General features: G+C 40.5%; 50 protein-coding genes and 1 pseudogene. 26 read left to right on the forward strand and 25 right to left on the reverse strand.

All coding sequences use genetic code 11. From position 1 onward, the window contains the following. Window positions 1–220 precede the first annotated feature (220 nt). Entirely contained in the window at window positions 221–895 is a 675-nt protein-coding gene (locus GJS40_RS02910; protein WP_270896017.1) for a futalosine hydrolase, read from the forward strand. Beyond that, a complete protein-coding gene (locus GJS40_RS02915) occupies window positions 892–1,722 on the forward strand; it encodes a 1,4-dihydroxy-6-naphthoate synthase (protein ID WP_270896019.1) in 831 nt (276 codons plus the stop codon). Before GJS40_RS02910 ends, GJS40_RS02915 begins: the two co-directional genes overlap by 4 nt. Before the next feature lie 113 nt (window positions 1,723–1,835). Here GJS40_RS02915 and GJS40_RS02920 read toward each other — a convergent pair whose 3' ends face one another. The 6 genes from GJS40_RS02920 to GJS40_RS02945 form a co-directional block, all read right to left on the reverse strand. Next, complete coding sequence (locus GJS40_RS02920; RefSeq protein WP_270896021.1) at window positions 1,836–2,111, reverse strand: hypothetical protein; 276 nt, start codon at window positions 2,109–2,111, stop codon at window positions 1,836–1,838. A gap of 405 nt (window positions 2,112–2,516) precedes the next feature. Next, entirely contained in the window at window positions 2,517–3,575 is a 1,059-nt protein-coding gene (locus tag GJS40_RS02925; RefSeq protein WP_270896022.1) for an acyl-CoA dehydrogenase family protein, read from the reverse strand. Window positions 3,576–3,604: 29 nt separating this feature from the next. Then, window positions 3,605–4,126 carry a DUF4242 domain-containing protein gene (locus GJS40_RS02930; protein WP_270896023.1) on the reverse strand — a complete coding sequence of 174 codons (522 nt, stop codon included), beginning with the start codon at window positions 4,124–4,126 and terminating at the stop codon, window positions 3,605–3,607. 88 nt (window positions 4,127–4,214) lie between these two features. Then, window positions 4,215–4,985, reverse strand: a complete 771-nt coding sequence (locus GJS40_RS02935) for an ABC transporter permease (protein WP_270896025.1) — start codon at window positions 4,983–4,985, stop codon at window positions 4,215–4,217. Continuing rightward, on the reverse strand, window positions 4,982–5,941 hold the full coding sequence (locus tag GJS40_RS02940; RefSeq protein WP_270896026.1) for an ABC transporter substrate-binding protein: 960 nt from the start codon (window positions 5,939–5,941) through the stop codon (window positions 4,982–4,984). Before GJS40_RS02940 ends, GJS40_RS02935 begins: the two co-directional genes overlap by 4 nt. A 29-nt stretch (window positions 5,942–5,970) precedes the next feature. Then, window positions 5,971–6,738 carry an ABC transporter ATP-binding protein gene (locus tag GJS40_RS02945; protein ID WP_270896028.1) on the reverse strand — a complete coding sequence of 256 codons (768 nt, stop codon included), beginning with the start codon at window positions 6,736–6,738 and terminating at the stop codon, window positions 5,971–5,973. A gap of 322 nt (window positions 6,739–7,060) precedes the next feature. Here GJS40_RS02945 and GJS40_RS02950 point away from each other — a divergent pair, with 322 nt between their 5' ends. The 8 genes from GJS40_RS02950 (at window position 7,061) to GJS40_RS02985 (ending at window position 13,076) form a co-directional block, all read left to right on the forward strand. Next, entirely contained in the window at window positions 7,061–7,993 is a 933-nt protein-coding gene (locus GJS40_RS02950; protein ID WP_270896029.1) for a Phenylacetic acid catabolic protein, read from the forward strand. A gap of 46 nt (window positions 7,994–8,039) precedes the next feature. Then, a complete protein-coding gene (locus tag GJS40_RS02955) occupies window positions 8,040–8,279 on the forward strand; it encodes a hypothetical protein (RefSeq protein WP_270896030.1) in 240 nt (79 codons plus the stop codon). Then, window positions 8,279–8,902, forward strand: coding sequence for a Phenylacetic acid catabolic protein (locus GJS40_RS02960; RefSeq protein ID WP_270896032.1), 624 nt, complete (start codon window positions 8,279–8,281; stop codon window positions 8,900–8,902). Before GJS40_RS02955 ends, GJS40_RS02960 begins: the two co-directional genes overlap by 1 nt. Further along, window positions 8,895–9,089: a PaaD-like zinc ribbon domain-containing protein gene (locus GJS40_RS02965; protein WP_270896034.1), complete on the forward strand. Its 195-nt coding sequence runs from the start codon at window positions 8,895–8,897 to the stop codon at window positions 9,087–9,089. The genes GJS40_RS02960 and GJS40_RS02965 overlap by 8 nt, the downstream gene beginning before the upstream one ends. Window positions 9,090–9,316: 227 nt before the next feature. Then, a complete protein-coding gene (gene mqnE, locus GJS40_RS02970) occupies window positions 9,317–10,390 on the forward strand; it encodes an aminofutalosine synthase MqnE (protein ID WP_270896092.1) in 1,074 nt (357 codons plus the stop codon). Between the two features lie 96 nt (window positions 10,391–10,486). Next, window positions 10,487–12,055 carry an FAD-dependent oxidoreductase gene (locus tag GJS40_RS02975; protein ID WP_377902063.1) on the forward strand — a complete coding sequence of 523 codons (1,569 nt, stop codon included), beginning with the start codon at window positions 10,487–10,489 and terminating at the stop codon, window positions 12,053–12,055. Window positions 12,056–12,182: 127 nt separating this feature from the next. Then, a complete protein-coding gene (locus GJS40_RS02980) occupies window positions 12,183–12,875 on the forward strand; it encodes an aspartate/glutamate racemase family protein (RefSeq protein ID WP_270896037.1) in 693 nt (230 codons plus the stop codon). Window positions 12,876–12,917: 42 nt separating this feature from the next. Beyond that, a complete protein-coding gene (locus GJS40_RS02985) occupies window positions 12,918–13,076 on the forward strand; it encodes a hypothetical protein (RefSeq protein ID WP_270896039.1) in 159 nt (52 codons plus the stop codon). Between the two features lie 71 nt (window positions 13,077–13,147). On the opposite strand, the gene GJS40_RS02990 is transcribed toward GJS40_RS02985, so the two are convergent. Further along, window positions 13,148–13,252 (reverse strand): YjcZ family sporulation protein, encoded by a 105-nt coding sequence (locus GJS40_RS02990; RefSeq protein WP_270896041.1) that lies wholly within the window; start codon window positions 13,250–13,252, stop codon window positions 13,148–13,150. 371 nt (window positions 13,253–13,623) lie between these two features. Here GJS40_RS02990 and GJS40_RS02995 point away from each other — a divergent pair, with 371 nt between their 5' ends. After that, entirely contained in the window at window positions 13,624–15,075 is a 1,452-nt protein-coding gene (locus GJS40_RS02995) for a catalase (RefSeq protein WP_270896042.1), read from the forward strand. Between the two features lie 733 nt (window positions 15,076–15,808). Here the strand turns inward: GJS40_RS02995 and GJS40_RS03000 are convergent. Then, window positions 15,809–16,771: a cation diffusion facilitator family transporter gene (locus tag GJS40_RS03000; protein ID WP_270896044.1), complete on the reverse strand. Its 963-nt coding sequence runs from the start codon at window positions 16,769–16,771 to the stop codon at window positions 15,809–15,811. A 76-nt stretch (window positions 16,772–16,847) separates the two neighbouring features. Further along, on the reverse strand, window positions 16,848–17,747 hold the full coding sequence (locus GJS40_RS03005; RefSeq protein ID WP_270896045.1) for a LysR family transcriptional regulator: 900 nt from the start codon (window positions 17,745–17,747) through the stop codon (window positions 16,848–16,850). A 116-nt stretch (window positions 17,748–17,863) separates the two neighbouring features. Here GJS40_RS03005 and GJS40_RS03010 point away from each other — a divergent pair, with 116 nt between their 5' ends. From GJS40_RS03010 to GJS40_RS03020, 3 genes are all read left to right on the forward strand, one after another. Further along, window positions 17,864–18,436, forward strand: coding sequence for a chromate transporter (locus GJS40_RS03010; protein WP_270896047.1), 573 nt, complete (start codon window positions 17,864–17,866; stop codon window positions 18,434–18,436). Between the two features lie 15 nt (window positions 18,437–18,451). Then, the gene (locus tag GJS40_RS03015) at window positions 18,452–18,988 is read left to right on the forward strand and encodes a chromate transporter (RefSeq protein ID WP_270896048.1); all 537 of its coding nucleotides are present in this window, start codon (window positions 18,452–18,454) and stop codon (window positions 18,986–18,988) included. A gap of 89 nt (window positions 18,989–19,077) precedes the next feature. Further along, entirely contained in the window at window positions 19,078–19,824 is a 747-nt protein-coding gene (locus tag GJS40_RS03020) for an SIMPL domain-containing protein (RefSeq protein WP_270896050.1), read from the forward strand. Window positions 19,825–19,875: 51 nt separating this feature from the next. On the opposite strand, the gene GJS40_RS03025 is transcribed toward GJS40_RS03020, so the two are convergent. The 6 genes from GJS40_RS03025 to GJS40_RS03050 all read right to left on the reverse strand — a co-directional run bounded on the left by GJS40_RS03025 (window position 19,876) and on the right by GJS40_RS03050 (window position 26,927). Next, window positions 19,876–20,496 (reverse strand): LysE family translocator, encoded by a 621-nt coding sequence (locus tag GJS40_RS03025; protein WP_270896052.1) that lies wholly within the window; start codon window positions 20,494–20,496, stop codon window positions 19,876–19,878. Window positions 20,497–20,615: 119 nt separating this feature from the next. After that, entirely contained in the window at window positions 20,616–21,035 is a 420-nt protein-coding gene (locus tag GJS40_RS03030) for a PaaI family thioesterase (protein WP_270896054.1), read from the reverse strand. Between the two features lie 826 nt (window positions 21,036–21,861). Continuing rightward, complete coding sequence (locus GJS40_RS03035) at window positions 21,862–24,441, reverse strand: ABC transporter permease (protein ID WP_270896056.1); 2,580 nt, start codon at window positions 24,439–24,441, stop codon at window positions 21,862–21,864. Then, complete coding sequence (locus tag GJS40_RS03040) at window positions 24,438–25,121, reverse strand: ABC transporter ATP-binding protein (protein ID WP_270896058.1); 684 nt, start codon at window positions 25,119–25,121, stop codon at window positions 24,438–24,440. Before GJS40_RS03040 ends, GJS40_RS03035 begins: the two co-directional genes overlap by 4 nt. A gap of 119 nt (window positions 25,122–25,240) precedes the next feature. Beyond that, a complete protein-coding gene (locus GJS40_RS03045; protein ID WP_270896060.1) occupies window positions 25,241–26,245 on the reverse strand; it encodes a sensor histidine kinase in 1,005 nt (334 codons plus the stop codon). A gap of 1 nt (window position 26,246) precedes the next feature. Next, complete coding sequence (locus GJS40_RS03050) at window positions 26,247–26,927, reverse strand: response regulator transcription factor (RefSeq protein WP_270896062.1); 681 nt, start codon at window positions 26,925–26,927, stop codon at window positions 26,247–26,249. A 245-nt stretch (window positions 26,928–27,172) separates the two neighbouring features. Here GJS40_RS03050 and GJS40_RS03055 point away from each other — a divergent pair, with 245 nt between their 5' ends. The 8 genes from GJS40_RS03055 to GJS40_RS03090 all read left to right on the forward strand — a co-directional run bounded on the left by GJS40_RS03055 (window position 27,173) and on the right by GJS40_RS03090 (window position 37,161). Then, complete coding sequence (locus tag GJS40_RS03055; protein ID WP_270896064.1) at window positions 27,173–27,619, forward strand: Lrp/AsnC family transcriptional regulator; 447 nt, start codon at window positions 27,173–27,175, stop codon at window positions 27,617–27,619. Window positions 27,620–28,765: 1,146 nt separating this feature from the next. Beyond that, complete coding sequence (pdhA, locus tag GJS40_RS03060) at window positions 28,766–29,866, forward strand: pyruvate dehydrogenase (acetyl-transferring) E1 component subunit alpha (protein WP_270896066.1); 1,101 nt, start codon at window positions 28,766–28,768, stop codon at window positions 29,864–29,866. Next, window positions 29,863–30,849 (forward strand): alpha-ketoacid dehydrogenase subunit beta, encoded by a 987-nt coding sequence (locus GJS40_RS03065; protein WP_270896068.1) that lies wholly within the window; start codon window positions 29,863–29,865, stop codon window positions 30,847–30,849. Before pdhA ends, GJS40_RS03065 begins: the two co-directional genes overlap by 4 nt. Before the next feature lie 21 nt (window positions 30,850–30,870). Beyond that, a complete protein-coding gene (locus GJS40_RS03070) occupies window positions 30,871–32,130 on the forward strand; it encodes a dihydrolipoamide acetyltransferase family protein (RefSeq protein ID WP_270896070.1) in 1,260 nt (419 codons plus the stop codon). Further along, a complete protein-coding gene (gene lpdA / locus GJS40_RS03075) occupies window positions 32,131–33,546 on the forward strand; it encodes a dihydrolipoyl dehydrogenase (RefSeq protein ID WP_270896071.1) in 1,416 nt (471 codons plus the stop codon). It begins immediately after the preceding gene. A gap of 19 nt (window positions 33,547–33,565) precedes the next feature. Further along, window positions 33,566–34,912 carry a sodium-dependent transporter gene (locus GJS40_RS03080; protein WP_270896073.1) on the forward strand — a complete coding sequence of 449 codons (1,347 nt, stop codon included), beginning with the start codon at window positions 33,566–33,568 and terminating at the stop codon, window positions 34,910–34,912. Window positions 34,913–34,932: 20 nt separating this feature from the next. Further along, window positions 34,933–36,078, forward strand: coding sequence for a Glu/Leu/Phe/Val dehydrogenase dimerization domain-containing protein (locus GJS40_RS03085; protein ID WP_270896074.1), 1,146 nt, complete (start codon window positions 34,933–34,935; stop codon window positions 36,076–36,078). Between the two features lie 168 nt (window positions 36,079–36,246). Further along, window positions 36,247–37,161, forward strand: a complete 915-nt coding sequence (locus tag GJS40_RS03090) for a DUF6612 family protein (RefSeq protein WP_270896076.1) — start codon at window positions 36,247–36,249, stop codon at window positions 37,159–37,161. A 644-nt stretch (window positions 37,162–37,805) separates the two neighbouring features. Here GJS40_RS03090 and GJS40_RS03095 read toward each other — a convergent pair. Together GJS40_RS03095 and trhO are read right to left on the reverse strand one after the other, a co-directional pair. Beyond that, window positions 37,806–38,279, reverse strand: a complete 474-nt coding sequence (locus GJS40_RS03095) for a PaaI family thioesterase (protein ID WP_270896078.1) — start codon at window positions 38,277–38,279, stop codon at window positions 37,806–37,808. Between the two features lie 216 nt (window positions 38,280–38,495). Beyond that, window positions 38,496–39,485: an oxygen-dependent tRNA uridine(34) hydroxylase TrhO gene (trhO, locus tag GJS40_RS03100; protein ID WP_270896080.1), complete on the reverse strand. Its 990-nt coding sequence runs from the start codon at window positions 39,483–39,485 to the stop codon at window positions 38,496–38,498. 328 nt (window positions 39,486–39,813) lie between these two features. On the opposite strand from trhO, the gene GJS40_RS03105 reads away from it, so the two are divergent. Further along, window positions 39,814–40,593: an IclR family transcriptional regulator gene (locus tag GJS40_RS03105; protein WP_270896081.1), complete on the forward strand. Its 780-nt coding sequence runs from the start codon at window positions 39,814–39,816 to the stop codon at window positions 40,591–40,593. Window positions 40,594–40,681: 88 nt separating this feature from the next. Here GJS40_RS03105 and GJS40_RS14510 read toward each other — a convergent pair. The 4 genes and pseudogenes from GJS40_RS14510 to GJS40_RS03120 all read right to left on the reverse strand — a co-directional run. Continuing rightward, window positions 40,682–40,933, reverse strand: a pseudogene (locus GJS40_RS14510) (UTRA domain-containing protein); the annotation flags it as partial. Window positions 40,934–41,024: 91 nt separating this feature from the next. Further along, window positions 41,025–41,957: a ketopantoate reductase family protein gene (locus GJS40_RS03110; protein ID WP_270896082.1), complete on the reverse strand. Its 933-nt coding sequence runs from the start codon at window positions 41,955–41,957 to the stop codon at window positions 41,025–41,027. A gap of 190 nt (window positions 41,958–42,147) precedes the next feature. Beyond that, the gene (locus GJS40_RS03115) at window positions 42,148–43,359 is read right to left on the reverse strand and encodes an FAD-dependent monooxygenase (protein ID WP_270896083.1); all 1,212 of its coding nucleotides are present in this window, start codon (window positions 43,357–43,359) and stop codon (window positions 42,148–42,150) included. A gap of 35 nt (window positions 43,360–43,394) precedes the next feature. Beyond that, window positions 43,395–44,507, reverse strand: a complete 1,113-nt coding sequence (locus GJS40_RS03120) for a cupin domain-containing protein (protein WP_270896084.1) — start codon at window positions 44,505–44,507, stop codon at window positions 43,395–43,397. Between the two features lie 227 nt (window positions 44,508–44,734). Between GJS40_RS03120 and GJS40_RS03125 the strand changes: the two genes are divergently transcribed. The 3 genes from GJS40_RS03125 (at window position 44,735) to GJS40_RS03135 (ending at window position 47,320) form a co-directional block, all read left to right on the forward strand. Further along, entirely contained in the window at window positions 44,735–45,508 is a 774-nt protein-coding gene (locus tag GJS40_RS03125; RefSeq protein WP_270896085.1) for an IclR family transcriptional regulator, read from the forward strand. Window positions 45,509–45,825: 317 nt separating this feature from the next. Beyond that, entirely contained in the window at window positions 45,826–46,767 is a 942-nt protein-coding gene (locus GJS40_RS03130) for a fumarylacetoacetate hydrolase family protein (RefSeq protein WP_270896086.1), read from the forward strand. Between the two features lie 55 nt (window positions 46,768–46,822). After that, entirely contained in the window at window positions 46,823–47,320 is a 498-nt protein-coding gene (locus tag GJS40_RS03135; RefSeq protein WP_270896087.1) for a DinB family protein, read from the forward strand. A 720-nt stretch (window positions 47,321–48,040) separates the two neighbouring features. Here the strand turns inward: GJS40_RS03135 and GJS40_RS03140 are convergent. From GJS40_RS03140 to GJS40_RS03155, 4 genes are all read right to left on the reverse strand, one after another. Next, window positions 48,041–49,279 (reverse strand): CynX/NimT family MFS transporter, encoded by a 1,239-nt coding sequence (locus tag GJS40_RS03140; RefSeq protein ID WP_377902052.1) that lies wholly within the window; start codon window positions 49,277–49,279, stop codon window positions 48,041–48,043. 74 nt (window positions 49,280–49,353) lie between these two features. Further along, entirely contained in the window at window positions 49,354–50,631 is a 1,278-nt protein-coding gene (locus GJS40_RS03145; RefSeq protein WP_270896089.1) for a TRAP transporter large permease, read from the reverse strand. Window positions 50,632–50,633: 2 nt separating this feature from the next. Continuing rightward, on the reverse strand, window positions 50,634–51,128 hold the full coding sequence (locus GJS40_RS03150) for a TRAP transporter small permease (protein WP_270896090.1): 495 nt from the start codon (window positions 51,126–51,128) through the stop codon (window positions 50,634–50,636). Window positions 51,129–51,138: 10 nt separating this feature from the next. After that, window positions 51,139–52,179 carry a TRAP transporter substrate-binding protein gene (locus GJS40_RS03155; protein ID WP_270896091.1) on the reverse strand — a complete coding sequence of 347 codons (1,041 nt, stop codon included), beginning with the start codon at window positions 52,177–52,179 and terminating at the stop codon, window positions 51,139–51,141. Window positions 52,180–52,474: the final 295 nt, after the last annotated feature.

Consider the following 52,474-nt stretch of genomic DNA (forward strand, 5'->3'; position numbering starts at 1 on the left):
GTGGATTGTATATATGCAAAGACTGTCATGCTACCCTCAATGCCGATGTTAACGGTGCAATGAACATCGGCAAAAAGTATCTGAAAGAGATAGACTCCCTATCTCAATCAGTAGTGGTGTTGGACACACCGACAGTGTATACGTTTAACGGACAACAGTTCGTGGCGTAGAACTGGAAGCTCGTCATTTCAATGACGAGTAGTTCACAGAGGGACATGGTATGATAAAAGGAAAGGTGGTGGAAATCACTTCAATGGCTACACTGGTGGTAACAGCGGTAGAGGCGGAAAAAGAGGCAGTGGTGCGCGGGTTGCCAAAAAATAGTGCGATAGAAGTCATCGTTGGTGGAGTAGGTATTGCGCAAATGGCAGCAAATACCGCGGTGGCACTCTCCCAACATACATATCAAGCGGTTGTAAACGTCGGTATCGCCGGGGGTTTTGTAGAAGAAGCTCCGGTTGGATCGTTTGTCGTTGCCAATGAGATCATTGCAGCGGACCTCGGAGCGGAATCGGAAAAAGGTTTTCTTTCATTAGAAGAACTTGATTTAGGAGTATCTCGTTTAGCTTGTGATCAAACAGTAGTGGAAAGATCGGTCCGCTCATTGGAAAAATTAAGACTAGACGTCACGGAAGGTGCCATTTTAACAACGACCACAGTGACTGGAACAGCATCTCGCGCGAAGCTTCTCAAAGTAAGGTTTCCTACGGCGAAGGCAGAAGCAATGGAAGGGTACGGCGTGCTTGCTGCCGCCCGTCTTTACAATGTACCGGCTTTTGAATGGCGTAGCATTTCGAATGTCGTCGGACCGAGAGATAGAGAAAAATGGAAAATAAAAGAAGCGCTCGCACTGTTAGAACAAGCGGCGCCAGCTCTTGTGGAGGTTTTTTCATGAATATTGCTTATTCCCCTTGTCCAAATGATACTTTTGTTTTTCATGCGTTAGTACATGGATTGATTCCGAATACACCAAAGTTTCATGTCACCTATGCGGATATTGATCAAACGAACTATTGGGCGGCAAACCGAGAAGGACCGGAAATAATGAAAGTGTCTTATGCGGCACTACCTTGGGTGTTAGATGATTACCGCTTACTTCCATGTGGCGGTGCGCTCGGTCGCGGGTGTGGTCCTCTCGTGTTACAAAAAGAAAAGGAAGGACGCCCAGAAGATGTAACGGGGAAAGTCGTGGCAGTTCCAAGTGATCGCTCGACTGCGTATTTGTTGTTTCGGCTCTGGGTTGCAAAACATGTCCCGGACGGAGTAGGAGAAATTCGCATCATGCCTTTCCACGAAATTATGCCAGCGGTAGAAAAAGGAGAGGTGGATGCCGGACTCGTCATACATGAAGCTCGTTTTACTTATCCAGAGTACGGACTTCATTTAATTGAAGACTTGGGAGAATGGTGGGAAAAAGATACAGGGCATCCGATTCCCCTAGGTGCGATCATTGCACGTAGAGATCTTCATCATGAGGAAATCGCAAAGTGGATTCGGGCTTCGGTAGAGTATGCGTGGAAGCATCCTGAAGCTTCCCGTGATTATGTGATGGAGCACGCGCAAGAAATGTCTCCGAATGTTGCCCAGTCTCACATTGAATTGTACGTCAATGAATATACCGCCAATTTAGGAGAAGAAGGATATAAAGCCATCGAAGTGCTCCTTGGACGAGCGAAAGACGAAGGAATCGTACCACACTTTGATTTGGAAAAATTACGATAAAAGGTGGAGACGAATTTTTCCATAAGGGAAAGGAATAAGAGGCTGTCTAATAAGTCCTGAAAAATAAATCGAGATTTCCTTTCAACAATCATTTAGCGCTGAAACGGTGCCATTCATCGTACATGGATTGCTTTCACAATGGTGTTTGGATTGAAACGGTGCCATGATCCATTCATAGCTTGTTTCCACAAACTATTTTTGAATGAAACGGTGGCATGAGCGATCCATGACTTGCTTCCATTCGCTATTTTTATATGAAACGATGGCATGACTATCCATGACTTACTTCCATCAACAATTTGGTGTTGGAAACATGCCATGATTCGGCCAAGAGGCGTTTCCAGAAGCAATTTTTGGTGAAGCGTAACAAAAAATGTCCAAAAAGTCACCAGTCATGCTTTTTGGACAGCTCCTTTTTAGCGCGAGTTTCTCTTGTAGAAGTCTTATAAGATCTAAAATTGGAAGTAATTATGATTTTTGAAGCATTTTCAATGGTAATGAGACCAATTTCGGTGTAATAAAGAGAAAAAGCGTTCCATGAACGGTTTATACGACACTTTTAAAAAAATAGGTGTGAAAGGGTCATATGAGTGCTAGAAAAGGAAAATATTAGGAAAAATCTAGCGCAAAAATGGTTTCATGCGACTTGTTTTACAATGAGAAAGAACTTTTGTGGTCGTATAAAAAGGTTGATGGGACGTATTTTTTCATGAAAGCTATCCTGAATGGTCTCATGGCATAAAAGAAAAAGGGCTATTCCTTCAGTCATTTCACTGATGGGATAGCCCAAAGATTTAATGCGTTATTTTTTCTAAATGTTTAATTGTTGGAGTTAAATTTGCGTAAAAGTAAGCTTCGCGTAACCGTCTCGATGGGTCACTTTTCATTAAATAGGCGGCTCCTCCGTTATGGAGCATCTCTGTTTGTGTCCCTTGTAACGTTAAATATGCCGTTTCAAGTTTCGTTTTAGCAATTCCTTTCCAGTCTAATTCAGATGACTGAAGGAACGTTTGGAAAGAAGCTTTTGTCTTATTATATTGTTGTTCAATATCTTCTGCTTGTACTGGTAAGTATGCATTGACTCCAGTTTGTTTCTTTTTTGCCCGGTGAATAGATTCAATCGTTGCTCGGACGACGCCAAGTCCAATCGGAATTTGATAGAGAAGGAAGAAAGGACGGATTCGTGACACGAATGCATCCGCATCTTCGCTAATGACATATTGATCGGGAATAAAAACCGCTTCAAACTGACAAACGAACGTCGCGCTTCCGTTTAACCCGAGGTAATCCCTCTTTTCTTTCATCGTTAATCCTGTCGAGTTGCACGGAGCAAAGGCCATGATGCGGTTGCCGGTGTCAGTGTGGGCGACGAAGCCGAAGTAATGCTCACCGTTTTTTTGTACATTCGACACGGCCGGTAAACAACCAGACACGACGTATCCTTCCGCTACTCGTTCCGCATGTAAATGAAGCTTCTCTAACTTTCCGTAAAATTTCATTGGATTGGATAGGCCGGTGGCACCAAGAATTTCTCCACTTTCTAACCTCGGTAATAATTCCTTCCGGATATGCTCATTTGTTGTATGTCGTGCGTAAGTAAGTGCAGCTAAATGGCACCAAACTAAAAACCCTGTCGTCATACATACTCTAGAGACGTCTTCCACAAGTTGACTTTCACGGAGAAAAACGTCCTCGTAAGAAAGATCTCCGGACGAGAAAAAACCCCTTTCTCCTAATCCTTTCAGAAATGACGCTGGATAGTAATGTTTCATATCAATGGAGCGAACGAGTGGTTTTAACTCTTTTTGAATATAAGAAACGGCACGATGTTTGGGAGAAATTTCTTTTAACATAGGACGTTTCTCTCCTTTCTTTTCATATTTTACTTGGAAGAAATTTCTGTAATCGAATCAATTGGTGTTTTCACAGCTTCGCGTGCTCTTTTTACTGCATCTTCATCCGGCGCGTCATAGAAACAGAGACATTTAGACATATCTTCACAGACGTACGTCCGCTCAAAAGATACTTCTGGAACTTCCGCATAATGGACAGAATTTTTCTTTTTCCGCTCTAAATATTGTTCCATTGTTAAATCTTCCGGTAAATTCCACTCCACTAAGTAGTTCGCGTTTTGCGCTTTCTTTTTCGCTTCTTCAAGATCTTGCCCAACAATTCGCACTGGTTTTACAAGGTCCACTTCAAATTGTTGCTCTTTCAATAAATTTGATACTTTTTCTTCGTTGTCGGTTTCAAAAATGAAGAAAGTACGGGAAAAATCTTTTGCCACTTGTACTTCAATCAAATTTGCTTCTTCTAATGATTGCTCTAGCTTTTCTACCTTTGTTTGAACATCCGTTTTCTCCAATTTCTCAGTTAACTTTGTTTCTATTAAAAATAATCCCACCGATAATTCCTCCTTAATTCATATAAAAATAGAATGAAATTAAATTCTTATCAATATACTATGATATTGGGAGTAAAAAATCAACCATCTATTTTGATTCAATGCCCCATTGTTTTTCTACCCATCGTTCAAATAAGCGAATTCCTCGGTCAAGGAGAAGTCCCGTTAGTCCGATTACTAAAATACCTGCAAGTACGTGGTCTAAATCTAATGCGTTTCGCGAATCAATAATAAAGTATCCAAGTCCAGATTGTGCGCCAACCATTTCTCCTGCTACGAGGAAAATCCAAGCGGTACCAAGGGCCATATGAAGGCCGTTCGCAATAGATGGGAAGGCGGCTGGAAAAATAATTTTAAACAAAAGAGACGAACCTTTTACTTCTAAGTTTTCAGCAACTTTTAAATAAATCGGGTCCACTTTTCTCACGGCAGACACCGTTGATAACAACACCGGAAAGAAAGCGGCAATAAAGATAATGATCATTGCAGGGATACTACCAATGCCAAACCAGAGAACGATAAATGGCGTCCAAGCAATCGGTGCCACTGGTCGAATCACTTGCACAATCGGGTCAAGAATCGCCCATACAAGTGGCGAGCGACCGAGAAAAAGACCGAGGGTGACCGCAAGCAAAACCGCTACCAAATAACCGGCAAGGAAACGAAAAAAGCTTACTTGTAAATGGGTGAGCAATTCTCCTGTGATGAGTAGTTCCCATAAACTATTTGCTACTGTGAAAGGAGATGGAAGGAGTGCTTCTTCGTAACCACCCACCCATATCATCAGTTGCCAAACCGTAATAAATAATAAGGCGGAAATGATTACTTGGACGGTTTTGTTCGTTTTGATGATTGTCATTGTGCTAATGCCTCCTCCAAAAACGTTAAATCGACGAAATCTTCGTAAAGAGGGGGTTCATCCATAAGCTCCATTTCAAGTAAAGAATCAACTAATACATCATAATCTTTTTCTTCAATGCGAAAATCTTCATAAGAAATCCACTCAAGCGAAAGAGCGAGGGCTTCCTCTTCCACATTTAAATATTCATGGTGGATGGAATGGACGTGCTCTTCTTCTTCCGCAAGCTCTCCCGCTTTCACATATCCGTTGATGAATGATTGCACCAGCTCAGGATGCGCTTCGATGACATCATTGCGCAAAACGAGAGCGCAGCATAAAGAATGAGGCCAAATTTCTTCCGACTGATAAAGGACTTTCCCTTGATCAAGGGTCACGCCAATGGCGCCAAACGGTTCTGCTACAATGTAACTCGCGATGGTACCTGCTGCTAAAGAAGACGGCATTTCCGGAGGTGGCATTTCAACAATATTGACGTCCTGATAGCTGAGGCCATCTTTTTTTAACATGTCATACAACAAAATGTTGTGGGATGAGAGCGTATGTGGGATTGCCACCGTTTGTCCTTGCAAGTCTTCTGTTTCATGGACATCGTGGGAGACAACGATAGCATTTCCGTCTTTATGACCGAGCGCGACTGCTTTTAAGTCGATGCCTTTTTCCCGAGATTTCATCGCCAGTTCAATTAAAACCGAAGCCCCGTCAATACGACCGGCTTGGAGCGCATCCATGAGATCAATCCACGTACCGAAACGAATGAGTTCAACTTCCACGCCGTGAAGTAATTCTTCTTCTAGTTCTTTTGCGATATATAACGGGGCAGCATGGGTGATTGGTAAATAACCAATTTTTAACGTTTCTTTTTCCTCCGCTGCGGTTCCAAAACTACATGCAGGAGTAAGCAGAAGACATGGAATGAGCAAGTAAAGAAACACTTTTTTGCGAAGGGAAGACATGATGGTACTCCTTTCTATAACGGATGAAGCTAAATATTGTATTCAATCGGTTGTTCAGGGTGGTCAAAGTGAAAGTGTTCAAAAATCGTTTTACGAAAATACTGAAAATCACTACTACTTCGATCTCTCGGTTTTGCGAGAGTGATATCTAGCTCCCTTTGCAAATGACCGGGGCCCGAGTTCATAATGAAAATCCGATCTGATAAATAAATTGCTTCATCAATATCATGGGTGACAAGCACGATTGTTGTTTTTTCCCTCTCTTGGATACGCAGCAATTCATCTTGAAGATAGTAGCGATTAAACGTATCAAGCGCGGCAAAAGGTTCATCCATTAACAATATTTCCGGTTGCATTACGAGAGCGCGAGCAATGGCTACCCGTTGCTTCATTCCGCCCGACAATTGGTGAGGGAATTGATATTTATTTTCTTCTAATCCGACGAGTTGGACGTAAAAATTGGACCGTTCTCTTTTCTCTTCCTGTGAAAGTTGTAACGATTCTAAACCGAGCTCTACATTTTTTATTACCGATCTCCACGGAAGCAGTCCGTATTCTTGAAAGAGCATGATGCAATTTCTTCCTGTGCGGATCGGTTGATTGTGAAGCAGAGCTTTTCCTGAAGACGGCTCTTCAAAGCCGCCAATCAGATTAAGGAGGGTACTTTTTCCGCAACCGCTTTTCCCTAAGATAGAAATAAACTCTCCCTCTTCAATCGTAAAAGTGATATCGTTTAATACTAATTTATCTTGGAATTTTTTTGACACGTGTTGGAAAGAGACGATAGGTGTAGTCATCGTCGAAACCTCTCTTTCATGATAGATAAAATAAAACATATAAGAATAGTATGAAATAACTTTTTAAATAGTGTATTACATGAGAAAGAAAAAAGCAAGAGGGATGATATTAGCTTTTATATTTAACGAAAGACAAAAAAACATAACAAAACAATGATTTTACACATAAATGATCAAAATATTGAAGTGATGTATTTACTATGTTTATAGTAAAATGTCTGAATTTTAACAAAAACCATTGACATTCATCCTGAGGGATATTATATTACGTTATATAAGCGAAGGTTTAAAAAACACAATGATTAGAAAGGATGTATTTTTTATGGACAGAGAAGAATTGTTGAAGAAAATTGAAAAAGGTTTCATTGTCGAAAAGAAGGAAGATATGAATGATGAATATTTTGAAGCGTTAAAACAAACATTGACGATTGTGGCGGATACTGAATTGTTAAGTGTACCACCGCTACTAACGGTTTATGATCAAGCACCAAGCTTGAACTTAAAAATTACCGCGCTTGCTGTGATGCAAGATGAAATTGGGCATGCCCACATTGCGTGGCGTTTGTTAAAAGATTTAGGAGAAGACATTGAATCGTTGATGTTTAAAAGAGAACCCCATCAATGGAAAAACCCGTATGCTTTTGATTTTAAATTGGATAACTGGATTGAGTTAGGAGTATTTAATGCCTTTTTTGATCGCGCTGGTTACACGTTATTGGGAGATGCTTTTCAACATACAACATATGGACCTTGGAAAAGAGCATTAGTGAAAGTAGACAAGGAAGAATTGTTCCATTTGCGTAACGGGGAAGTCATCATGAGAAATGCAATGAAAAATCCGGAAACAGCGAAACAAGTCCAAGAAGCAGTGGACTGGATGTTTTTAATGGCATTAGAATTCTTCGGAGTGGCTGATAATCTCAAAAGTCGCTCAGCACAGCTTGAATATAGCTTGAAAGGGAAAACGAATGACGAGCTAAGACAAGTATGGTTATCTACCGCAGTTCCGTTTTGTGAAAAAATCGGCGTAAAAGTTCCAGCGCACTATGATGAGGAACAAGAAAAGTATGTGTTAGACGTTCCTTTCCCTTGTGAGTTTGACGTAGAAAATAAAAAGTGGCACTTTGACAAGCCGGATACGTGGGAAAATGTGATTAAACGCTTTAAGAAGAGAGGACCACAAAACGAGGAATTTGTGAATAGATTAACAAAAGGTTATGAAGAGTTAGAGGCGCTTCGAAATAAAGTTAGTTAATAGACGAAACAATGGATTTCAATGAAGAAATGGAGGATGAGAAAGGATGCATAAAGAAGAAAAAGAATATTATGTTTTCACAAGAGCGAAGCGTGGAGACGATTTGATGTTCATCGGATCTGTCGATGCGGACTCAGACAATTTGGCAAAAGTGTATGCAAATTATACGTATGACGAAGAAGATTGGTACGAGATGTTTGTTGTCAATAAGGAAGATTTTCTAAGAGTTGCGCTCTCAGAGAGTGTCATGAACTACGAAACTCGTGTAAAAGGAGCGAAAGTGTAATGAGTAAAGATCAGTTTATCAATATTGTGGAAACGATTGCTGATAATAAGTATGTGTTAGGGGACAGATTAGTAGAAGTCGGTTTTAGCGGAGCGGATGTGGAATCGATTTTATCTGCCGTTGCGATGGCACAAGGAGAGTTAGGTCACGCGAGACTGTTATATCACTGGGTGTTTGATTTAGAAGGAAAGGAAGGAAGAAAGCCAGACATTAAAGAGGAGACGGGAAAGTCTTTTCGAGAAGTAAGAGAAATTAATAGCTTGGTCAAATTAATCGCGGGATTTTTCACAACGAACGTCGCCATTGACATTTTGTTTGACGCGATGATGAAAAGCGGTCATTCGGACATTCAATCCCGTCTGAATAAATTATATCTCGAGCATAAAGAACATTGCTTGTTCTCCGAAAGCTGGGCGATGAAATTATTGAATGATGAAGGTCATGTTCCGAAGAAATTTTCGCAAGATTTAAATGATTGCGTGAGTGAAGTGGAACAATGGTTTCAAGAAGTGCAACAATCTGCAAGTGAGCTGAAAGAATATTTAGGAAATGAAAACTTGTTAGAACGGTTCCAAAGCAGAGTACAACGCTTGAAACAAAAAGGTGTTGTTGCCAGTGGATGACAAAGATAAAATCATTTGTTCCTTTTGTGACTCTGACCATGTGAGCTTGTATTCTCCGTACGGGACAGCCCAACTTGTTCGCCAGTTTTACTGTCATGACTGTAAAAGTGTATTTGAATTTATTCGTTGGCGGAATACGAATCAAGACAACCATATAGAACATTCCATGCGGTTTATTCAACATTAATAAGCATACGTTCGCAGAAAAAAGAGAGTGTAGCAGCTCTCTTTTTTCGTTTTTACCCAAATACATACTTTCATGTGGAAAAAGCTAAGGTTGAAAAATTTAAAGCGAACTGTCTTCATAACCATTTATTCTATAAATATGTTATTCTTAATGAAGTAGAATGTTAGTTTCCTTAGTTGAAAAAGGGAGGGTTTTTTTTGTTAATCCAAAACAGTGCTACCGCACGCATGAATGAAATTAAAGAAAAAGTAGCGCATGGGGAACGGTTGTCGATAGATGATGGTTTGTTTTTATATGAGTCTGATGATTTGCTTACGATTGGTCAATTGGCAAATGAAGTGAATTTAAAAAAGAATGGAAGAAACGTTTATTTTATTGAAAATATGAGTTTATACTTTACAAATGTTTGTGAAGCTACCTGTGCTTTTTGTCATTTCAAAAGAAAACCGGGGGAAGAAGGGGCGTATACATATTCCCCTTTAGAAATGGTGGAACAAGTGAAAGAAAGAATCACACCGGGAGTGCGGGAATTTCATATTACTGGGGGACACAACCCGGAAGTGCCATTTGACTATTTTGTAGAATCGATTCGCACATTGAAAGAACATTTTCCCGATGTGACGATTAAAGCATACACCGGTGCGGAGATTGAATTTTTCTCAAGAATTAGCGGACTCAGTTATGAAGAAGTGTTAAAAGAGCTTCGAGACGCAGGTCTTTCTTCTTTAACTGGCGGTGGAGCGGAAATTTTATCAGAACGTTATCGGAAGAAAATGAGTGTGAATAAAGCGACGACGGATCAATGGTTAGAAGTGCACCGTACCGCTCATTCCCTTGGGATTAAAACCCACGCAACGATGTTGTATGGATCGATTGAAACATTGGAAGAGCGCCTGCAACATATGGTCTACCTCCGTGAATTACAAGACGAGACAAACGGGTACTTAGTATTTATCCCTCTTGCAGTACAACCGAAGAAAGCAAAAGCCAAAGTATATCAACGCACAACAGCCGTGGAAGACTTAAAAACGATTGCGATCAGCCGTCTCATGCTTGATAACTTCCCGCACATTAAAGCATACTTCATTACATTAGGAACACAGCTGACGCAAATGGCGTTACACTTCGGAGCGTCTGACGTACACGGAACGATTTTAGAAGAGCGAATCAGTCACTCAGCGGGAGCACTATCACCAAAAGGAATGACGCGCAAAGAATTAATCCATTTAATTCAAAACGCGAACCGTATTCCAGTAGAGCGAGATACTTTTTACAATCATATAAAAGTGTATGAAGAATAGAAAGTCAGCATTTGCTGGCTTTTTCTTTTTGAAAAGGTATAGATTCGTGTAGACGCGGTTATGTTAAGCGTACAGTTGGAATCGTAGAGAAGGAAGGTGGACAATGTGAGCGAATCTTTACCGGAATCATCACAGTCTTTTTGGAGGGAAGATATTGATCTTTCGTCCTTTTCTTCGTTACAGGAAGATATGGAAGTAGATGTTGTGATTGTCGGAGGAGGAATCACCGGAATTACTGCAGCGTATTTACTTACAAAAGATGGCGTAAAAGTTGCTTTGTTAGAAGCAAGTCGCCTGTTAAATGGAACGACAGGGCACACTACCGCAAAAATCACCGCGCAACATGGGTTGATTTACGATGAGTACATCCAATATTTCGGTCAGACGAATGCTCGCCTATACTATGAAGCAGTGACAGAAGCAGGGAATTTTATAAAGAAGACGATTGATTCGTTAGGGATTTCTTGTGATTACCAAGTTGAAGATGCTTATTTATATGCAACAACGGACGAATACGCGCGTAAACTTCAGAAAGAGTATGAAGCGTATCAAAAATTAAACATTCCAGGGGAATTAGTGGATGATATTCCCTTTTCGATTCCCGTCACAAAAGCGCTCGTCATGAGACAAGAAGCGCAATTTCATCCGCTAAAATATTTACGAGTATTAGTCGAAGAAACGAAAAACAACGGCGGACTTATATATGAAGAGACAGTGGCAGTGAATATAGAAAAAGAAGATCGAATGATTGTTCATACCCGGGATGGATACCGAGTAAAAGGAAAACAGGTGCTGATCTGTTCTCATTTTCCTTTTTATGAAGGGATGGGGCTGTATTCTGCTCGTATGTATGCCGATCGCTCATATGCATTGGTGGCGGAAACAAAAGAAACATATCCTGGTGGGATGTATTTAAGCGCTGATCAACCGAATCGTTCCCTCCGTTCTATCATCGTTGATGGAAAAGAAATGGTACTTGTCGGAGGAGAAAGTCACAAAACAGGACAAGGAACCGATGTGATGAATCATTACCGCGCGATTGAAAAATTTGCGCACGACTTATTTACGGTAGAAAACATCCCGTATCGTTGGTCAGCTCAAGATTTAACGACTTTGGATAAACTTCCTTATATTGGACCGATTACAGAAAACAATCCGAACATTTTGGTTGCGACAGGTTTTCGCAAATGGGGAATGACCAATGGAACGGCCGCTGCCCAATTGATGAGTCGTATTGTTCTTGGCGCAAGTTCTCCCTATGAATCACTGTACCAACCGTCTCGTTTTTATGCTGATCCTAGCTTAAAAAATTTCTTACGGGAAAATATTGATTTCATGAAACATTTCATGAAAGGAAAATTACAATTTCCAAAAACGAAAGTGAAAGATATTCAACCTGGAGAAGGAGCAATTATTACGGTTGATGGACAGAGAAAAGGTGCATATCGAGATGAAACGGGAGAATTATTTGTAGTAGATACGACCTGTACCCATGTCGGTTGTGAAGTAGAGTGGAACAGTGGAGATCGGACGTGGGATTGTCCATGTCATGGTTCACGTTTTACTTATAAAGGGGAAGTAGTGGAAGGGCCAGCTGAAAAACCGTTACAACAACACCATTTTCAGATGCTTGATAATTATACATCGGAAGAATCCGGGTATTGACAGTTGGAGATGTTCTCACATTTGGGAGCATCTCTTTTTTGCATAACAGACCTTTCAAAGAGATTAATGTTATGAGATAATATGTATATAAAATACATTTTAAAATCTTGGAGAGGAGAGGCAATTGATGAAACGAGTCGGTATTATCGGCGGACTAGGACCGGAATCAACCGTTGAGTATTATCAAACGTTTATTAAAAAATTTCAAAACAAAATGAACAGCAATAAAGTACTCCCTGAACTATTTATTAACAGCATTAATATGTACAATATTTTTCGCTTTATCGACGAAAACAAAATGACTGATTTAATTGATTATGTAGGACAGGCGGCACAGAAGTTGGAGGAAATTGGTGCAGACGTTGTTGTCATTTCCGCGAACACCCCTCATATTGTCTTTGCTGACGTCCAAAATAAAGTAAATGTTCCGATGATTAGCATCGTGGAAGCAACTTATGAAAAGGCCGTAGAACAAGGGATGAAAAAAGTCGGGCTTCTCGGTACGAAATTCACGATGGAGCACGATTTTTTTAAAAAGCCTTTTTTAGCGAACGAGAAAGAAGTGATCGTTCCAAACGAGCAAGACCAAATGTTCATCCATGAAAAAATAGTCGAAGAGTTAGAAAATGGTATCGTGAAACAAGAAACAAAAGAAGCGTTTCTTCGTGTTATTAATACAATGATGGAAGAAGAAAATATTGATGGATTGATATTAGGATGTACAGAGCTTCCGATGATTTTAAACGATCAAGATGTCACTCTCCCGCTTTTAAATACAACGGAAATTCATATCGATACAATGATAGAACATGTTTTTTAGTCATGGCTTTTTTCTACAATACGAACAAGGAGGAAATAAATGATGGAGTACAAAGATAATGAAAAGTCACTACGTTTGCAACGGTTACTTGGAGAAGCATTAACACCGATCAGAGAAAAATTGGAGACATTAGAACAAGAAATGGCTTCGATCCGCAAAGCACAAGAGGAACTGAATAAAAAATTAGATAATAATAAATAAAAAGAAAGACTGCGATGAAAAAACTCCCAAAGGATAAACCTTTGGGAGTTTTTTAGTGGGAGTTTGTTGTTTTAGTAATAACCAAATCCACCCCAAGAGGCGCCAACAATAATTAGTAAAATAAACAATACGACGATTAACGCAAATCCACCGCCGTATCCGTATCCTTTGCTCATTCGTAACAACGCTCCTTTTTTTCATTTGTTCAATGGCCATTGACAGTATATCTATATGAAAAGATAAATGATGTGGGAAAGGCGAACGCCTGCATTCATTAAAATAGCGCTTAGATATAAAAATTATCAATTATTATGAAAATTTCTCATTTACAAATCTTTGAGCAATCCGTTATTTAGATTTGGATGGAACAGTAAATGTTCCGGTTATACATTGTCATAAAACGTAAAATAAGGGCTTTCATGAGAGGTGTGTCTTTGTCTCAGTTCACTTATGCTAATATTTAATATTAAAAATTATTATAAATAAGTATTGATTTTAATTTAAAATATGTTATTATTTAATCATACTTATTATTAGAGGTGATGACATGGGTGATAATAAACGATTAACAACAAGTACAGGTATGCCGGTTGGAGATAACCAACATGCTATTACTGCCGGTCAAAGAGGACCGACGTTGATTCAAGACGTTCATTTGTTAGAGAAGCTCGCCCACTTTAATCGTGAACGGATTCCTGAACGAGTCGTTCATGCGAAAGGTGCAGGAGCACATGGTTATTTTGAAGTAACAAATGATGTTTCTAAATATACAAAAGCTGATTTTTTAAGCGAAGTAGGAAAAAGAACTCCGGTTTTTCTTCGCTTTTCAACAGTTGCTGGGGAATTAGGTTCTGCCGATACTGTTCGCGACCCACGTGGTTTTGCAGTGAAGTTTTACACCGATGAAGGAAACTACGATTTAGTAGGAAATAATACACCAATCTTTTTTGTGCGCGATGCGATCAAGTTTCCAGACTTTATTCATTCTCAAAAAAGACATCCAAAAACCCACTTAAAAGATCCAAATATGGTATGGGATTTCTTCTCACTGTCTCCTGAATCGTTACACCAAGTTACTTATTTATATGGCGATCGTGGGATTCCGGCTACTTTTCGACATATGAACGGGTATGGGAGCAATACATTTAAATGGGTAAATGAAGAAGGAGAAGCACATTGGGTGAAATATCACTTTATTAGTGATCAAGGAGTGAAAGGGTTAGATGAAGCTCTGGCAGTAAAACTTGCTGGAGAAAATCCGGATTACCATACAGAAGATTTGTTTCATGCGATAGAAAATGGAGACTATCCTTCTTGGACGCTGTACGTACAAATCATGCCAATAGAAGATGCGAAGACGTACAAATGGGATCCATTTGATGTGACAAAAGTGTTGTCACAAAAAGATTACCCACGGATTGAAGTAGGAAAATTAGTCCTGAACCGCAATCCAGAAAACTATTTTGCAGAAGTAGAACAAGCAACATTTTCACCGGGTAACTTTGTGCCGGGGATTGAAGCGTCACCGGATAGAATGTTGCAAGGTCGCCTGTTTGCTTATGCGGATGCTCATCGATATCGCGTTGGGGCAAACCACAATCTCATTCCGATTAATCAACCAAAAGTGCCTGTCCATCATTACCAACGAGACGGATGGATGCGGACAGATAGTAACGGTGGCGGTGCGATGAACTATGAACCAAATAGTTACGGAGGACCGGTTGAATCAGCAGAAAGTAAAATAAGTCCATTTGAAGTGAGTGGAGAAGCAGATAGTATCCGTTATCCTGATGATGATCATTTCACGCAAGCAGGAGATTTATATCGTCTAATGACAGATGAGGAAAAAGACCGACTCATTCAAGCGATAGTCCATCACATGAAAGACGTTGAAAAAGAAGAAATTAAACGTCGTCAAATTGAGCATTTTTATAAAGCAGACGAAGAGTACGGCAGTCGAGTAGCAGAAGGACTAGGGATAGACATAGCCGTTAAATAAACTACAAGTGGCTGGGACAAAACTTCAGTCATCGCCCAAAAACTTGGTGAGTCTCTCTTTTTTGTGTACAAAGAACATTTAAAAATGAAAATGATGAAAAAAGTGTCGTATGAACTGGTGATGCGACACTTTTTTCGTACAATCCGAACAGGAGTGGTTGTAAGAGGGGTGAAATCGGAAATATTTAGGTGATTCGGAGCGTTTTTATGTTTCATGCGACGAATGACGCGTTAAAAAAGAAGATGAATCGTCCCATAAACGTTTCATACGACGCTTCATTTTGTCAAACACCGATCAAATGGTCATATGAAAGTTAAAATTGGAAGAAATTAGGATAAAAATAGGTCGCACATGTTTCATACGACCTTTTATTACGAAATCGATGCAATGAAGTGTCGTATAAAAGATCCATGCGACGAAATATCGCATAAAATTCCTACCAAATGGTCTCATGACGTGTTAGTTCCAGGGAAGCTTCGATTGGGTGCTTGCGGTGCATTCGGCCGTCCTGCTTACTATCCGCGTACATCACCTGGTGAAATAGACATAGAATCAGCGTTCGGGTGATTGGAGGCTCATTTATACTTCTTGTGTATGCGCTTCTGGTGGGAAACTGATAGAAATAGTAACCCAACCATTAGAAAAAAGGAAAAAACCTTACAAAAATGGTTCCAAACAAATGTTAGTGCTTGGAACCATTCTTTTTTGGCTAGTTATGTCTCAGCTTCTTTTTTCATTTTTCTTCTAAACGCCAATCTTGTTCATCGTCCGTTTCATAAAGACCGATGGTGGCATCCCCAACGTCTTTATCTTCCAAAATGTACGCTTGCAATTCATCTTTAATATCATCTGCTTCGTCAAGCGTTAATCCTTTTCTTAATTCGATATAACTTTCTACGTGATATAGTCTTCCTTCCTGAATGATACGCATCTTTTTAATATCAACTACATCGGGGTGGTTTAATATATGTTTGGCAATGCGATTTTCCACTTGCTTTGGAGCAGCGACTCCAATGAGTCCCATCGTATTTTCATATCCGATTTTCAATGCGATGATAAGAAGGAGAATACCGATAAAAAGAGAGCCTAATCCATCTAAAAAATATAGTCCCGTAAAATGGGCTAATATGACGAAAAGGAGGGCAAGCATCGTGCCAAATGTCGCAATATTATCTTCATAAAAGACGAGGCGTGTGGGAGGAGCGGCGTATTTCACGTTACGGTAAGCATCCCAAGCCACTTGTAATCCAGTTGCGTCAGAATCCGTTTCTCGTTTAATCTCTTTCATTGCTTTGATTAAAACAAATCCATCCACACAGATGGCAACAAAAAGAATCAATACATTCAGCCAAAAATTCGAAGATGGCTCCGGATTGCGGATAAGATCCCAACCGGATATAATGGACTCGTACGCCATCACGGATATAATCATGACAGCAACGAGGACAAACAAGTTGACAACTCGTCCGAATCCAGCAGGAAATCGTTTTGTTGGTTCTTTTTCTGCAAGGGCGCTCCCGAAGAAAACAAACCCTTGATTTGTCGCGTCGGCAAGGGAATGAAGGGTCGTTGCAAACATCGTTCCGCTCCCGCTAAGAAAAGCAGCGATTCCCTTTACGATTGCGAGTATCGTGTTCCCGATTGCCGCTGCAGCAGATGACTTATTTCCTTTTTTGAGAAGACTGATGACTTCCATTTCCTCACCTTTTCTCCATCATTAAGAAAGGATTGTTGTTTTTATTGTCTCCAGTCCTTTTTACCTTATGCGATCATTATGTATCCTGATTTTCTGTATATTTCTCATGAATTAGCGTGACAAATTGTTGTAAGGCTTCTTTTTGAAACCGTTGATTTTTTCGCACCATCCATAAACTTCTCGTTAAATGCACTCCTTTCATGTCCACTTTTTTTATTAACCCGAGTTCTAATTCTCTTTTTACTACTAATTTCGGCATGATACTAATGCCCAGTCCTGCTTCCACTGCACTTTTTATTGCTTGCATACTTCCAAGAACCATGTAACTTTCGATTTCGTGTAAAATGCCATTTTCTTTAAGAAAGTTTTCGACAATATGACGGGTTCCTGAATGCGGTTCTCTCCAGATCATTCTTTCTGTTTTTAGCGCTTCGACGGGAATTTCTCCGTCCCACGGGTGATTTGGTGGACATACTAATATTAAGTAATCGTCGGAAAATTTCTCGACGGAAAATTCACCATCTTCTACATGTCCTTCGACTAACGCAATATCGATCACATCTTCGGATAAATCTTCTAAAATGCCGGGAGTATTTTTTATCGTGAGCGTCACATTTGTTTCCGGATACAAATTTTTAAAATCTCCTAACATTTTCGGTAGTAAAAATTCGCCAATCGTAAAAGAAGCCCCGACATTTAACACTTGATTGTAGCTGTTTTTTGCTTGTTGAATGATTTCTTTTGAGAGTTGGAAATCTTTCACAATTGATTTGGCAATTGGATATAACATTTCTCCGGTTTTTGTAATTTTTAGCTTTCCTTTTGCCCGTTCAAACAAGAGCGTGCCATAATAACTTTCTAATTGATGCAGTTGTCTCGTGACCGCTGGTTGGGAGAGAAAACTTAACTTCGCCGCGGCGGTAATGCTTCCTTCTTCAACGATGAGACAAAATGTTTTTAAATGATCGATATTCATGAACAACCTCCTATATAACGTTATGTTATATCATATCAGCTTTTTGCAATATACGAAGGAAGATTTGCTTGTTAACATATAAGTAGGGTTTCGTTGATGAAGGAGGAAAAGTGATAGTGAAAAGCTGGAAGCTGCTTCTTCAAATTTTTATTACCTTTTTTAAAATTGGACCGGTAACCTTTGGCGGAGGATACGCCATGATTCCGCTCATTGAAAGAGAAGCGGTGGAGAAACGAAAATGGATGAAAAAGGAAGAAATTGTCGATGTATTTGCTGTCGTTGAATCTGTGCCGGGAGCGATTGCGATTAATTCCGCAACTTTTATTGGTTATCGCATCGCCGGTATCAAAGGAGCCGTTGCAGCAATGATCGGAATGATGACACCTACTTTTTTCATCATTATTATATTGAGTGTAACGTATCAGTTTTTTAAAGATTATCCGATTGTGGACGCAGCATTTCAAGGAATACGGGCTGCGATTGTCGCTTTAATTATTTATGCAGGGATAAAGATTGGAAAAACAGCGCTGATAGACAAAACAACCATTGTCATTATGGGGATGACTGTATTTCTATTGCTGTTTGTATCTCTTCATCCGGTGTTCATTATTCTCTCCGGGATTGTCGCCGGCATACTGATCGTCCGTGTGAAAGAGAAGATTGCTGTGCTTAAAACAGAAGAGAAATAAAAGGAGAGACCATCCGTGCTAATTCAATTGTTTCTTACTTTTTTCATGATCGGCTTTATCTCTTTTGGGGGAGGATATGCGATCATACCTGTCATAGAAATGGAAGTAACTAAAAATGGCTGGATGACGACCCAACAGTTTACAGATGTCATTGCTATTGCCGGTATGTCTCCGGGTCCCATAGCAACAAATAGTGCCATTTTTGTCGGCTATGAGCTTGCCGGATTTCCGGGAGCGATCGTTTCAGCCCTTGGTATGGTGCTCCCTTCTTTAATCATTATTTTAGCGATCTCCAGTTTTTTTTATAAAATTAATGAACATGAACTAACAAAATCAGCTTTTTACGGTCTTCGTCCCATCATTACTGGATTAATTGCATATGCAGCTATTAACTTTGCAATTTCCAATCATATTGTTACTTCTTTATCCTTTCATTCTCTTAGTTTAATTGGGATTCTTTTCATATCCCTCGTTTTTTTAATCCGTTTCAAATTACATCCTTTGTTTGTCATTATGTTATCAGGAGTAGCCGGTGCGATTCTCTATTCATGAGAGAGAACGCACTTTTTTTACGTTATTCGAAACATTATGAACGCCTTCACGTCATAGTAAGTAAGCAGGAGAACGAAAGGGGTAAAAGGATGAACAAGAAAAAAATTTCATTTCTCATCGGGGGAGCAGTTGGCGTGTTGTTTGTTGGGTTCCTCCTTTTTGCCGTGCAAGACTGGACAGGAACATCTTCATCTGTTGTTGCTCAACCATCAAGCACAGGAAACACGATAACCGTACAAGGTGAGGGAAGTGTCAATGTAGAACCTGATATTGTGTATATTCAATTAGGCGTGGAAAAAACAAATTCCTCTGCTCAAAAGGCGCAACAACAAGTAAATGCGACGATGAACAAAGTTCGTGAAGCGCTCGCATCTTTTGATATTGAGGAAGAAAACATTCAAACGAAAAGCCTTGGCGTCCATCCGGAATATCGTCACGGAGAAGACGGAGAGCAGCAACAATTGTACCGCGCTCGCCATATCGTAGAGATAAAATACGATGAAATGGAGAAAGTAGGAGAAGTGATTGATCAAGCAGTAAACGCCGGTGCGAATCGCATGGAACACACGCGGTTTGCCTTACAAGATCCAACCGAAAGTGAACAAAAAGCACTCCAACAAGCCATCGCAAGCACGGAAGAAAAAGCAAACGCAATGGCTGAAAGTGCAGGGAAAAAGAAAGGCGACGTCTTACACATTAAAGAACACGGTACCCAAGTCGACTTCCCGGTACGTCACTTTAGTCAAGAAGAAATGGCAGATAGCGCAAACACCACTGTTGAAGCTGGAGAAATTGAAGTCGTCCAACAGGTGAGTGTTGTGTATCAGTTGCAATAAATGATTGAAATAGGAGCAGTGTGAACAAGTGGCTGCTCCTACTCGATTTCATTAATCACTGGTTAAAATATGTAGCCCAATAAATGTAAAAATGGTTCCTTGTGCGATATTCATACGTTTAGAGAACTTCGGACTTCTTCTCAATAGTTCCGTTGCTTTAAACGCTAACAAGCTTACTACGGAAAAAATAATAAGTGCTTGCACGAGAAAAATGAACCCTAATAATGTCATTTGTAACGGAATAGCACCGGCCTCCACGTTTGTAAATTGCGGGAGGAGAGCGAGAAAAAAGAGAGAAACTTTTGGATTTAAAAGATTCATAATAATTCCTTTTTTGTACAAGCTTTTGTACGGGTACATTTCTTGATTTGTCGTGAAAGACACGTCATCTTTTGCTCGAAATGCTTGCCATGCTAAATATAATAGATATAACGCTCCCGCATATTTTACAATGGTAAAAGCGACGCTAGATTGGTAGATTAACGCAGATATCCCGATGGCGGCGGCAGATATGTGTACAAGGAGTCCTGTACAAAGACCAAGCGCGGTCGCAATGCCAGCTTTATAGCTTTGCGCCATGCTTTGGGCAATGACAAATAAAATATCAGGGCCAGGAGCAAGCGTCATTACAACCGCAGTTCCTAAAAAGGCAATAAGTGTCATCCACTCCATACGTATCATTCCTTATGTTCATATATATAAAATCTAGTGTACAAAAATTTTCCTCATCGCGCTAGTTTTTTGCCACAGGGAAGAAAACGCTTTCTACATAGGAAATAAAAAATGTAAGTTTACAATGGCCGAATGCTAACAGAAGAAGTTGCAGTGGCAACAAGTTTTTCATTTTGAAATAATTCTGCTTCGACGTAGGAGACGGAACGCCCTTGTTTTTTCACTGTCGCATGGACGATGACTTCTCCAGGAAAAACAGCGCGATGAAATGTTGTATTCAAATTGATGGAACCGAAAGTTTGGTTCTCTTCTAAAATCGATGAAATTGCGTAGGCCATCGTAATATCAGCCGCCGAAGAAACGTATCCTCCCATGACAACCCCGACACCATTCACAAATGATTCGTCCGGCTTCCAAATCGTTGTTGCCCGTCCGTCTTGTGCATCCTCTACCTCAATCTTTAAAGTAATATCGCAAGCAGGAGGTGCTGCTTGATGATTCACGACATCTTTTAAATCAATGAGTTTACGGTCTTGCATGAAGATTCCTCCTTCGTTCATTGTTGTTATGACAAAAATAAGTAAAGCGTGAAATAAATGAGATATTTTAATCATATTAAATAGTACGAAAACAATGGGACACTGTCAATAACAGAATGGTAACTTCGTTTTACAGAAGATTCAAAGATATCGAGTAGGAGGAGGCGATGAACCTCCGTCCTCTCACACCACCGTACGTACGGTTCGCGTATACGGCGGTTCAATTAAGATGGGTAACGCAAGACTTCCTTCCGTGAATAACTTATCTTCTTATGCCAGTAGTCACTCCATCCTCCAAGAGGTCTTCCACGGAATTCACCGTTTCCTTCCTCAAGTGAGGTACTACGTTTTCTGTGTTCATCATGACTGACTGAATAGAAAGGGCTATTCTCTCTTCATTGTTCAGTCCTTCCAAACCGTTCTAGACCGATTTGTACTATGACCTCTGCTGACTTCTGATGGTTCAGCTACTCCTCATGAAGTAGGTTATGAAGGGTACTTCACGTATCTATCAGACCTCCCTGGATAAGGATGTCATCTTTCCTTCCATCTATCCGCTTCATTTACTCTGTATCACCTTTGGCAGAAAGGACTTTGTTTTGTCTTGCAAACTCATCCAATGATACCTAGCCTTGTATGAAGTTCGTGTTCCTCGGACCGGAAGTTTGCCGCCCGCTTCCTTCAGATTCCGCGTCGCCACGGACACCCTTGCGTTAAGCTAACCACTACTTCTGCCTTCGTGGCTCGGGACTCTCACCCTATAGATTACACCCATGCCAGGCGCACGAGAAAGGCGATCACGGTAAAATGTGATCGCATTTTACTATTAAATATTTTCTTGTTTCAAGCTCTCAATAATATTTTCTTTTTTCATTTTCGAAATCGAATAGAGCATCGCAGACCCTACGATGACAAAGATCATGATGACAACAAATAAGATGGCGCGCCATGGAAGTTGAAAGCCATAGTCGAACGTATAGCCAACTGAGAGGTGGATAGTAAGCATGGTAAGTATACTTAATGGCAGGCCGTAACCGAGAGCTTTCAATCCGTAAAAGAGACTTTCATAACGAATCATTTTATTAAATCCTTTCGGTGTCATGCCAACAGATCGTAACATGGCAAATTCGCGTTTTCGCAAGCCGATGCTTGTCGAGATCGTATTGAAAATATTGGCGATCAAAATGAAAGAAATGAGCGTAATAAAACCATAGATGAAAATAGACATGATCATAATCATCTGTTCTTCTTGTTGTCGTCTTTGATAAACGTTATAGATGTAAACGTTCATGTCATTTAACGATTCAATCGCTGCTTGTGTTGCCAATGGATCTGAACTATTTAAATAGACAAAAGGTTTCCCGTCTAGTTCTAATTTGTCCATTGTCGATTGGGGAACGATGATGTGGATACCGCCTAGTAAGGCAGCTTGTGTGCCGAGTGGAGTTTTGTCCGTAAGAGCACCTACTTCAACAGTAGTAATGAATTCTCGATCTATTTGCTCGTGTCCTCCATTGTCTTCAGGTATCATATATAAATCTAACGTATCCCCGACTTTTGTTTCTATTGCTTTCGTTTGCACGATCTTTCCGGATGCTTCATCCTCGTACGAAATTTGATCAACGACGATTGCAAGAGGGGATTTCTGCACCATATACTCTTCAGGATTTACGCCAATCTCTTTAGCATAGGCATGGAAACTTTCTTCGTCCAAACTTTGAAGAACGACATAATAAGGAAAGACGCCATTCTCCAAAGCGAAGTCATTTTCTTCAATTTGCTTTTTCAATGGAGGTGCGACATTCTTTATGCTAACAAGCGTCTCTAATCGGATCTCCTCGATAACGGTTGACGATGTAACGTAGTCTAATTTCGTATAGGCGTTAAGCTCCTCTTGCGCTAGTTGATTGCTTGAAATTTGAATATCAAATTGAAAATCATCTTTGGTCAGTTCAAGCGATTTTTTAAGACTATCGGTAAAATAAGAGACCGATAAAAATAAGACGATACTTACAATTAATGAAAGCAATGTGGCTACATATCGTTTTTTATTTCTTTTCATATTTTTTAAACCAATTTCCGCTTCAATACCAAAAAGTTTCCGTATGAGTTTGGACGTTTTTACTGCTTTTTTTGTCAATTTGATGTCATCCGTTTGGCGGATCGCATCAATCGCAGAAACTTTTGAAGCTCGTTGTGCTGGAACGTACGTTGAAATAAATATCGTTGCAATTGAAATGAGACAAGCCGTGATGATAGAAGAAGGGGTAACAACTACTTCAAGCGCTTCCGTCGTATGAAGTGCCTCTTGTAAAAACGTATTAATATAAGCAAACGTCGTACCAATTCCTGCAAAACCAGCGACAATTCCAACCGGTATACTAATGGAAGCAATGACTGCTCCTTCAAAAAAGACAGAGTTTCGCTTTTGCTTTTTCGTTGCCCCAACACTTGACAACATTCCTAAATGTCGTGCTCGTTCCGAAACGCTAATGGCAAACGCATTATAAATGAGGGCGACAGAGCCAATGATAATAATCGCCATAATAATACTAACTAATGAAAACATCGTCATTCGTAAGTTATCATTTTTAGTTACTCCATAGAAGCGGAGCAACTCATTATTAAAATTCACTTTTTCTATTCCATACGTTTGTGCGAACGCTTCTGCTCGCTCGAAAAGAGAGCCTTTTATATCAGACAATACAACAAAGGCATCTACCGAACGGTTTTCACTTAATGCGCTTTCGTCCACATATCCAATCACCGTATATCCAGGGGCCCAAGCCGGCTCCCATGAAGGCCGTTCAATCGTCCCGACGACCGTTAACGTTTTCTTTTCATTAATGCGTAGTTCTTCCATAATTGTCTCGTCTTCTCGTAGTAAAGAATTATTTTGTACAAGAGTCGTTCCATCCATTTTGCTAACACGCTTGCCAATCTGAACAGTAAGTTGATCTCCGATTTGATAATTGACGTTCGCATTGTTTTCAATTGTTTCTGAAATTGCAATTTCATTTTCGTTTTGAGGAAGTCTTCCTTCAACTACATCGATTGGAAATTGCTCCATCCCAGCTTCATTATAGTTTTGAAAATAGAGATATGGTTTAAATTCATTAACTGATTGTTCCAAGGCTGCATAGCCATCGCTCGCAAGAACGATTGATTCTGGTGTCAACTCTCGTTCTAACGCCTCAATTTGTTCTGACGTGACGTTTTTATATTGAATGTGCCATTCGCCGTTTGTTGCGATATGTTCCCGGGCCAATAAGTCTAAAAAAGATACACCGAGTGTCGAGACGGCGGTAATCATTGCGACGGAAATGATGACGCCAATCATCGTCACCAGCGTTCTTCGTTTATTTTCTTTTAAATTTCTTAATGTCACTTGGTTTATTATGTTCACGGGCGAATCACCTCATCTTTGGCAATCTTACCGTCTTCAATCGAGATGATTCGATCAGCTTGCAGGGCGATGCGCTCATCGTGCGTGATGACAATTAGTGTTTGATTGTACGTTTTGTTAAACATTTTTAGTAGTTCCATAATTTCAGCACTATTTTTACTATCAAGGTTTCCCGTTGGTTCATCGGCAAGCATAATCGCCGGATTGCTGATTAATGCTCTTCCGATTGAGACGCGTTGCTGCTGTCCACCTGAAAGTTGGTTTGGCAAATGATCGAGTCGTTCATTCAAACCTAAAATGTGAACGACCTTGTTAAAGTGATCTTGGTCTACTTTTTGCCCATCTAAAAGCATTGGTAACGTCATATTTTCTGCGACGGTTAAAATCGGGATAAGGTTGTAAAACTGGTAAATGAGTCCAATTTGTCTCCGCCTAAAAATCGCCAGCTGTGTTTCATTTAAGTTATAAATATCCGTTTGATCGATGAGGACCTTTCCGCTTGTTGGTCGATCGACGCCACCGAGTAAATGCAGGAGCGTCGATTTTCCTGAGCCTGATGGCCCGATAATACAAACAAAATCCCCTTTATTTACTGAAAAGGAAACGTCATGAAGGGCTTTAACTGCTGTATCTCCTTTACCATAAATTTTAGATAAATCTTTTACCTCTAATATCGACATATGAAAACCTCCATCATTCTTTGTTTGAGGTTCAGTATAAAGCGTGAGTATGACTTTAAAGTGACTGCAAAGTGACAATTTTTTCATTTAGAGAAAATAAAAAAGCAGGTGACGTGTATTCAAATCACCCGCTTGTAAAATTTAATCTGAAATGTCGTCCCAACATTTGGTTCACTCTTTACTTCGATGTCGCCTTGTTGACCTGTAATAATGCTATGTGCCATCGCAAGACCGATTCCGACGGTGTCGTCACTCGCATTTCTCCCTTTGTAAAACCGTTTAAAAATGTAGGGGAGCTCTTCTTTTGGAATTCCTTTACCGTTATCGGAAATGGTTATTTCCGTGTAAAGAGCATTTTCGGAAAAGGAAATGGTAATTTTACCTTCTTCCTCCGTGTGCTCGACGCAGTTCTTTATAATGTTGATGAGAGCTTCGACGGTCCAATTGAAATCCCCGGTAAATGTAGCCTGTTCTTCACCTGCAATGGACAGTTGTTGCATTTTAATATCGATTGGAACGAGAAGTGGTTCAACAGCTCGCTCAATGAGAGCATGAACTGGGATTTTTTCTTTCTTAAAGAAAATCGTTCCTGCATCTATTTTGGAAAGTTTTAATAGGGAAGAAACGAGCCACTCCATTCGTTCTAGCTGGAGTTGAATATTACGGGTAAACTCACCTCGCTTTTTGTCATCGAGGTGTTCATCTCGTAACAAATCCGCCATAACCATCATCGAAGTGAGCGGTGTTTTCAATTGATGCGAAATATCGGAAATGGCGTTTGTTAGTTTTTCTTTATCTTCTTGTAAGACTGACCCTTGTTCTGAAAGCATTTTTGTTACTTTGTAAATATTGCTTTTTAATAGACTCAATTCACCTTCATAGTTATCGCGAACGTCGAGATGAAAGTCACCGTTTGCAATTCGTTGCAAGTAACCGGAAAGCTTTTCAAGTTCCCGATAACGCCATTTCGTAAAAAGTAGCATACATATAATAAGTAAGAGGGATACTCCGAGTACCAAGCTTGCAGCTACGATGGAAACGAAAATAGTGGCCAACGTACATCCGATCCCGCTAATGAACAAGAGGAAGAGCAGGAAGATTTGAAATTCCCGATTACGAAGCAATTCATTCACCGACCTTATAACCGACGCCTCGAACTGTTTTTATTAACGTTGGTTGTTGCGGATCGTCTTCTAGCTTTTCTCGCAATCTTTTCACGTAAACGGTTAACGTATTGTCATTCACAAAATCACCACCAACATCCCAAATACGGTCGAGCAATTGTGCTCTAGTGAGAACTTGTCCAATGTGGTTGGCAAAAATGAGGAGAAGACGGTATTCTAATGCAGTTAATAAAATTTCTTTACCGTCCTTGTATACTTTTCCATCGATAATGTTAATGTGAACGTTGTTTAATTCAATGACGTTTTTCGACTGATGACGTTGGTAGCGCCGGAGTACGGATTTTATTCTTGAAATAAGTTCGCGAATCCGAAATGGCTTTGTAATATAATCATCTGCCCCCATATCGAGCCCCATCACGACATTCACTTCATCATCAAAAGCGGTTAAAAAGATGACCGGAATATCACGGTATTTTTTCACTAATTTGCACAAGTCATAGCCACTTCCATCCGGCAAAGAAAGGTCAAATAAGCAAAGGTCAATTTCAGCAATTTGATTGTGAATGACCTCTCTTGCTGAGGAAGCATGTTGACAAAAAAATGTTTCGAATCCTTCTTGTGTTAAGGAATATTCTAATCCAGAAGCGATTGTCCGATCATCTTCGACTAGGAGGATGTTCATAAAGTTCACCCTAACATTCCATTTTCTTTTATCTTACTGAATGGAGGGGGGACGGTCAAAAATAAATGAGACCAATACTTTCTTAGATGCATCATGTCGGCTAAGTACCTGGTGCTTGGAAACACTTTTAATTTTTCAAAAGTAATTATTATAGCATATAAAGCGTTTGGAAAAGTAAAATAACTTTAAAATTATGTTATACTTGACATACCGCATGCATAGGATAGTTCATTAGGGGGGGTTTTATGGACCAGACGGACATTGAACTAATTAAAGCGCTACAAGAAGATGGAAGAATGACGTTAAGCGATCTTTCCAAACGATTAAATTTAAGTCGCCCGAGTGTGTCGGAAAGAATGAACAAGTTAAAGGATCAAGGAGTTATTGAAGGATTTAGTGCTCGCATTTCCTACCCTAAGATTGGTAAACACGTCACTGTATTTATTCAAGTGAGTGACTTAAACGTTCCATATACTACATTTGAAAAGTATGCCCAAGAAAATCCAGATATTATTGAGTGTCACCGGATTACCGGTGCAATCAGTTACATGTTAAAAGCAGTATTAAAAGATATGCAACATCTAGAGGCTTTAATTGATGAGCTTGTTCCTTATGGTACGCTAAACACTTCTGTGGTGGTTAAATCACCTGTGCCCCATAAACATGTAACCCCAGTAGAAACAGATGAATAGCCCGATAACCGTCCCCAGTCGAGACGGTTTTTTGTGTCTTTTCATCGCCTACTCCATTGCCTCTTCTTTCCTTCTCCGACTTCGAAAGTCTGTCAGCCGTTTGGAAAAAATAAAGAACTTCTACATACTCTTGTACGTCCCTGTGTCAGCGGTTACTCAGCCCAGTAGGAACAATGAAATATTGCAAGCAATGCCAAAGCGTTATACCGACAATCCCCTTTCCAAACAGTGAAAAAGTACCATATATGGAACCCTCTATCGCAAAAAATCCCCATCAAGTGGTCTTAGGACAGTGAAATGATCGCATGACGTGATTTAGTTCCCGTTTTACATGTCATGCGACCAGTTTTCATGAATAAAAGAAAAGTAGACGTCGTATGAACGTCTCATGTGACATCTATTGAAAAGGAAATCCCGATAAAGTGTCGGATAGCGGCCGAAATTGAAAATAATTAGGAGAAAACTGGTGATGTTACTGTTCATACGACATATTCTTGTTAAGAAAAGAAAATGAAGCGTCTCATGATGATTTCATACGACAGATTTTTTCATTTCAAACTCATTGAGTGGTCGCATGACTTTCGAGATTCCGTTTTTCGATGTATAGACTTGGAATTCAGGTGATCAAACACTTAGATCAGAGTGCCCTCACTCCCCTTTCATCGCTGATTGCAGCTAACCGGCTTTTCCGTTTTTCTATTGTTTATCTTCACCACTCTTTCATCGCCAACGCGCCTAACCGATTGCCTCCGCATTTCTGTCTAGCTGCGGCTCCTACTCGTTCGAGCGTTTCAGGTCGCTAAAGAAGCCAAAGAACGGCTTCATTCACCGCCCTTCCATCGCTTTCTCTCTTAAACAGTTGCCTCCGCTTTTCTATGTCTAGCTTCGGCAACCAGGCGCTAGTGTGCTTCAGGCCGGGGCAAAAGTCAAAAAGCGGACTTTTGTCCCCGTCCTTCCATCGCTAACGCGCCTAAGCGGTTGCCTCCGCTTTTCTGTTTTACATTTTGTAAAATTACTGCTTAAAAATATTTCAAAATATAAAAATATTTCCTCCAACAACTTCTTTCATCTATGTAAAAGAAAGGGGCAGTGATTATATAATTTTATATAAAGAAAGCGTTTACAAAAGAAAGGGGATGTTTTTCCATGGCAGTCGACTTAAGAAACTTTTATGAAGAGGCAAGGGAAGAATATTATCAAGTACTCACGCCAGATGGAAAGTGTCGGCATGACGATCATCGCATAGATAAACAAGTCATGATGGATATGTTTAAATACATGCTTACTTGTCGGATTTTTGATGAGAAAGCGCTTATTTTACAACGACAGGGTCGGATTGGAACGTATGCTTCATTCAAAGGGCAAGAAGCTTGTCAAGTAGGGGGAGTATTGCCGCTACGTTCGACGGATTGGTTATTCCCGACGTATCGTGACCACGGAGCGATGTATACGCACGGACAAACTTGGAAACAAATTTTCCTTTATTGGATGGGGCATATGGACGGAAGTATCACCCCGGAAGATAAAAAAATCATTCCTCCTGCTGTTCCGATTGCAACCCAGTTGTTACATGCGGTAGGAACAGCTTGGGCAGATAAGTTAGATGGAAAAGACAATGTCAGTCTTGTGTATTTTGGAGATGGTGCGACGTCAGAAGGAGACTTTCATGAAGCATTGAACTTTGCCGGTGTATATCAAACGCCAACAGTATTCCTCTGTCAAAATAATGGTTACGCCATCAGTGTTCCGTTTGAAAAACAATCGGCTTCAAAAACGATTGCCCAACGTGGAAAAGCATACGATATCGAAGGCATTCGTATCGATGGGAATGACATCTTTGCAGTATACCTCACGGTGAAACGGGCGATCGAAAAGGCACGGAAAGGAGAAGGACCGACGTTAATTGAAGCAGTGACGACTCGCTTTGGTTCTCATACAACCGCTGATGATGCGAAAAAATACCGTGACCAACAAGCCATTGAAAAAGAGTGGGCGAAAAACGAAGATCCTTTAGCCCGATTACGCTTATATTTAAAGAATAACGATTTACTAACGGATAGCGAAGAAAAACAATGGACAGAAGAAATGAGAAAAGAAATCGACGAACAATTTAAAGAAGCGGAAAATTATCCGCGTCCTACCGTGCAGCAAATGTTTGAACACGTATACAAAGAAAAAACATGGACCATTGCCAAACAAGAAAAAGAATTTCTTCAGCATCTAGGTAAAGGAGGGCGTTCTTCATGACACAGGAGAAAAAAAATATTTTAGAAGCCATCAATGAAACCCTCGATCAGCTTTTAGCAAAAGACGAAGATATTCTCTTACTAGGAGAAGATATTGGACGAAATGGCGGGGTGTTTCGCGCGACGGACGGTTTGTTTGACAAGTACGGAGAAAACCGCGTCATTGATACGCCGCTTGCAGAATCAGGAATCATCGGCTCTTCCATTGGGCTTGCTTTAAATGGGAAGAAGCCAATCGTAGAGATTCAATTTTTAGCATTTATTTATCCGGGCTTTGAACAACTCGTCTCCCACGCCGCACGCATGCGTTATCGCACTCGGGGCCAATTTACTGTTCCGATGGTCATTCGTACCCCGTATGGCGCAGGAATTCGTGGTCCGGAATTGCACTCTGAAAGTGTCGAATCTTTCTTTGCTCACACGCCGGGGTTAAAAGTCGTCGTTCCAAGTAACCCACGGGATGCAAAAGGACTGTTAACCGCTGCAGCAAATGACCCGGACCCGGTTCTCTTTTTAGAAGATACGAAAATGTACCGGGCTTTTAAGGAAGAAGTGCCATCAGAGTTGTATGAAACACCAATCGGAAAAGCAAACATTGTAAAAGAAGGGGAAGACCTCACTGTCATTGCTTGGGGTGGCATGGTGCGTGAAGCGATGAAAGCGGTGAAAAAAGTAGAACAAGAAAACAATTGCACGTGCGAAATTATAGATTTGCGCTCCATTGTACCACTCGATGCAGAAACGGTGATTGAATCCGTGAAGAAGACAGGTCGTGCGGTGATCATTCATGAAGCCCACCAAACAGCCGGATTTGCGGGGGAAATTATTTCTCTCATTAATGAAGAAGCACTTATTTATTTAAGATCACCAATCAAACGAATCGTCGGGTTTGATGTGCCCGTCCCACAATTTTTATCAGAAAATGATTATTTACCAACCGTTGATCGCATGGTGGAAGGGATGAAAGAGACGGTTCATTTTTAGGTCGAAGGGAGGATAAGTACCATGGTTGAATTTAAGTTACCAGACATTGGTGAAGGAATGACGGAAGCAGAGATTCTTCAATGGTTCGTAAAAGAAGGAGACGAAGTAGAACAAGATGAACCAGTGCTGGAAATTCAGACGGATAAAGTAAGTGCAGAACTCACTGCTCCGAAAGCAGGCATTATCGATCAAATTTTCTTTAAAGAAGGAGAAACGGTGGAAGTAGAGGCGACGCTTTTTACCATTAGAAGTAGCGATGAAGCGCCGCAAGAAACCGTCTCTTCCTCTCCGAAAGCAGAAGAAAAACAACAAGAAGAGGAGCGACCAAAAAATGAATCCACCTCTATACCAGCTCCTACGAACAGGCTTAAAAGAGCCCTTGCCACACCTTACGTAAGGCAACTTGCTCGGGAATTAAACATTGATATTGATGAAGTGGAAGGGACAGGACCGATTGGTCGGGTCTTAGAAGAAGATTTATATCGTTTTAAAGAGGGAGCGAGCGAGACGAAAGAAACAAAACCTGTCACTTCTCAAACAGAAGCAGCAACGCCGACACCTGTTCCTGCTACGAGCGGTGGAGAAAGACGCATTCCACTCAAAGGTATTCGTAAGACAATCGCGGAAAGAATGGTGAAGTCGGTACAAACGATTCCGCATGTGACTCATATGGATGAGTTAGAAATCGATGCATTACGTAAATTGCGTCATTCGATGAAAGAGTACTATGAGTCAAAAGGTGTCAAAATTACGTATTTACCGTTTTTCGTAAAAGCAGTTGTTGCCGCACTCAAGGAATTTGAATACTTCAATGCGTCTGTGGATGATGAAACAAACGAGATTGTGTTAAAAGACTACTATCACATCGGAATTGCGACAGATACGGAGCACGGCTTAGTCGTTCCGGTCATTCGTGACGCGGATAAAAAGAGTATCGTCGAAATTGCAGAGGAAATTAATGAACTCGCAACGCTTGCCCGCAAAGGACAATTGCGCGTAGATCAAATGACAGGAAGCACTTTCACAATTAGTAATGTCGGTCCGGTTGGAGGAAATCTTGCTACACCAATTATTAATCATCCGGAAGTGGCTATTCTTGCCCTGCACAAAATCACCCCTCGTACTGTCGTGAAAGATTGGGAAAGTGTGATTAGATGGATGATGAACATTTCGCTATCTTTTGACCATCGCATTATTGACGGTGTGCTTGCAGTGAAATTTACAAACTATATCATCGAACGATTAGAAAATCCAAACTTGTTATTCATGGAGATGAGATAAATGGTAGTCGGAGAAGTAAGAACAGAAGTTGATGTAGCTGTTATCGGAGGAGGTCCTGGTGGATATGCTGCGGCGATCCGTCTAGGACAATTAGGAAAGTCTGTCGTACTCATTGAAAAAGAAAACGTGGGAGGGGTCTGCCTGAATAAAGGCTGTATCCCCTCGAAAGCGCTCATTCATACCGCAAGCAAATTTGAAGAATTATCCCGAGTGGAAGACATGGGGATTCAGTTGCAAGAGAAAGCAACGATGGATTTAGGAAAATGGCAAGAAAGAAAAAAGAGAATTATCTCGCAGTTAACGTCAGGGATTCAACATTTGTGTAACAAAAATGGCGTGACGATTGTGGAAGGAAAGGCATACTTTTTATCCGATGATCGAATCGGAGTGGAAACGTCTGGTGACTTTGAAGTGTACCAGTTTGAAAACGCTATCATCGCAACGGGTTCAGAACCAGCTCCGGTTCCTTTTGCTACCATCGATCATGAGTATATTTTAAACTCCACTTCGGCCTTAGAATTAACCGAAGTACCGGATAGTCTCCTCATTGTAGGCGGCGGATATATCGGAATGGAGCTAGGGATGGCTCTTGCTAAATTAGGAAGCGATGTAACCGTTGTGGAAGTAGCGGAGCGAATTTTACCTGCCACCTCCAAGCATTTAACAAAAGAAGTAGTAAAAAAAGCGAAACGTCTAGGGATGACCATCCAAACTTCCACCTATGTCGATTCGATGGAAGTAGAAAATGAACAAGTTGTCGTGACTTTACGAGAAGGAGATACAACAAAAAAGCAAACATTTGCTAAAGCCATTGTCACTATTGGTCGCACCCCACGGACAAAAGAGTTAGGTCTCGAACAAATCGGCGTCACGATGGACGAAAGGGGGTTCATTCCTATCGATGAGACGTGTCGCACCAATATCCCGCATCTTTTTGCCATTGGAGATATTACAGCGGGCCCTGCATTAGCTCATAAAGCGACGAAGCAAGGGATCGTAGCGGCAGAAGTGATCGGAGGTTTACCAAGTGCAGTAGATTCTCCGTTTATTCCTTATGCCATTTTTACCGATCCGGAAATCGCAGGAGTAGGCATGACCGTCGAGGAAGCAAAAGAAGAAGGATATGAAGTAAAAACAGCTCATTTTCCTTTCCAAGCAAATGGTATGGCGCTTGCCACGGATGCGCAAGACGGTTTTGTCGAAGTAATTGTGGACAAAGAGACGCATTTATTGTTAGGTTGTCATATTGTAGGGAAAAATGCTTCTCAGCTTATCGGTGAAGGTGTACTGGGACTGGAGTTAGGAGTGAGAGCAGAAGACATTGCTTTGACAGTCCATCCGCATCCTACTTTAACAGAAGGATGGACGGAAGTGACCCAAGCCATATTAGGGAAAGCAATTCATATTTTAAACTGACAACATAGGAGAGAGAGAGATGAAACAACAATGGTCTTCTAAATTAGCCTTTATATTAGCAGCGGCAGGATCTGCAGTAGGCCTAGGTGCCATATGGAAGTTTCCATATGTGGCAGGGACGAGTGGAGGAGGGGCTTTTTTACTTCTATTCTTCCTGTTTACATTGCTGATTGGTCTACCGCTATTAATCGGAGAATTTATGATCGGACGAAGCACGCAGAAAAATGCGATAGAAGCCTATCGAGCCATTGCACCAGGTACGCGCTGGGCTGGAATTGGTATGCTTGGAATGGTCACTTGTTTTATCTTGTTATCGTTTTACAGTGTCGTCGGTGGCTGGATCGTCATTTATCTTGTGAAATCAATCTTTGGTCAATTATCAGGATTAACCGAAGCGGAATATGGAGAAGTATTCGCAGAAACGATTAGCAATCCGATTCTTTCCGTCGTCGCGCAATTTGCTTTCATGCTCATCGTCATTGTCGTCGTTGCCAAAGGGGTGAAAGAAGGCATTGAGCGCGCGAGTATGATCATGATGCCTGCTTTATTTATTCTATTTATCGTCATTGTGATCCGCGGACTTACATTGGACGGTGCTTCGGAAGGGTTGGCATTCTTTCTCGTTCCTGATGTTTCCACCATCACTTCTGAAACGATGCTTTATGCGATGGGGCAATCGTTTTTCTCATTAAGTGTTGGTGTGTCTGTGATGGTAACATATAGCTCTTATTTATCGAAAAAAGAAAGTATCGTCCAATCAGCGACTTCCATCGTTGTGTTGAATTTTTTCGTCGCATTTTTGGCAGGATTGGCGATATTTCCAGCGGTTTTTTCTTTCGGTTTGCGTCCGGATGAAGGACCGGTCTTGTTATTTAACGTGTTGCCGACCGTATTTGATCAAATGCCTTATGGTATTATTTTCTTTATTCTCTTTTTACTTCTCTTTTTATTTGCGACGTTGACGTCTGCCTTTTCGATGTTAGAAGTCATTGTCGCGGCGGTGACGAAAGGGGAAGTAAAAGCACGACCAAAAGCTTCCTGGGTCATCGGTCTTGCGATATTTATCGTCGGTGTTCCTTCCGCCCTTTCTTATGGGGTTTTAAGTGACATTCTTATTTTTGGTCTCTCCATTTTTGATGCAGCCGACTTTTTAGTGAGTAATATTTTAATGCCAATTGGAGCGTTTTTGATTGCTATCTTTGTTCCATTAAAAATCCCGAAAGATACGCTACTTACAGAGTTTCAAACAGGAGGCTCTGTTGGCTATAAATTGTTTACCGCTTGGTTGCTATTGATTCGTTATGTCGTACCGGTTGTTATTATCATCGTTTTCTTAGACGTCATTGGCGTACTCAATTGGTTATAATGATAAAGGAGGAATAAACGATGGAATCTCTTCTTACAGAAACAATGTCTCGTCAATCATTCGATATTTTTCAAGAAATGAAAGAACATGAACAAGTCCTTTTTTGTAATGATCCTTCAACCGGACTACAAGCAATTATTGCGATTCATGATACTACGCTTGGTCCGGCACTAGGCGGATGCCGCATGTATCCGTATGCCTCTACCGAAGAAGCGTTAAAAGATGCTCTCCGTTTAGCTAAAGGAATGACACAAAAAAATGCCGCTGCAGATTTAGATTTTGGTGGTGGAAAAGCTGTCATTATCGGTGATCCACGCAAAGATAAAACGCCGGAAATGTTCCGTGCTTTTGGGCAATATGTGGCATCGTTAAACGGAAGATTTTACACAGGTACGGACATGGGTACGACGATGGATGATTTTGTCCATGCATTAAAAGAAACGGAATGCATCGTTGGTGTGCCGGAAGCGTATGGTGGCAATGGCGATTCGTCCATCCCAACGGCTCAAGGAGTCATTAACAGCATAAAAGCAGTGACAGAAGTGTTGTTTGGTGACAGTGAACTTACTGGACGTACGTATGCGATCCAAGGATTAGGAAAAGTTGGATTCAAAGTCGCAAAAATGCTGATTGAATCTGGAAATGACCTTTACGTCTCGGATATATTCGAAGAGCCGATTCAGGCGATAAAAGATTTAGCGAACAAACACAATCGCCGAGTGGAAGTGCTTCAGGCGGAGGAAATTTATAAAGCGGATGCGGACATATTTGTACCGTGCGCGACCGGTGGCATTTTAAACGACGAAACGATTCCGGAATTACGCGTAAAAGCAGTGGTGGGATCTGCCAATAACCAGCTAGCGGAAGACCGTCACGGAGAGATGTTGCATGAAAAAGGAATTTTATATGCACCGGACTTCATTGTAAATAGCGGTGGATTGATTCAAGTAGCAGATGAATTATATGGCGGAAACAAAGAAAGAGTGTTGAAAAAGACAAAAGCGATTTATGATGCTATCCTAACCGTTTTACAACAGTCGAAAGAACAACAAATTCCGACGCTTGTTGTTGCGAATGAAATGTGTGAGGAGCGCATTCGTAAAAGAACGCACCGAAACAACTTCTTTGTCCCTCAACTTCAACCGAAATGGAAGGTTCGAAAGTAATAAGAAATATTTCCCTTATTCTTCTTCGTGTTTGAAGAGGAATAGGGGATTTTGTCCTGTCCGCATTTTCTTTATCCATCCTATAGTCTCAATTTTCTTTAAAATAGTGAAGCTGGGACTATTCCTATGATAAAGTGGGGTGGGAATAGTTACTCAAGGAGGATAACGATGAAAAAATGGAAATGGGGAGCAGTGGCTCTCTTCAGTACTTTACTTATTACGGCATGTGGTGAAACGGAGGAAGGCGCCTCTGAAGAAGGATTAATGGAAGAAGAAGGCGTCGCCGTAGAAGAGCAAGAAGAAGCACCAGCAGAAGAAGAAAGTTTGACAGCGGAAGAAGTACTGGCTCAATCAACAGAAGCGATGAGTGAAGTGGAAAGTTATTCCATGGAATTAAATATCAACCAAGAGATGCAAGTGGATGAGGAAACCATCCCGATGGATATGACGCTTCAAATGGATGTCACCCAAAACCCAATGATGTTGAAGCAAGTGATGACGATGCCAGACATGACGGGAGAAGGAGAGATGGAAATAGAGCAATACATGGATGAAGATGGTACGATGTACATGTATGATGCTGCAACCGAACAGTGGATGCGTCTCGATGCGAGTGCCATGGGGATAACGGACTTACAAGACTTAGAAATGTCCCCTCAAGAGCAATTGGAACTATTACAAGATATGTCAGAAAGCATTGAAATCACTGAGACCGAAGAATATTATGAATTGAGTGTCGTTGGTTCCGGTGAAGGAATCAAAGAACTAGCAATGCAATTTGCCAATCTAGACGGAGATCCAGCGATGCAAGGTGAATTGGACGAAGTAATGTCTCATATGGACATTGAGACATTAGATTATGTCATTAAAATTGATAAAGAGACTTTCTATCAAACAGAAATTAACATCAATATGGAAATGTCGATGGAAGCTGAAGGTCAAACATTGGTCATGAAACAAGTGTCAGAAGGAACGATATCTCAATATGATGAAATTGATCAAATTGAGATTCCGGAAGAAGCCAAAGAGAATGCAGTCGACGTGCAAGAACAAATGGAACAAATGGAAGAAGACGCTGCATAATCAATAGAGGGTGGGACAAAACTTCAGTCATCGCCATAAACTTGGTGAGTCTCTCTTTTTGTGTACAAAGAACAATTCAAAATGAAAATGATGAAAAAAGTGTCGTATGAACTGGTGATGCGACACTTTTTTCGTACAATCCGAACAGGAGTGGTCGTAAGAGGATTAGAATTGGAAAAATTCAGGTGATTCGAAGTGTTTTATGTTTCATGCGACGAATGACGCGTTAAAAAAGAAGATGAATCGTCCCATAAACGTTTCATACGACGCTTCATTTTGTCAAACACCGGTCAAATGGTCGTATGAAAGTTAAAATTGGAAGAAATGAGGATAAAAACAGGTCGCAACACGTTTCATACGACCTTTTATTATGAGAACGATGCAATGAAGTATCGTATAAAAGATCCATGCGACGAATTACCACACAAAATTCCTACCGAATGGTCTCATGACGGGGAGTTGCAATTGGTGATTGCAAGACTATTTATACTTCTTGTGTTAGAGTCACAGAGAAATGCACTTCCGGCGGTAAACTTAAGGAAATATACCGCCAGAAACAATGAACACCCTACAAAAATGGTTCCAAGCAAATGTTAGTGCTTGGAACCATTCTTTTTTGGCTAGTTATGTCCAACCTCTTATTATTATCTAAAGGAATCAGGTTTAACTACTGCAACCACTTCTCCGGTTGCAACAAGATCTTCACCAGCAAATACTTCTGTTTCCACTTTAAACTTTTTCGGATGTATTTCTTCTACTGTTCCAACTGCTTTTAATGTCACACCTTGTGGAGTAGGTCGCTTGTAATCGACATGTAAGGAAGCGGTTACAAAACGTGGCGGATGAACATCGTCTTCTATGTTATGTCCGTTTTTATGATGCAATGCGATGGCAGCAGAGCCTGTCCCGTGACAATCAACTAGAGACGCGATGAAACCGCCATAAACAAACCCGGGCATGGCAAGATGTTCCGGTTGTGGTGTGTAAATCGTCACGGTATGTTCCCCATCCCAACCAGTACGAAAGTGAAGACCTCGTTTATTTAAATAACCACAACCATAGCACCAAGCAAAATCTTCTGGATATTTGTCTTGTATTGCATGTTCAACTCTTTCCAATAAAATCCCCTCCCATAAAACAAATATACCATAAAAGAAAGAAAAGAAAAATATGGATACAGCAGGGAGGAGATTGTATATTGTGAAAAATATTTCATATACTCCAATCTTCTTTGCAAAGTTGTGGCATGTACCTCTAAGATTTTTGATCGAGCATTTTTTCTATACGAAAAACTCCAACCGACGATCAATCAGATGATCCGGTTGGAGTTATCATTAGGCTTTAAGAGATGATGCATGTTGCTCTTCTTCAATCCGCTTTAATCTTTCTTCGACTTCTTCTTGAGAAAGATTATGTTCGATGACGTAGCGGTTGCGCGGTGAAATACGACACTCGTGACTGCAACCACGCAAATATTTGTGTTCGTTTTCTTCTGAACAAAGAATTTGTTTATTGCAATCCGGATTCGCACAGTTGACGTACCGCTCACACGGTGTGCCATCAAAATGGTCCCGTCCGACGACGACGTGTTCCACTCGGTTGATTGGAACGCTAATACGTTCGTCAAAGACGTAACATTTTCCGTCCCACAAATCTCCTTTTACTTCTTCATCTTTTCCGTAAGTGACGATGCCACCTTCTAATTGATACACTTCATCAAATCCTTCTTCTTCCATCCAGCCGGTGAATTTTTCACAACGAATGCCACCGGTGCAATAAGTAAGGATTTTTTTCCCTTGCAAACGTTCTTTATTGTCACGAATCCATTGTGGAAGTTCCCGGAAATTACGAATATCGGGACGAATAGCGCCGCGGAAGTGACCAAGATCATATTCATAATCGTTGCGAGCGTCTAAAATGACAGTGTCTTCTTCCAGCATTGCTTCTCTAAATTCTTTTGGACTTAAAAACTTCGCTGTTTTCTCCAGCGGACTGACGCTATCTTTCAGACGAAGCGTCACTAATTCCGGACGATGACGCACATGCATTTTTTTAAAAGCGTGTCCATCGGCTTCGTCAATTTTGAAAACAATGTCGTGGAAGCGAGGATCGCTCTTAAGATCAGCCATATATTTGTCTGTCTGTTCCACCGTACCTGATACGGTTCCATTAATCCCTTCCGACGCAATTAAAATACGTCCCTTTAACCCGAGGTTTTTACAATAAGCAAGGTGCTCTTGTGTAAATGTTTCTGGGTCATCAATCTCCACGAATTTGTAGTATAACAACACGCGGTAATCTTTCTTGTTTTCTGTTCCTTTCATTAGACATCACCTATCTGTCTTATATTTGCAAGATATAAACCGTATAGGTGCATACGACTCTTCTTACAATGTACTATTGTAACTATAAATAACTTGTAAACGCAACTTTTTGCGAATCATTCTCCACAAAGAGGAAAAAATCCGCAGTATTGCTTCAGTTTCTTCCATGGAATGAAAAAGTGTCCAGTTCCGTTCTGTGGAAAAGAGGCATAAACGAGATATTTTGGAAGGGTGGTGCCATTGTGAAAAAACGAGAGTTGAGAAAAAGCGAAAGGAATAGTGATATAATATAAGATAATGTAAATTTTACGTGTAACGGAGGCACATTATGGTCAAATCGGTCGATCGGGCATTAACGATTATTAAAATAGTGAGCACAAAAAAAGAAGGATACGGTGTCACAGAACTTGCTGAAAAATTAGGCCTCAATAAAAGCTCTATTTTTCGATTACTCGCTACCCTTATGGAACACGGATTTATTGAACAAGATAGTGAAACGAAAAAGTACCGTTTAGGATATCAATATTTGGAGCTGAGTGCGAAATTACTGGACTCCATTGACATCCGAAAAGAAGCAACTCCTTACTTAAAAGAACTGGAATCATTGTCCAATGAAGTTATTCATCTCGTCATCTATTCGCAAAAAGAAGCAGTCTACATTGAAAAGTTAGAAGGAAATGAAACCCTTCGCATGCATTCTCAAGTGGGGAAGATCGCACCAATGCATTGTACGAGTGCAGGAAAAACGATTCTCGCTTATTTACCGGAAAGGACAGTAGAAGAAATTATCGATGAAAAAGGTCTTCCGAAACATACTGAAAACACGATTACGAACCGAGAAGCGCTGTTTCAAGACTTAGAAAAAATACGTAAGCGAGGCTATGGAAAAGAAGTGGAAGAAAATGAGGTAGGAATTACTTGCATCGCTGCTCCCATCTTTAATTTTCGCGGGGAAATCGCTGGCTCCATTAGTATTTCCGGCCCGACGATTCGAATGAGCGAAGAGCGGCTGGAAGAATTGAAAGGACCATTAATGGAAGCAGGACGGAAAGTGTCGCTACGGCTTGGGTTCCGGAATGGTAATCATTTGTCGCCCCATCAAAGCTAGTAACTTGAACGGAGCGACTTCTATCTACAAATTATCGATTCACGGAAAATGAATATTTGTAATCGTCAGCCTTGTGAACCGCTCGTCTCTAACCAATTAGGTGGCCAGTTTTTGTATATAGCTTTGTTTCCATGACAAGAATAGGCTCTCCTGAATGAATCGCTAACATTTTGGCTTCTTCTTGACTCGCACCTGTTGCCCAAATTTGGTGCTCCCCTTGTGTAACCGAAATACCTTGTTGTTGTTCGAGAACAGTGCATACACTACCAGCTTCGTCTAAATCTTCTTTTTCCGGATGAAAGTCTTCCGGTACAGACAGATAAGTTTGTGTCCAGATGAGTGGTTTTTCTTTATTTTGTCTATGATTTTCTTCGACTTGTGTCCCTTATTAAACATCATAGCATGAACGGTATGTTTTGTATCGTATAAAGTTACAGATCGATTCTCCCGTGTTCGTACGGTTTTAAAAGTCCATAAATGGTTTGGATCGTTGGTGCTTGTACGCCATATTTTTCGGCAAAGCGGAGTGCGCCCCCATGTAAGTGTTCTACTTCAATAGGAAGCCCTTTTCGAAAGTCTTGATGCATCGAAGAAGTAGATTCTTTCGGCATTTGCCGTTGATTTTCTGCGATTTGTTCAATTTCTTCCTTAGTAAATCGAATTCCATCCTTTGCAGCAATCTCGGCCATTTCTTCCACCACATTTTTGGCTACTTCATAAGTAGCATCATGTTTGGCAATGAAGCCTGCCGGTAGATTGGTTGCGGTCGTCACGCCGGAAAAAGCGGTGATGAAGGTGTATTTTCTCCACATGAGTTTTTTAATGTGGTCCGAAAATTGAATCGTTGTATTTGTTATTCCTTCCCCTATGTCAGCAAGAGAAGCGCAAATGTTTTTCTGACGTGAATGAAGTGTTCCAAAAGTAATGGAACTTGTTTGATTAGAATGTACGACGTGTCCTTTTTCATTTAACGTGGCGATCATGGAAGCAAAACCGCCTAAAATATATTCTTCTCCAAGTGTTTCTTGTAATCGTGGTATATGTTCCATTCCGTTTAAGAGTGGGAGAACGAAAGCTTGATTGTTTTTTTGAATCATTTCAATTTGAGGAAGCGCGTCATTTAAATGATAGCCCTTAATAGCAAGTATGATAAGGTCTATATTTTTGACTTCTTCAGGATCTGTAAAGAGGGTGAGATCACTTGTCTTCAAGTCCCCTTGAGGGCTGTCGATGTGAAGCCCTTCCTTTTGTAATTGGAGCGCACGTTTTTCACGAACAAAAAAATAAATATTGTGCCCTTTTTCCAACAATCTACCACCGAAGTATGCTCCTAACGCTCCCGCACCGTACATTAAAATATTCATTGTATCAACCTCCATTTTTTATAAAAATATCCTAGTTCGATTATAAACTGAATGACATCAACCAGAATAGGCAGGTGGCATGAGTGCAACTATCGACATAAAAAAGGTGTGCTTACTGGCGTCGTAAGCACACTTTCTAGTAGAGAAATATGATGAGTATGAGAGAAAACAATCAACGCATATTTAAGCTTTACACGAGGTTCTTACTATTTTTATGATAACCGTATAACCATTCTACTTCCGAGTAATCTTGAGAATCGTGCTTTTTCAAGTACATATCACGCATCAATTGTGCAATAGGGTCGGCAGTATGAAGCACTTCTCCCCATTTTCTTGCGGTTGTTTGTACTCGTGCTGTTCTCGGTTGTCTTTCCGCTTGATATTCTTTAAATGCTTGATTTAAATGCTCATTTCCCGGGTACTCTTTTAGCTTTCGTGACAAAAAGTCGGCATCCTCTAAAGCTTGACAAGCTCCTTGGGCAAGGTATTGTAACATAGGGTGTGCTGCATCACCAAGCAATGCTATTTTACCGTCTACCCAGTTTTCAATTGGAACGCGATCGTATAAAGGCCAGCGTCGTCCTGTTTCCATGAATTTTACAGCATGACGAACTTGTGGCACACATTTACCGAAATGCTCTTCCAGTTCTTCCGGTGTTCCCCAATCATTGGTATGTTCTTTTTCTTTTGAATAATGAAAACTTTTGAACACAGCGACTTGATTGTATAGTTCTTTTCGGCGAATCGGGTATTGAACAAGATGCAAATAAGGTCCAATCCACATAATCACGTCGTCATAATTTGCAAGGTCTTGTATTTCTTCAATTGGGATAGCGCCTCGATAAGCGACGTACTCCGAACAAATCGGTTCGTCATCTGATAGGTTTTTACGAGTGACTGATTTTAACCCGTCGGCACCAATTAAAGCGTCTGCTTCGTATTTGAGTCCGCCTTCACATTCGATATAGACGGAATCCCCTTTGTTTTCCACTTTTTCGACATGATGGTTTGTAAGCAACGTAATGTTTTCATGTTCGCGGCATTTGTCCAGTAACACTTTGTGTATATCCGTGCGATGGACGACCGAATAAGAATATCCATATCTTTCTTTAAAAGCATCCCCGAGGTCTAAATCAGCAAGCTCTTCTCCGGTCATGGCGTCTTTTAAAACGAGACGTTGTGGAAATACAGCGTTTTTACTGTATTCTTCCAGTACACCAAATTTATCAAGTATATGCATTGCATTTGGCGCAACTTGAATTCCTGCACCTATTTCTCCAAATTCTGGAGCTTGTTCAAGAACATAAACCTCTCTTCCGGAATCAGCTGCGCCTAAAGCAGCAGATAATCCTCCAATTCCTCCACCGATGATTGTAAAGGGTATTTTTTTCACTTCTGACATTGTTTCACACCATCCTTTATTACACAATTATTTCATTAACCAAGTTCCGGTTTAAATTCGCTTTTCACTTCTTGGTAGCCATTGCCTTTTTCGTACTCTACTTCTCTTTCGACATCAAACATTTCCATGATAGGAAGGTCACTTGCAGAGAACAGATAAGAATCTTCGGTTGCCACATGCTCATGTGCTGCCCAGTTCGGAATCACAAAGTAGTCGCCTTGTGACCAATCAAAGCGCACGCCATCGATAACGGTGTAACCGCTTCCTTTAAAGACATGATAAATCGAAGAGTGAGTATGGCGGTGTGCTTTGGAATGGAATCCTTTCGGAAGTTTTTGCATCCACGCCGCAATCGTTGGGTTTGCTGTTTTACCATTGGACGGGTTGATGTACTCTACTGCATAGCCATCGTACGGATCTGGCTCAAAGCGAGTCAGCCCTTCAATTGCTTTTAACGTTTGTTCCCATTTGTAAGAACCAAGCGGTGCAATAGATGGTTTTCTATCTGCGATTGGACGAACCATTCCACCTTCATAACGTTGGCTAGACAAGTTGTCAGGAACTTTCGGCTTCTCTAACCCGTCTTCATATGGATCGAAGAAGGTACCACCGATACCGTATTTCGTTGGAATGTCTAAGCAGTCCATCCAAATCATCGGCTCGTCCCCTTCATGTCCATGCCCGTGCCACAACTCTCTCGGAGTAATTAAGAAGTCTCCTTCCTCCATGAAAATGCGTTCCCCTTGCACAATCGTATAAGCACCTTTCCCTTGTTGAATAAAACGAAGCGCATTTTGCGTGTGACGATGAGAAGGCGCTTCTTCCCCAGGGAGAATTAACTGAACTGCTGCATATAAAGAGTTCGTAGTAGAACCCCATCCCCATGGCTTACGATAAGTGAGTCCTGGGTTTTGAAAATAAATGGCGCGTCTTTCTCCACCGCGTTCTGGCGTAAAAATGTCCGCTGCATCCATCAATTTTTTTTGTAAAAGCTCCCATTTCCATAGATAAGGAACTGCATCCGGTTGAGGTGTGTGGTGCATTAATTCCGGAATGGCGTTCCACAGTGGCCCTAAATGATAACGCTCAATGTCTCGGTTAAAATCCTGTACTTCTTTTGACTCGAAAAAAGAGTTTTTTTCCGCCATGATAATAGCCCTCCTTCATTTTAAATCTCTGTTTCTCTTGAGATTTCATTGATTGAATCGTATTTGACTAATATTTATAATAATAGGGAACATGGTTTACTATAATTATAATTTTACGGGTTTCTTTTGAGTTGTCAATAAAATTTTTAAAATTAATTGCATTTGATAAAAAAATACACTCATATTAAAATCAGGAATGAAACATAGAAGAAGTGGAGGATATCATATTGACTACAAACAAGAATAGTGGCATTCAATCTTTATATACTGGGTGGAAAATAATAGAAACGATAAAAAATCATGGTCGTCCGCTAAAATTTACCGAGATTCAAAAGATAACCAATATCAATAAAAGTAATTTGTATAAATATATTCATTCATTGCTTGAACTTAAATTGGTGTACCGAAATAAAGCGGATGGTACGTATTCTTTAGGGAGTAAATTAGTGGAATATGGAATGGCTGCTATTGGTCAAGAAGATGTCATTGCACGAGTGGAACCGTATTTATTAGAGTTAAATCAAGAAAGTCAGTGCACGGCGCTTTTTGTTACGTGGACACAAGAGGGACCGATTGTTGCCCGAATTGCAGCAGAGTCAAGAGGATTAAATATTGGTGCTCAAATTGGTACATCGCTTCCGTTAAGATCTTCGTCAGGGAAAATATTTTATACGTTTATGCCATCCAACGTCATTTTTGATTGGTTAACAAAGGAATATGATCATTTAAAAGAGAGCGAAAGAACGGCTTTACAAAACGAGCGGGAAGACATTAAAAAGTTACAGATTGCTTTTGCGGAAGAACCGCTCGTTCCAGGGGTATCCTCAGCTTCTGTTCCTATATTTAACTATAAAAAAGATTTACTTGGCGCATTGACTCTTGTTGGCTTTACTCGAGACGTTCCTTCTCAAGTGGATGAAGCAATCAGTCAAAAATTAATCAGTACCAGCGAAGAACTCTCTCACGGTTTTGGTTATGAAAATGAGGTTTATCAACAATAGTAATACTCTTATACCCACATTATGTTTTTATAATTATCAATTGAGATAAAAAACCATTTGTTTCTTCTATCAAGAGAACAAATGGTTTTTTGTTGTTTCAGTATGTGCGTTTTCGGCTATATCATTATTAATGGTTTTGCAGTTTTATTAGAAAGGTTGCATTTTTATATTGACAAACTCGTGAAAAATTGCAACTATTATAATTATAGAGAACTTGGTTTTCTATAATTATAATTTATGGCTTTTTATTGTCTATGTGGGACGGGATGAAGTGGCGCATTCGAAAGAATATGTCAATACATAAAGAGGTGAATGTTGTGAAAATAGTTAACTACAGAGTAGGAAATCGTGTACGCATTGCTTGTCAAGAAGGCGAACAAATTATTGACTTAAACGGAGCGTATCTTTCTCTTTTGCGTAAAGAAGGAAAAATTCGCGCAGAACAAATCGCAGAAGCATTCATACCAGCTGATTCTGTTGGTTTTTATCAAGGAGGAGAAGAAAGTATCGAACTTGCGAAGAAAGCAGTGGATTACATGCTTACAGAAGCAAGTGAAGAAGAGAAGCAAGCATGGGTGTTTCAACGTTCTGACGTAAAAATTGAAGCGCCGGTCATCAATCCAAGTAAAATCATTTGTGTCGGTCATAACTATCGCGACCACATTAAAGAAATGGGAAGAGAGATTCCAAAATATCCTGTTCTTTTTGCAAAATTTGCAAACGCCATCATTGGACCGGAAGATGATATTCCACTATTTCCTAACGTGGAAAAACTAGACTATGAAGCGGAATTTGCGTTTGTGGTCGGAAAAAGAGCACGCAATGTAAAAGAAGAAGATGCCCTTGATTACGTCGCTGGTTACACAATTGTGAATGACGTGAGTGCACGGGATTTACAATTTAGAACGCTCGAGTGGCTTCAAGGAAAAGCGAACGATGGAAGTGCGCCAATGGGTCCTTGGTTGGTAACGAAAGATGAAATTCCTGACCCGGATGCGTTAGAAATGTCACTTCGGGTGAATGGCGAAGAGAGACAACGGGCAAACACGAAAAACTTAGTGTTTAACGTCAACCGGATGCTTTCTTACGTGTCGGAAATTATGACTTTGGAACCAGGGGACGTAATTTTGACAGGTACTCCAGGTGGAGTAGGGCATGCGCGAGATCCACAAACGTACTTGCAAGATGGCGATGTTGTCGATATTGAAATTTCAGGCATCGGGAAATTAGAAAACACGGTTCGGAAAACTGATTTTTAAATAAAAGGTGTCCTTAACCGGGCACCTTCCTTTCCAATTGAAGGAGGAGATACACATGAAAAGTGGAAAAGAATATGCGCAAATCGTTTCGGAAAAGTTAGCATTTTTCCCAGAAGAAGCAAGTAAACTATCAGAAGAACAAATTCGTTGGAAACCTTCAGACGAAGAGTGGTCCGTGATGGAATTGCTCGTACACGTGGAAGAGTTTCCTCTTTATTTCACGAATGAACTGCTCAATGTCGTGGAAAAAGACGCGGAAAAATGGGGCAGAAATATGCAACATGAAGGGCGGCTTGCGGCGATTGCGAAAGCGGATGAGCGCGAGGTGGAAGATGTATTAGAAGGGCTTAAAAAGACAGCTGACATTGCGGCAGAACGTCTATCTAAAGTGAGTGAGGAAGACCTTCAAATTGAAAGAGAACATAACTTTCCGAAGTTTGGTGTAAAGCCGATGACGTTTCTCGTAGAACATTTCCTCGTCGAACATTTAGATACGCACCAAAATCAATTTAATAGAATTCTTTCTCAGTATAACGAACGCCACGACAATTAAACAAAAATGGCCTTCACCCGTCATCGGTGAGGGCCATTTTGTAATGAAAAAACTTGCGGTGGCAAGTTTTCCTTTATGAAAGAGTTATGGAGAAATTGAAGGGATGTAGCGAAAAGAAAGGTCGCATCACTCATTCATGGAACCTTTCTTTTGCTTATATACGGGATTATCGGTCCCATGAATTGATGAGAGGTGCTTATATCTCCCGGTTAATACCAATGGAAGTGTTCATGCGACTCTTTTTCTGCAGTATCAATTGTATGAACGAATCATACGACACTTCATTCATTTTTTAAAGCTTGATCCGTCTTATGATGCCATAAAAGACTATTTTTCTCCTAATAACTTCCAGTTCCTGCTTTCATGGAACCATTCAAAAGGGGGGGAATTATATTCACTTCGTAGTTGCATGACTCGTTCAAGGGACCATTCCTCCGGTAATTTGAGCAATGATTGGTTCCATGAACCGAAAAGCGGGGCTTAAATCTCCTGATTTATCCCAATTTGAGCATTCATGCGACCAATTTTCAGAAATAAAATCGGTTCAGTGGTTGTATGAATCGTTCATGGAACCTTTCATTCGATTAACGAAACATTGATTGGTTCCATGAACGGATGCGTGAGCTTTCATCTCTAGGAAGTTTATCAAAAAGGGGTCGTATGAACCGGTCACGAGACGCTTTTCCCCCACAATCAAAGCTCCAATGGAATGCCAATTATTTATGATTTTAACTCTATATATCGGTTCACAGATCCTTTCATCCCGAAAAATAGAATGATAAAAGACACGCATAATAAAATATAGAGAAATGGGGACCAAGTATGATAGATATCGTAAAGAATTCCTAATAGAATAGGACCAATGGCTGCGAGGAAGTAACCGAAAGATTGTGCCATTCCTGAAAGAAGGGAAGCGTGCTTGGCGGTTTTCGCTCGCAAGCTAATGAGTGTTAAGGCGAGACTAATGGCTGCCCCTTGTGCAATCCCAATAAAAATAACAGCAGTAATAATAATCGGTATCGTTGGATAAAAGATAAGTCCGAGAAAACCTAAAACATATAATGTACAAATTCCGAGGACGATCGGTTTTTGTGTCGTCATCTTATCTGCCAGAATCGGTGCGGCAAAACTAAAAGGGATACCGACAAGTTGGAGTAAAAATAGCATTCCTCCCGCCAATGATAGATTCATTCCTAACTCTTGCAACACGTCAGGAATCCACGTAATGACAGAATAAAAAAGAAACGACTGAAAGCCCATAAATAATGTGACGCACCAAGCGAGGGGAGAAGCCCAAATGGATTCAGATAGATTTGTATTCCACTCCATTTTAGAAGGCTTTTCAATATGTTTGTCTCGCTTTATTTGTGGAAACCAAACAAATAGTGCAATAATTGTGAGTACGCTCCAAATTGCAAGCGCCCATTGCCACCCTAGCCCCAGTGATTCTGATAAAGGGATACTTACCCCTGATCCAATCGATGCAAATAGCCCCATCGAAGCGGTATAAATACTCGTCATCACCCCTACTTTTTGTGGAAAATTCAGCTTGATCACGCCAGGTAATAATACATTACAAATCGCAATTCCAATACCGACCAAAGCAGTACCGGCAAAAATGAGAAAAGTAATGCCGATGGAGCGAATAAAAATACCACCAGTTAAGATAATGAGAGCAGCAAAAATGGAGACGTGACTACCGAAGCGAATCCCTAATTTCGGTGCAATGAGTGAAAACAAAGCAAAGGACAATAACGGAATGGCTGTTAGTAGTCCCGCAACTCCGTTAGACATCCCAGTGCTATCTCTAATAATTGGAACAAGGGGACCTACTGATGTAATGCTTGGGCGAAGGTTAAATGAAATAAATAAAATACCACAGATTAAGAGAACATAAGATGCACGTTTGTTAGAAGTCTCTTCTTGCAGTGGTTGAGATAAATTAGACAATGTATTCACCTTTTTCTAAATATTCGTTATTAAAAAGGAAAACCAGAGGGGAAGACTCCCTCCTGGTTGTTATCATATCATCTTTATTCAAGTAATGAAGGAATCCACAAAACGAGTTGCGGGAGATACGTAAGAATAAATAGCGTGATAATGGCTATGAAAAGAAAAGGGAGGATGGAGCGGACCAAATGTTCCATTTTTACTTCACCGAGGGAAGAGGCAATGTATAATCCATTTCCAACCGGTGGTGTTAAGAGACCAAGCGTTAGGTTGAAACACATAATCACGCCAAAATGAACCGGATCAATACCAAAATTTGCAATGACTGGCATAAAGATTGGAACTAAGATAATAAGTGCAGCAATTCCGTCCATGACCATCCCAATTAACAATAAAAGTATATTGATTAACAATAAGAACATCAGTGTACTTTCTGTAAGAGAAGTCATCCAGTTTGCGAGTGCTTGTGGAATCCGTTCAGCAGAAAGCATCCATCCAAATAAGTTGGCCATGCCGATAAGGATAGTGATAATAGAGGTGGAAATTGCTGTTCCAATCATGATGGATGGCAAGTCTTTTAGAGAAATCTCCCGATAAATAAAGAAACCAACGATAAAAGCAATGGCACAGGCAACTGCTGCAGACTCGGTTGGTGTAAAGGCTCCGCTGAGAATCCCAACAACAATCACTACCGGTACGAGTAAGGCAGGAACAACAACGATAAATGATCGCAACATGTCAGACACTTTTCGACGTGGCCGTCCTTGCCATTTCTGTTTATATCCGATGTAGGCAATCACTCCAGCAAAGGCGAAAGAAAGAAGAATCCCTGGCATAATTCCAGCTAAAAACATCGTACCGATAGATGTACCAGAAGCCACACCGTATATAATAAACATCATGCTCGGAGGGATAATGGGTCCTAACAGACCGGCAGAAGCCGTCGTTGCTACGCTAAAATTACGATCATATCCTTCCTTTGCCATTTCCGGAACGATCGTACGACTCATCATGGCAATTTGAGCCGTAGCAGAACCGATGATGGAAGCAAGAAGCATATTTGCGATAACATTTACATAAGCCAAACCGCCTTTAAAGTGGCCAACAATCGATTGCGCAAACTGTACGAGACGTCTCGTAATTCCCCCTTTGTTCATGACTTCTCCTGCCATCATAAATAATGGAATTGCTAAAAGACTATAACTTTCTAACCCAGAAAACAACCGTTGAGGAACGGTGATCAACATATTCGTACTTCCACTAATAATGATGTATGAAATTGTCGTGATCCCTAGCACATAGGCAATCGGAACTCGCAATAGAAGAAGTAAGATAAAAATGATAATTGTCACGATGACCATATTTACACCTCACCATCCGGATACTTCCAAGCCTCAAAAAATTTACATAAGCCATGAATGAGGAGAAAGAGGAATCCAATAGGAATACTTAAATAAGGATAAATCATTGGCATTCCCATGGCACTAGAACTTTGAATGAATATGTTCGGGGAAGAAAGCCAATGATAACATAGATAAAGAACGTAGATAGAAAATACGACGATAATGAAGAAACTTAACGCCAGCAACCATTGATAAGAACGTTTCCCATAGAAACGGTCAACAAACATTGTGATCACAGCCGTTTGTCCCGTTTTCACGCCCATGCTTGCGCCGATGAGCGTGAGCCAAATTAATGAGAAAATAGCGACTTCGCTTGACCACTGCAACGGTGAGGTAAAGACATATCGATAGAGAAACCCTAAAAAAAGAGAAAGGAACATGACTGTGCCAAAAAACACAGCCAGTACCTTTTCTACAATAAATACAATGTCACTTAGTTTTTTAATTACATTCATCATTCTTCCCTCATTGTGTTGTAGATTCTAAGAAAGAGGCAATAATGTCAGATTCCTGGGAATATTTTTCACGAATTTCTTTTGTTACTTCGTCAAAAGCTCCTGCGTCTTCAAGATGGTGAACTGTGATTCCTTGTGCTTCAACTTCTTCTAAATTGGACTCTTCCCGTTGGATGGCTTCTTGAATTCCCCACTCCACGGCAGCGCTCATAGCTTCTTCGACGATTTGCTGATCTTCTTCAGAAAGATTGGAATAACTTTCTTGACTCATCATCACAACTGCAGGCCATGTCATGTGATTTGTTAATGTGAGATTATCAGCAATTTCGTAATATTTTTCGGTAACAAGTGCGTCTAAATCAATGTCAATTCCATCAATGACCCCTGTTTGTAGGGAGGTATACACTTCAGGAAGAGGCATTGGGGTAGGACCTGCACCAACAGCTTCCCAAAAGTCTTGAATAGATGGACTTCCGATAACACGAACTTGTTTTCCTTGCACATCATCCGGACTTGTGACGATATCGCCTTCCATTAGAATGTGACGGTTACCGGCAAAGATAAAGTCCATTCCAATAAAACCTTGAGATTCCAAGTTCGCGAGCATTTCTTTCGCTGCGTCTGTATGTCTTGCTTCTGTCGCTTCTTCAAGACTATCAAACACGAAAGGCATAAACCATGCATTGAATTCGGTATTACGCGTGCTCATATATCCATTTGTAATAATTCCGAAATCCACCGAACCTGTTTCCATTTGTTGCAACATGTCTTGTTCTGATCCTAATTGTCCAGCTGCAAAAATCTCAAGACTCATACGTCCATCCGAACGTTCCTCTAGTTCTTCACCAAACTTCTCCGCTGTCTTATGCCATGAGTGTGATTCTTGGGTAATATGGGTGAGAGAAAAGTTGATGTTTTCTCCATTCCCCCCGCTTCCTCCTCCATTAGCACCAGATTCCGTTGTATTTTCGTTGCCGCTAACACACCCTGCAAAAAGACCTAGTGATAGGGCAAGAAAACCAGTCGACAAAATTTTTGAAATTTTCTTCATTTGACTTTAACCCCATTTCTTAAAATATTTTGTTAGTTTAAAAGTATGTAATGATAGCATTTACATAAAACGCTTTCAATTAAGAAAATTGAAGGAATTATATTTATAGTGACCTTCGTTTCTAAATAATATAGAAAGTAACAAGGAAAGTCAATAAAATTTTACAATGAGCTTTTTGCGATGTACAATCTTTTTATGTTTTAGTCCAAAAAATATAGCGTCGGTTTAGACAATAAAACGCCAGCTCTCCTCCCAATCGAACAAAAATTGCTGTGCTCCGTGTTTTGTTCGCTTC

Origin of the sequence: Aliibacillus thermotolerans (assembly GCF_027853235.1) — a bacterium.
Lineage (GTDB): Bacteria > Bacillota > Bacilli > Bacillales > Marinococcaceae > Aliibacillus > Aliibacillus thermotolerans.

Excerpts from the sequence above, each read along its gene's own strand:
- GJS40_RS02910 (WP_270896017.1), top strand. The coding sequence starts at position 221 with ATGATAAAAGGAAAGGTGGTGGAAATCACTTCAATGGCTACACTGGTG.
- GJS40_RS02915 (WP_270896019.1), top strand. The coding sequence starts at position 892 with ATGAATATTGCTTATTCCCCTTGTCCAAATGATACTTTTGTTTTTCAT.
- GJS40_RS02925 (WP_270896022.1), bottom strand. The coding sequence starts at position 3,575 with ATGTTAAAAGAAATTTCTCCCAAACATCGTGCCGTTTCTTATATTCAA.
- GJS40_RS02935 (WP_270896025.1), bottom strand. The coding sequence starts at position 4,985 with ATGACAATCATCAAAACGAACAAAACCGTCCAAGTAATCATTTCCGCC.
- GJS40_RS02940 (WP_270896026.1), bottom strand. The coding sequence starts at position 5,941 with ATGTCTTCCCTTCGCAAAAAAGTGTTTCTTTACTTGCTCATTCCATGT.
- GJS40_RS02945 (WP_270896028.1), bottom strand. The coding sequence starts at position 6,738 with ATGACTACACCTATCGTCTCTTTCCAACACGTGTCAAAAAAATTCCAA.
- GJS40_RS02950 (WP_270896029.1), top strand. The coding sequence starts at position 7,061 with ATGGACAGAGAAGAATTGTTGAAGAAAATTGAAAAAGGTTTCATTGTC.
- GJS40_RS02955 (WP_270896030.1), top strand. The coding sequence starts at position 8,040 with ATGCATAAAGAAGAAAAAGAATATTATGTTTTCACAAGAGCGAAGCGT.
- GJS40_RS02960 (WP_270896032.1), top strand. The coding sequence starts at position 8,279 with ATGAGTAAAGATCAGTTTATCAATATTGTGGAAACGATTGCTGATAAT.
- mqnE (WP_270896092.1), top strand. The coding sequence starts at position 9,317 with ATGAATGAAATTAAAGAAAAAGTAGCGCATGGGGAACGGTTGTCGATA.
- GJS40_RS02980 (WP_270896037.1), top strand. The coding sequence starts at position 12,183 with ATGAAACGAGTCGGTATTATCGGCGGACTAGGACCGGAATCAACCGTT.
- GJS40_RS02985 (WP_270896039.1), top strand. The coding sequence starts at position 12,918 with ATGGAGTACAAAGATAATGAAAAGTCACTACGTTTGCAACGGTTACTT.
- GJS40_RS02990 (WP_270896041.1), bottom strand. The coding sequence starts at position 13,252 with ATGAGCAAAGGATACGGATACGGCGGTGGATTTGCGTTAATCGTCGTA.
- GJS40_RS02995 (WP_270896042.1), top strand. The coding sequence starts at position 13,624 with ATGGGTGATAATAAACGATTAACAACAAGTACAGGTATGCCGGTTGGA.
- GJS40_RS03000 (WP_270896044.1), bottom strand. The coding sequence starts at position 16,771 with ATGGAAGTCATCAGTCTTCTCAAAAAAGGAAATAAGTCATCTGCTGCA.
- GJS40_RS03005 (WP_270896045.1), bottom strand. The coding sequence starts at position 17,747 with ATGAATATCGATCATTTAAAAACATTTTGTCTCATCGTTGAAGAAGGA.
- GJS40_RS03020 (WP_270896050.1), top strand. The coding sequence starts at position 19,078 with ATGAACAAGAAAAAAATTTCATTTCTCATCGGGGGAGCAGTTGGCGTG.
- GJS40_RS03025 (WP_270896052.1), bottom strand. The coding sequence starts at position 20,496 with ATGGAGTGGATGACACTTATTGCCTTTTTAGGAACTGCGGTTGTAATG.
- GJS40_RS03030 (WP_270896054.1), bottom strand. The coding sequence starts at position 21,035 with ATGCAAGACCGTAAACTCATTGATTTAAAAGATGTCGTGAATCATCAA.
- GJS40_RS03040 (WP_270896058.1), bottom strand. The coding sequence starts at position 25,121 with ATGTCGATATTAGAGGTAAAAGATTTATCTAAAATTTATGGTAAAGGA.
- GJS40_RS03050 (WP_270896062.1), bottom strand. The coding sequence starts at position 26,927 with ATGAACATCCTCCTAGTCGAAGATGATCGGACAATCGCTTCTGGATTA.
- GJS40_RS03055 (WP_270896064.1), top strand. The coding sequence starts at position 27,173 with ATGGACCAGACGGACATTGAACTAATTAAAGCGCTACAAGAAGATGGA.
- pdhA (WP_270896066.1), top strand. The coding sequence starts at position 28,766 with ATGGCAGTCGACTTAAGAAACTTTTATGAAGAGGCAAGGGAAGAATAT.
- GJS40_RS03065 (WP_270896068.1), top strand. The coding sequence starts at position 29,863 with ATGACACAGGAGAAAAAAAATATTTTAGAAGCCATCAATGAAACCCTC.
- GJS40_RS03070 (WP_270896070.1), top strand. The coding sequence starts at position 30,871 with ATGGTTGAATTTAAGTTACCAGACATTGGTGAAGGAATGACGGAAGCA.
- lpdA (WP_270896071.1), top strand. The coding sequence starts at position 32,131 with ATGGTAGTCGGAGAAGTAAGAACAGAAGTTGATGTAGCTGTTATCGGA.
- GJS40_RS03080 (WP_270896073.1), top strand. The coding sequence starts at position 33,566 with ATGAAACAACAATGGTCTTCTAAATTAGCCTTTATATTAGCAGCGGCA.
- GJS40_RS03085 (WP_270896074.1), top strand. The coding sequence starts at position 34,933 with ATGGAATCTCTTCTTACAGAAACAATGTCTCGTCAATCATTCGATATT.
- GJS40_RS03090 (WP_270896076.1), top strand. The coding sequence starts at position 36,247 with ATGAAAAAATGGAAATGGGGAGCAGTGGCTCTCTTCAGTACTTTACTT.
- trhO (WP_270896080.1), bottom strand. The coding sequence starts at position 39,485 with ATGAAAGGAACAGAAAACAAGAAAGATTACCGCGTGTTGTTATACTAC.
- GJS40_RS03105 (WP_270896081.1), top strand. The coding sequence starts at position 39,814 with ATGGTCAAATCGGTCGATCGGGCATTAACGATTATTAAAATAGTGAGC.
- GJS40_RS03110 (WP_270896082.1), bottom strand. The coding sequence starts at position 41,957 with ATGAATATTTTAATGTACGGTGCGGGAGCGTTAGGAGCATACTTCGGT.
- GJS40_RS03115 (WP_270896083.1), bottom strand. The coding sequence starts at position 43,359 with ATGTCAGAAGTGAAAAAAATACCCTTTACAATCATCGGTGGAGGAATT.
- GJS40_RS03120 (WP_270896084.1), bottom strand. The coding sequence starts at position 44,507 with ATGGCGGAAAAAAACTCTTTTTTCGAGTCAAAAGAAGTACAGGATTTT.
- GJS40_RS03135 (WP_270896087.1), top strand. The coding sequence starts at position 46,823 with ATGAAAAGTGGAAAAGAATATGCGCAAATCGTTTCGGAAAAGTTAGCA.
- GJS40_RS03145 (WP_270896089.1), bottom strand. The coding sequence starts at position 50,631 with ATGGTCATCGTGACAATTATCATTTTTATCTTACTTCTTCTATTGCGA.
- GJS40_RS03150 (WP_270896090.1), bottom strand. The coding sequence starts at position 51,128 with ATGAATGTAATTAAAAAACTAAGTGACATTGTATTTATTGTAGAAAAG.
- GJS40_RS03155 (WP_270896091.1), bottom strand. The coding sequence starts at position 52,179 with ATGAAGAAAATTTCAAAAATTTTGTCGACTGGTTTTCTTGCCCTATCA.